Origin of the sequence: Burkholderia sp. Ac-20349, assembly GCF_017104865.1 — a bacterium.
Classification (GTDB): Bacteria; Pseudomonadota; Gammaproteobacteria; order Burkholderiales; family Burkholderiaceae; genus Burkholderia; species Burkholderia aenigmatica.
This window is the reverse complement of sequence record NZ_JAAGPM010000018.1, coordinates 1-56,237: the sequence shown is the minus strand read 5'-3', so window position 1 is coordinate 56,237 and position 56,237 is coordinate 1. Positions and strand designations below refer to the sequence as shown.

Below are 56,237 nucleotides of genomic sequence, written 5' to 3'. Positions count from 1 at the left end.
CGAAATGCTGGAAACCGAAACCAACGGCACCATCATCAAGGTGGTCGGCGTTGGCGGCGCTGGCGGCAATGCCGTCCAGCACATGATCAACCGCGGTGTGCAGGGCGTCGACTTCATCGTGATGAACACGGATGCGCAGGCGCTGTCGCGTTCGCGTGCATCGTCGGTGATCCAGCTCGGCAACACGGGTCTGGGCGCTGGCGCGAAGCCGGAAATGGGCCGTGCGGCAGCGGAAGAAGCGCGTGAGCGCATCGCCGACGCACTGCGCGGCGCGCACATGGTGTTCATCACGGCCGGCATGGGTGGTGGCACGGGCACGGGCGCGGCACCGGTGGTTGCGCAGATCGCGAAGGAGATGGGCATCCTGACGGTGGGTGTCGTCAGCAAGCCGTTCGAGTTCGAAGGCGGCAAGCGCATGCGCGTCGCTGAAGCCGGTTCGCAGCAACTGGAGGATCACGTCGACTCGCTGATCGTCGTTCTGAACGACAAGCTGTTCGACGTGATGGGCGACGACGCCGAGATGGACAAGTGCTTCCAGTGCGCGGACGACGTGTTGAACAACGCGGTTGCAGGCATTGCTGAAATCATCAATGTCGATGGCCTCGTGAACGTCGACTTCGAAGACGTGAAGACGGTGATGGGCGAGCAGGGCAAGGCGATGATGGGCACGGCGACGGTCGCCGGCGTCGATCGCGCACGCCTCGCGGCGGAACAGGCCGTGGCGAGCCCGCTGCTCGAAGGCGTCGATCTGTCGGGCGCGCGCGGCGTGCTGGTCAACATCACGTCGAGCCGTTCGCTGCGCCTGTCGGAAACGCGCGAAGTGATGAACACGATCAAGAGCTACGCGGCGGAAGACGCGACGGTGATCTTCGGTGCGGTGTACGACGATGCGATGGGCGATGCACTGCGCGTGACGGTCGTGGCAACGGGTCTGGGCCGTGCGGCGAAGAAGCAGCAATCGGCACCGATGACGCTGCTGCGCACGGGTACGGACAACCAGCCGGTCAGCGCGGTTTCGCACGGCTACGCTCCGACGCATCACGTCAGCACGGCCGACTACGGCGCGCTCGATACGCCGGCGGTGTGGCGCAATTCGCGCGAAACCGCGGCATCGCACGTGCAGGCGCTGCAGGAGAAGGGTGTCGACACGTACGACATCCCGGCTTTCCTGCGCAAGCAGGCTGACTGACGCAAACACAGGCGAAGCCGCGGCGAAACTGCCGCGGTATCGCCGGCGTGACGGATGCTACGGACCACGACAGGCCGCGTCGATTGCGACGCCGGGCCGGGAAAGGTGCCCTCTCCGCGCAAGCGGGGCGGGATGGGCCGTGCTGTCCGCAACACGCTGAAAAACCGTATCGCTATGAGGGACCAGCCATGATTCAAGTGGGCGACGCGCTGCCCGACGCGCAATTGTTCGAGTACATCGACGACGCGCGCGAAGGGTGCACGCTGGGGCCGAACGCCTACAGCGTGCGCGACCAGGTTGCGGGAAAGCGGGTGGTGATCTTTGGATTGCCGGGCGCTTTCACGCCGACCTGCTCGGCGCAGCATGTGCCGGGCTACGTCGAACACGCCGAGCAACTGCGCGCGGCGGGTATCGACGAGATCTGGTGCGTGTCCGTCAACGACGCATTCGTGATGGGCGCATGGGGACGTGATCTGCACACCGCGGGCAAGGTGCGCATGATGGCGGACGGCAGCGCGGCTTTCACTCATGCGCTGGGGCTGACGCAGGATTTGTCCGCGCGTGGCATGGGAATTCGTTCCCTGCGCTACGCGATGGTGATTGACGGCGGTGTGGTCAAGACGCTGGCCGTCGAGGCGCCGGGCAAATTCGAAGTGAGCGATGCGGCGAGTGTTCTCGCGACGTTGACGTCCTGATCGTGCGGTGCGCCGTTGCCTGCCGGCAACGCTGCTCACCGGCCTCAGGGCAGTTGTAACACGGGCTGATGACCGGAAACGCCTCCGTTCCGGGCATCGGCCCGTCCCGTATCGGCGCGGGTAAACAGCCGAAACAGATTGATACGCAGTTTCAAACTACGCTGAATAGGGAATTACGCTATAATCTCCCCTATCGAATATAACTCCTGATTGATATCTTCAATCACGACGAAGAACATCATGCTGAAGCAGCGCACCATCAAATCCATCGTGAAGACCGTGGGTATCGGTGTCCACTCGGGCCGCAAGATCGAGCTGACGCTCCGTCCCGCCGCGCCGGGCACGGGCATCGTGTTCTCCCGCGTCGACCTTCCCACGCCCGTCGACATTCCCGCCGCGGCGACGTCGATCGGCGATACGCGGCTCGCGTCGGTGCTGCAGAAGGATGGCGTGCGCGTGTCGACGGTCGAGCACCTGATGTCGGCGTGTGCCGGCCTCGGCATCGACAACCTCTATGTCGATGTGACGGCCGAGGAAATCCCGATCATGGACGGCAGCGCGGCGACCTTCGTGTTCCTGATCCAGTCCGCCGGGATCGAGGAGCAGAACGCGCCGAAGCGCTTCGTCAAGGTGAAGAAGACGGTCGAAATCCGCGACGGCGACAAGTTCGCGCGTCTCGATCCGTACTTCGGTTTCAAGCTGAAATTCTCGATCGACTTCCGTCACCCGGCCGTCGACAAGACCGGCCAGGAACTCGAGGTCGATTTTGCGAATACGTCGTACGTGCGCGAGATCGCGCGTGCACGCACGTTCGGCTTCGCGCATGAGGCCGAGATGCTGCGCGAGATGGGTCTCGCCCGCGGCGGCAGCATGGAAAACGCGATCGTGCTCGACGAGTACCGCATCCTGAACAACGACGGGCTGCGCTACGACGACGAGTTCGTGAAGCACAAGATGCTCGACGCGATCGGCGACCTGTACGTGATCGGCCATCCGCTGCTCGCGTCGTACACGGCGTACAAGTCGGGCCACGGGCTGAACAACGCGCTGCTGCGCGAACTGCTCGCGAACGAAGATGCGTACGAGATCGTCACGTTCGACGATCCGCAAGCCGCGCCGAAGGGCTTCGCGTTCGACATGCAGACGGCCTTCGCCTGACCTGCGTTCGGCACAAGCAATAAAAAAGCAGCCTTCGGGCTGCTTTTTTTTATTGGCCGGGCGCTGGCGCTGCCGGCGGCGCGCATCGTAACGCCGTCAGCGCGGCTTGGCGCCATGCCGGGCCGCCATCCGCGCGAGCGCGTCCTGCAGCGGTGACGGTTCGAGATGATCTGCCAGGTCGCGCAACGCGGCCGCGCCGACTGACGTCATCCGCGCCTGCTTCACGTGCGGCGGCTCCGGCGCATCCTTCGGGCGCACGCGTACGCGCAGCGTCGAGACCGGCCAGCCGCGCTTTTGCAGATCGCCGAGCAGCCGCGGCTCGACCTGCCGCAGCCGCGCGGCCAGCGCGTTGTGCGCGGCAAAGAGGGTCAGGGTCCCGTCCTTCACGAAGCCGGGCTCGATGTGGTTTGCCAGGTAGTCGGGCAGGAGTGCGGCGAGATCGCGCTGCAGCGACGCGATCTGCTCGACGCCGGCGCGCAGCGCCGCGAACGCGTCGGTGCGGCCGAGCACTTCCGACACGGGTTGCGGGCGATACGGGGCGAGCGGGCCGAAACGCTTGGAAAATCGGTTCATCGAGACATTCTTCGGGCGCGCACGCGCGCGGACGTTGACGCCGATTGTACCCGCGCGGGCCCGTGCACGGGCGGCTTTCGCCCCGTTGGCCCGGCCGTCGGCGCGCAGTGCCCGTCCGCCCGAGACACGGGCGCACGCTTCCCCGCGTGCTAAAATTCCTCGTTTGAGTCCACTAATTCGCTAAGCCGCCGAGGCTCGGGCGTCGGGGCGCGCAATACGCGCCGGGCGCCGGTGCTGCGACGCAGGATCCGATCCGATGACAACCGGTTTTCTCCAGAAAATTTTTGGCAGCCGCAACCAGCGGCTCGTCAAGCAATACCAAAAGACCGTCACGACGATCAATGCGCTCGAAACGCAGATCGAGAAGCTGACGGACGACCAGTTGCGCGGCAAGACGGACGAATTCCGCCAGCGAGTCGCGGCCGGCGAGTCGCTCGACAAGCTGCTGCCCGAGGCGTTCGCGGTTTGTCGCGAGGCCAGCCGCCGAGTGCTGAAGATGCGGCACTTCGACGTGCAGATGATCGGCGGCATGGTGCTCCACTACGGCAAGATCGCGGAAATGCGCACGGGCGAGGGCAAGACGCTCGTCGCGACGCTGCCCGTGTACCTGAACGCACTGGCGGGCCGCGGCGTGCACGTCGTGACCGTCAACGATTACCTCGCGCAGCGCGACGCCGAATGGATGGCGCGCCTCTACAACTTCCTCGGTCTGTCGGTCGGCATCAACCTGTCCGGCATGGAGCACGACCAGAAGCAGCAGGCCTACGCGGCGGACATCACGTACGGCACGAACAACGAATTCGGCTTCGACTACCTGCGCGACAACATGGTCTACGAGACCGACGCGCGCGTGCAGCGGGCATTGAACTTCGCGGTCGTCGACGAAGTGGACTCGATCCTGATCGACGAGGCGCGTACGCCGCTGATCATTTCGGGTCAGGCCGAGGATCACACCGAGCTGTACGTGCGGATGAACGCACTGCCGCCGCTGCTCGAGCGCCAGATCGGTGAAGAGAAGGCCGACGGCACGGGCGTCGAGAAGCCGGGCGACTACACGCTCGACGAGAAGGCCCGCCAGGTGTTCCTGACGGAATCGGGCCACGAGAAGGCCGAGCGCTTGCTCGCCGAATGGGGCCTGATCGGTGAGGGCGAGAGCCTGTACGCGCCGCAGAACATCACGCTGATGCACCACGTGTACGCGGCGCTGCGCGCACACACGCTGTTCCACAAGGATCAGCACTACGTCGTGCAGAGCGGCGAAGTGGTCATCGTCGACGAATTCACCGGCCGCCTGATGGCCGGCCGCCGCTGGTCCGACGGCCTGCACCAGGCCGTCGAGGCGAAGGAACACGTGAAGATCCAGAGCGAGAACCAGACGCTCGCATCGATCACGTTCCAGAACTACTTCCGGATGTACGCGAAGCTGGCCGGCATGACCGGTACCGCCGACACCGAAGCGTACGAATTCAACGAGATCTACGGTCTCGAGACGGTCGTGATCCCGACCAACCGCCCGCCGAAGCGGATCGACAAGCAGGACCAGATCTACAAGACGGCCAAGGAGCGCTATGACGCGGTGATCCGCGACATCCGCGAATGCTATGAGCGCGGTCAGCCGGTGCTGGTCGGCACGACGTCGATCGAGAACTCCGAGCTGCTGTCGCACCTGCTGAAGCAGGCCGGGCTGCCGCACGAGGTGCTGAACGCGAAGCAGCACGAGCGCGAAGCCGCGATCGTCGCGGAAGCCGGCCGTCCGAAGCGCGTCACGATCGCAACCAACATGGCCGGCCGCGGTACCGACATCGTGCTCGGCGGCAATGCCGAGAAGCAGGCCGCGTTCATCGAGGCCGACGAAGCCATCCCGGCCGACGAGAAGGCGCGCCGCATCCAGCAACTGCACGACGAGTGGGAAACGCTGCACGAGCAGGTGAAGGCCGCGGGTGGCCTGCACATCATCGGCACCGAGCGTCACGAATCGCGCCGGATCGACAACCAGCTGCGCGGCCGTGCGGGCCGCCAGGGCGATCCGGGCTCGTCGCGCTTCTACCTGTCGCTCGACGATCCGCTGCTGCGCATCTTCGCGGGCGACCGCGTGCGTTCGATCATGGACCGCCTGAAGATGCCGGAAGGCGAGGCGATCGAGGCCGGCATCGTCACGCGCTCGATCGAGTCCGCGCAGCGCAAGGTCGAGGCGCGCAACTTCGACATCCGCAAGCAGCTGCTCGAATACGACGACGTGTCGAACGACCAGCGCAAGGTGATCTACCAGCAGCGTAACGAGCTGCTCGAAGCGCACGACATCACCGAGACGATCACCGCGATGCGTCATGGCGTGGTGACCGAAGTCGTCCGCCAGTTCGTGCCGGAAGGCAGCATCGAAGAGCAGTGGGACGTGCCCGAGCTCGAGGAAGCGCTGCGCAACGACTGGCAGCTCGACCTCGCGATCCAGGAAATGGTGAACGAGTCGTCGTCGATCACGGCCGAGGAGATCCTCGACGCCGTGATGACGGCCGCCGACGAGCAGTACGAGGCGAAAGTCGCGATGGTCGGCCGCGAATCGTTCAGCGCGTTCGAGCGCTCGGTGATGCTGCAGACGGTCGACCGCCTGTGGCGCGAGCACCTCGCGGCGCTCGACCACCTGCGCCAGGGCATCCACCTGCGCGGCTATGCGCAGAAGAACCCGAAGCAGGAATACAAGCGTGAAGCGTTCGAGCTGTTCGCCGCGATGCTCGAGGCGATCAAGCAGGAAGTCACGCGCGTCGTGATGAACGTGCAGATCCAGTCGCCGGAGCAGCTCGAGCAAGCCGCCGAGCAGATCGAGGAGCGCAGCGGTCATCTCGAGAACGTCGAGTACCAGCACGCCGATTACGCGGAAGCCGGTGCGCCGGTGGCGAACGTCACCGCTGCCGCGGCGGCCACGGCGACGGCCGAGATGGTCGGCAGCGCGATGACGCACAGCGGCCCCGGCGGCGAAATGCCGAAGGTCGGCCGCAACGACCCGTGCCCGTGCGGCAGCGGCAAGAAGTACAAGCAATGTCACGGGAAGCTGTCATGATCGACGGCGGCGCGCATCACGCGTGCCGCTTCGTTCGCAGCTTCGAGTGAGTGATGTGAGTTGCGGCGGCCCGCGCGTGCGGCCGCCGGTTCTTCCAATCGATGCCGGCGCATGCCGGCATTTTCCATCCGGCAGGTGTGCCCCATGGCTGTCAATTTTCCGTCGATCGATCCCGCCCAACTGCATCCCGTCGCCGGCGTCACGCTCGGCTGGGCGGAAGCGAACATCCGCAAGCCGAATCGCAAGGACGTGCTGGTCATCTCCGTCGACGAAGGTGCGACGGTCGCGGGCGTGTTCACCGAAAACCGTTTCTGCGCTGCGCCGGTCATCGTCTGCCGCGAGCACCTGGCAAAGGTGCGCGCGGGCGGCGCGGGCATTCGCGCGCTCGTCGTGAATACGGGCAATGCGAACGCAGGCACCGGCGAGCCGGGCCTCGTGAACGCGCGCGAAACCTGCACGGAACTCGCGCGCCTCGCGGGCATCGAGCCGGCGCAGGTGCTGCCGTTCTCGACCGGCGTGATCCTCGAGCCGCTGCCGATCGACCGCCTGAAGGCCGGGTTGCCGGCCGCGCTCGCGAACCGCAAGGAAGCGAACTGGTTCGACGCCGCGCACGCGATCATGACGACCGACACGCTGCCGAAGGCCACGTCGCGCCAGGTGACGATCGACGGCCACACGGTCACGCTGACGGGCATCAGCAAGGGTGCGGGCATGATCAAGCCGAACATGGCGACGATGCTCGGCTTCCTCGCGTTCGACGCGAACGTCGCGCAGCCGGTGCTCGATACGCTCGTGAAGGAAGTGGCCGACCGCTCGTTCAACTGCATCACGATCGACGGCGATACGTCGACGAACGACTCGTTCATCCTGATCGCGTCGGGCAAGAGCACGCTGCCGGCGATCACGTCGACCGATTCGCCGGCCTATGCGGCGCTGCGCGATGCGGTGACGGAAGTCGCGCAAGTGCTGTCGCAACTGATCGTGCGCGATGGCGAAGGCGCGACGAAATTCATGACGGTGCAGGTCGAAGGCGGCAAGAGCGTCGCGGAATGCCGCCAGATCGCTTACGCGATCGGCCATTCGCCGCTCGTGAAGACGGCCTTCTACGCATCCGACCCCAACCTCGGCCGGATTCTCGCGGCGATCGGCTATGCGGGCGTCGCAGATCTCGACGTCGACAAGATCGACCTCTATCTCGACGACGTGCTCGTCGCGAAGGCGGGTGGTCGCAACCCGGCCTACCAGGAAGAGGATGGCCAGCGCGTGATGAAGCAGAGCGAAATCACGATCCGCGTGCTGCTCGGCCGCGGCGACGCGCAGGCCACCATCTGGACGTGCGACCTGTCGCACGACTACGTGAGCATCAACGCGGATTACCGCTCCTGATCGGGAGTGGTCGAACGACATGGACAAGCTTGAACAGTTTCTGATGCGCGCCGAAGCGCTGCTCGGCCGTCTCGAGGGGATGCTGCCGCCCGCGCCGGCAGCGGTCGACTGGAATGCCGCGCACGCGTTTCGCTGGCGCAAGCGCCAGGGGCGCGGCTATCTGCAGCCGGTGCCGGCCGTGTCGTCGATCACGCTCGACGATCTCCACAACATCGATCGCCAGAAAGGGCTGATCGAACAGAACACGCGGCAGTTCGTGCAGCAGAAGCCGGCCAACAACGTGCTGCTGACCGGCGCGCGCGGTACCGGCAAGTCGTCGCTGATCAAGGCGTGCCTGAACGCGTATGCGAACGACGGCCTGCGCCTGATCGAAGTCGACAAGGACGACCTGCACGATCTCGGCGACATCGTCGACCTGATCTCGCAGCGTCCCGAGCGCTTCATCGTGTTCTGCGACGACCTGTCGTTCGAGGAAGGCGAGTCGGGCTACAAGGCGCTGAAGGTTGCGCTCGACGGCTCGATCGCCGCGCAGTCGGACAACGTGCTGATCTACGCGACGTCGAACCGCCGCCATCTGCTGCCCGAGTACATGAGCGACAACGAGACGTACAAGCATCTTCCGGATGGCGAGATTCACCCCGGCGAAGTCGTCGAGGAGAAGATCTCGCTGTCGGAGCGCTTCGGCCTGTGGGTCAGCTTCTATCCGTTCAAGCAGGACGACTATCTCGACATCGTCGGGCACTGGCTGCGTCATTTCGGCTGCCCGGATGCGGAGATCGAGTTCGCACGCGGCGACGCGCTCGTGTGGGCGCTCGAGCGCGGCTCGCGGTCGGGGCGCGTTGCGTGGCAGTTTGCGCGTGACTGGTCGGGCCGCAAGGAGCAAGCATGAGCGCGGATCTCGCACAAGACGCGGTGCGCGCACCCGATGGCCGCAAGGTGACGGAAGTCGCGGTCGGCGTGATGGTGCAGCCGGACGGCCGCTACCTGCTCGCGCAGCGGCTGCAAGGCAAGCCGTATGAAGGTTACTGGGAGTTTCCGGGCGGCAAGCTGGAGGCCGGCGAAAGCGTCGAGGACGCGCTTGCGCGCGAACTGCACGAAGAGCTCGGCATCGAAGTCACGGCCAGCCATCGCTGGCACACGCTCGAGCACGATTATCCGCATGCTTACGTGCGGCTTTATTTCTGCAAGGTGACGGGCTGGACGGGCGAGCCGCACAGCAAGGAAGGGCAGGCGTTCGTATGGCAGCAACTGCCGGTCGAGGTCGCGCCGTTGCTGCCGGCTGCGCTGCCGGTGCTCGAACTGCTCGAGAAGGAAGCGGCGTCGAACTGACGCCGTGATGGCCTGCCGGAAAGGCGGGCCATATCACTCGCGGGCGGTGCCGCGCACCGCTCAGCTGTCGCGGCGGCCGTCCGTGCCGTCTTCTTCCGACGAGGGGCCCTCGTCGGAAGAACCACCGATCCGGTACTTTTCCGCGGCCCAAGCGCCGAGGTCGAGCTGCTTGCAGCGGGCCGAGCAGAACGGGCGGAACTGATTTTCGGGTGTCCAGCGCACTTCGGCGCCGCACGACGGGCATTTCACAACGGTAGTCATACGAAAGCGATCCGGCACGCGGCCGTTACAGATTGCACAGTGTCAGATGGAACGGCACGTCGATGTCCACCGCGCGCGGCCGCACATCGCCGTCCTGCATGGTGAACCGTACCCACAGCATGTATTTGTTGGCGCTCGCTTCGGGAATGACGCGCAGCTCCGGCGCTACACGCACCTGCATCAACTGGTAGGTGCGGCCGGACAGCATCTGCTGGTAGCTGCCCTGCATCGCCATGACCTTCGACGCCTGGCCCGATTCGCGCGCGAGCCGCAGCACGATCGTCACGGCGTCGCGCAGCGGCAGCATCGGCAGGATCCACTTCGCGATGTCCTGGCGCCGCTGCTCGGCGGGCCATTGCTGCCACGCATAGTACGACGGCAGGTCGAACTTGCACGTGCCGCCGGGAATCACTGCGCGGCTGCGGATGCTGGCGAGCCACTCGTTGTCGACGAGGTGCTGCCCGGTCTTGCCCTGCATCTGCGCGAGATTCGCGAGCGTCTGCTCGATTTCGCCGAGCACGGCTTCGAGCGCGTTCTGCTCGATGCCCGGATTGCCGCGAAAGGGGGCGAGCGTCTGGCGCTGACGTTCGAGCTCTTTCATCAGATCCGATTTCAGATCCGCGCGGCCCGTTACCTCGGCGATTTCGAACAGCGTCGTCAGCGCGACGTGGTGTTCACGCGGGTCCTCCTGAGCCAAAAAGAACGCGAAGCGCTCGAAGAGATCTTCGAGGCGCAACAGCGTGCGAATTCGCTCGTTGAACGGATACTCGTAAAGAATCAAGCGCGCTCGCCTCTTGGGTAGGAATTGAAACAATGCAGGACATTCTAATGCTCACTCTCTACCCTAGCAACGCGCCAATTTCGTACACCATCACGATTGCGCGCGATGCTCAGCGCGCGGCGGCTGCCAACCCGAGATAACGTTGGTGCAGTGTATCGACCTGCGCGGCGAGCGCGTCGGGCGTCGTCGCATCGTTGACGATCACGTCGTCGGCCGCCGCGAGACGGGCTTCACGCGTTGCCTGTTTCGCGATGATCGCTTCGACCTGCTCGCGCGTGAAGCCGTTGCGCTGCATCACGCGTGCGATCTGCGTTTCGACCGGGCAATCGACGACGAGTACGCGATCGCTGCGCGTCTTCCAGTTGCCTGACTCGACGAGCAGCGGCACGACGAACATCACGTACGGGCCCTGCGCGTCGCGCGCTTCGCGATCGGTCTCCGCGCGGATCAGCGGGTGCGTGATCGCTTCGAGGCGCCGGCGCGCGGCGTCGTCGCCGAAGATCAGTGCGCGCATTTTCGCGCGATCGAGCGCGCCGTCGGCGGCAACGAAGCCGCGGCCGAAAGCCTGTTCGATCGCGGGCATCGCGAGGCCGCCCGGTGCGGTAATGCGATGGGCGATCAGATCGGTATCGACCAGCGACGCGCCGCGGGCGCCGAACAGGTCGGCGACGGTCGTCTTGCCGCTGCCGATGCCGCCGGTGAGTCCAATTGCGAACATGTCAGCCTCCGAGCGCCGAATAGAAAGGGGTGCCGAAAAACAGCGTCGCGACGCCGCCTGCCGCGAGGAACGGGCCGAACGGAATCGGCTCCTCGAAGCGCATGCGGCCGCGCCAGGTCGCAACGAGCCCGACGATCGCGCCCGTCACCGCGGCGAACAGCACGACCTGCGGCAGCGCAGCCCAGCCCATCCATGCACCGAGCGCGGCGAGCAGCTTCAGGTCGCCGAACCCGATCCCCTCGATGCCGCGCAGCCATTTGAACAGCCAGTAGATCGACCACAGGAACAGGTAGCCGGCCATGGCCCCGATCACGGCCGAACGCAGCGACGTGAACGTGCCGCCGAGGTTCAGCATGAGCCCGGCCCAGAGGAGCGGCAGCGTCATCGAGTCGGGCAGGTAGCCGGTCCGGATATCGATTGCACTCATCGCGAGCAGCGCGGCACACAGCGCGAACGCGGCAAGCGCGGCGACGGTCGGGCCGAATGCCGCGAGGGAGCCGGCGGCGAGCAGTGCGCACGCGAGCTCGACGAGCGGATAACGGATGCCGATCGCGTGACCGCAGCGACGGCAACGCCCGCGCAGCATCAGGTAGCTGACGAGCGGGATGTTTTCCCATGCGCGCAGTACATGGCCGCAATGCGGGCACGCGCTGCGCGGGCGCCACAGATTGTAGTGCGGCGGGTAGCCGTCGTCGGGCGGGGCGCTCGCATTGCCGGTCGCTTCATCGATCTCGGCTTGCCATGCGCGCTGCATCATCACGGGCAGCCGGTGCACGACCACGTTCAGGAAACTGCCGATGCAGAGGCCGATGACGGCCGCGAACGCATACTGCAACGCAGGCGGCAGCATTGCCAGCGCGAGCAGCGTACTCTCGGGCGAATCGGTAACGGCGTACAGGGGCGCTGGCGTCATGAGGCTCAAGGTTCGGACAAAAAGGCGACAGAATCGGTTGCGATGCTACACCACGTTGCCGAGCTGGAGGATGGGCAGGTACATCGCGATCACGAGGCCGCCGACGAGTGCGCCCAGCACGATCACGATCAGCGGTTCGCCGAGCGCGGCAAGTGCATCGAGACGCGCGTCGAGCTGGCGTTCGCACAGCGCGGCGATGTCGGCGAGCATCGTGTCGAGCGCACCGGTTTCCTCGGCGACGGCGATCGGTTGCACGACGTCGTCCGGAAAGCAGCCGGCCGACTGCATTGCATCCGCGAGACGCGCGCCGCGCAGCACGCGAGCCGCGATGTGCGCGGTGGCGCGCTCGAACACCGGATGGCCGGCCGTGCGCTCGAGCGTGGCGAAGGTGTCGGCGAGCGGTACGCCGGCGCCGAGCAGCGTCGCCAGCGAGCGGCACCAGCGTGCGGCTGCGTACCGGCTGAGCGCACTACCCGCGAGCGGCGCGTGCAGCAGGTGCCGCGCGACCGCGTGGCGCAGCGGTGTCGACCGCCGCAGCGCGTAATGTGCGGCCAGCCCGGCTGCCGCCGTACCGGCAACGAGCACACCGCCCCACGCAGACAGCGCGGAGGACAGCGCGAGCAGCGCACGGGTCGGCGCCGGTAGCGCGGCGCCAAAACCGTCGAAGAGCTGCCGGAACGTCGGCACGACCCATACCATCAACGCGGCCGAGATCGCGACTGCGAACAGGATGACGGCCATCGGATAGGCGAGCGCGGCCCGCAGCTTGCGCCACTGTGCGTCGGCGCGCTCGCGGTGTTCCGCGACCCGTGTCAGCACGACGCCGAGCGAGCCGGACGCTTCGCCGACCTCGATCAACTGGCGATACAGCGTGCCGAACTGCGATGGATAGCGTGCGAGCGCATCGGCGAAACGCCGGCCGGCGAGGATCTCGCGGGCGAGACCCGCGGCGATGCGCGGCAGTCCGTCGCGCGGCCGCGTACGCGCGAGCATCTCGAGCGACGGCGCCAGCGGCAACCCGGCCTGCAGCAGGCTCGCGAGCTGGCGCGTGAAGCGTGTGACGTCCCGCGCGCCGGCCGTTGGCGGCCGGGCTGGCCCGCGGACGTCGAGCGACAGCACGGCGATGCCGTCGCGTGCGAGCGCGGCGCGCGCCGCTTCGGTGTCGAACGCGATGACGATCCCGCCGCGTGGCGTGCCGTCGCGACGGCGGCCGCGCCACGCGAAGCGGGTTTCGCGCGGCGGTGTGCGCATGCTCATGCCGCAGGTGTCGCGGCGAAGGCTTCGGCGATGCTCGTCGTGCCGTCGTGGACGCGCGCGAGTGCCGCATCGCGCAGACTGCGCACGCCTTCGGCTGCCGCGCATTGCGCGAGTTCGCCGACGCTCGCCCTTGCGACGATGCGCTCCGCCAGCCCGGGCGACACCGGCATCGTCTGATGCAGGCCGACACGGCCGCGATAGCCGATCCCGTGACAGGTCGAACAGCCGCGCGCGACGAACGGCCGCCATCCGGCTGCGAGGGCAGCCGGGTCGCAGCCGGCCTCCCGCAGGACGGGCACCGGTGCGTCCGAGTGCACGCGGCAGGCGGCGCACAGCCGCCGGACGAGGCGCTGCGCGGTGACGAGGTGCAGCGCAGCCGCGAGGTTGTATGGTGCGACGCCGATGTCGAGCAGCCGCGCGACGGCGGCCGGCGCGTCGTTCGTGTGCAGCGTCGACAGCACCAGATGGCCGGTCTGCGCGGCCTTGATCGCGACGTCGGCCGTCTCCGCATCGCGAATCTCGCCGACCATGATGATGTCCGGATCTTGCCGCAGCAGCGCGCGCAGTGCAGTCGCGAACGTGAGCCCCGCCTTTTCGGCGACACCAACCTGGCTGATGCCGTCGAGCTGGATCTCGGCGGGATCCTCGACCGTGCAGACGTTGTGCGCGTCGCGATCGAGCATCTGCAGCGCGCAGTAGAGCGACAGTGTCTTGCCGCTGCCGGTCGGGCCCGTGACGAGCACGAGGCCATGCGGCGCACGTATCGCGGCCTCCATCGCGGCCGCCTGCTGCGCGTCGAAGCCGAGGCGGGCGAGCGTGAGGTCGGGCGGCAGCGTTTCGAGGCGCCGCAGCACAAGCTTTTCACCGAACAACGTGGGCAGCGAACTGACCCGGAAGTCGCCGCGCGTACCGCCGTCGATCGCGATGCGCAGCCTGCCGTCCTGCGGGAGCCGCCGCTCGGCGATGTCCATGCGCGCGAGCACCTTGATCCGCGTGACGAGCGCGTCGCGCAGATGCAGCGGCGGCCGCGCATGTTCGTGCAACACGCCGTCGATGCGCAGGCGGATGCGCCAGCCGGCTTCGAACGGCTCGACGTGGATGTCGGATGCGTCGCGCACGCGTGCCGCGTGAAGCGTATCCGTCAGCAGCCGCACGGCCGGCGCATCGTCGAGCTGGGCCGCGTCGAGTGCGCGCGGTGCGGCGGCGGGCGACGCATCAGAGTGGGTGGGCGGCGGCTTGCGCAGCGGCGCCCCGGGAGGAGGGAAAAGCATGTGAGCCGGCACGCTGGCCGCCTGTTGACCGTGACCAGCAGATGGTCGCGCGTCTCGGGCGGCGCCGGCAGTCGGCCGTTCGGCTAGCGCGCGTTAGTGCGTGTGGTGCGCGAGCTGCGCGGCTTGAAGAGCTTGACCGTGCGCACGGCCTGGTCGTCGCTGCGCATCACCTCGAGCATCACGTCACCGATTTTCAGGCACACGTCGTCTTCCGGAATTTCCTCGAGGATTTCGAGAACGAGTCCGTTCAGCGTCTTCGGCCCGTCGGTCGGCAGCTTCAGGTGCAGCCAGCGGTTCAGTTCGCGCAGCGGCATGCTCGCCGAGACGATGCATTCGCCGTTCTCGTCCCAGCCGCCCTTGCGTTCGCTGCGCGGCATCGACGTCGTGAATTCGCCGATCAGCTCCTCGATGATGTCTTCGGGCGTGACGAGCCCTTCGAGCTCGCCGTACTCGTTGACGACGAGCGCGGTCCGCTGCCGCGTTTCCTGGAAAAACTGGAGCTGCTGAACCACCGGCGTGCCCGACGGCACGTAGTACGGTTCGGCGAGCAGCGTGCGCAGCGTCTCGCGGTCGAACTCCTGGTTGTGCAGCGCGGTCAGCGTCTTGCGGACGTGCAGCACGCCGAGCACCCGGTCGATGTCGCCTTCATAGACGACGAGCCGGTTGTGATAGCAGGTTTCGAGCTGGTGCAGGACGTCGTCGAGCGGCGCGTAGAAGTTGAGCGACTCGATCTGGCGGCGCGGCACCATCACGTCGTCGACCGTGATGTTCTCGAGGTCGAACAGGTTGAGCAGGATGCTGCGGTGCTTGGTCGGCATGAAGCTGCTTGACTCGAGCACGATCGCGCGCAGCTCGTCGGCCGACATGCGCTGGTCGCGCCCCTTCTTCGTGTTGATGCGCAGCACCCACAGCACGCCGTTCGCGAGCGCGTTGACGAACCAGACGACCGGCTTGAACACGCGCATCAGCGGCGCGATCACGAGGCTCGCGGGCAGTGCGATGCGTTCGGGGAACGTCGCACCGACGATCTTCGGTGCGATTTCCGCGAACACGATGATCAGGAACGCGACGATGCCGGTCGCGATCGACAGCGCGAGGTTGTTGCGGCCGAACGTATGCAGCGCGAGCGACGTCGTCAGGACCGGGATGATCGTGTTGAACAGGTTGTTGCCGATCAGGATCACGCTGAGCAGCAGGTCAGTGCGCGTGAGCAGCCCCTGCGTGGTCTTCGCGCCGAGCGCGCCCTGGGTGGCGAGATGCTTCAGCCGATGGCGGTTGAGCGCCATCATCGCGGTCTCGGAAATCGAAAAGAAGCTGGAACAGAGGAGAAGCAGGAAGACGGCGCCGATTTGCGCCCATAAGGGAATTTGGTCCACGCGTTGGAAGGGCAGTGAAGGACAGGAATGGAGGGAATATAGCAGAGGCCGGCGACCGTGATGTGTCGGGCGGGGCCACGCGCTCAGCAACTCTAGTCAATTCTCGGCAATTTGTAAAAATCTTCGATAACCTTTCACATCTATCAAGCGGTGGGCGCAAGCTTTGCGTTTCATGAAGCGGGCGTACAGTCGTGCGGCGCCTGCTGACAATTGACGAGACACGTGTATGCCTATGACGGAGCAGGTTGTCTGGAGCGGGGCGAGTCGGACTTCGATACCCTGGCTTATCGACGGGACGAGCGCGGTCAGGTGACATCGGCTGTCGGCCTGCATCAGCCGGCCGAGCATTATCAATACAGCGCGGCGATGAATCTCGCGGCCCACGGCAGGCAATCGCCAATCGATACGCATCGATATTCGCGAGGCGGTTTGCCGGAGCAGGCAGGTCATCCGCGGTACAAGTGCGATGCCAAACATCAAGATACTGCAATGAATCCGACGGAATCCGACGTTTTGACCGCCATCCGAGGTGGGTGGCTCGCGAGTGTATTGCGTGGCGAGGCGTGTGTGTTCCGCACACCGCCCGAGATCAACGACGACATGCGTCCGACCGATCATGCGGAATTGCTGGAACGCACGCTGTATCCGCTCAGCCGAACGGAAGGTGTCGATTTCGTCCAGCGTGAACTCGAGAACGCTTTGCAGGCCACATGCAATGACCCGGTGGGTGTCTTCTGTGCGATTCAGTGTTTTTACATGGCGCAGATGGACGAGCAGAGCGGCAGCTCGCCATTCCATCTGAATTGCGACCGGTTGCCGAAGCGTTTGGCGTCGGCGTTCCTCACGGAATCGGCAGGACTGCATGCGCTTGCGTTGCGGCCCAACGATCATCTATACGATCGCTCGTATCGCGTGACGCTATCCCGGATGCGCATGCTGGCAAAGGATTGCAGCATCGATTGGGGAGTTGCCTTGCCGCCACTCTGAAATTCCGGATTATCGGGCTGGCGATCGCGTCTTTTACGCTCCGCGAAGATCGGCAACGACAGGTGCGCGAAGCCTTTGATGCGTGCCGGGAATGGTCTGGCGGGTCCGAGTAACAGGTTTCGGCTCCGGAGGTGGAGCGGAAAGTCCAAGGAGGCCCGATCAATCCGGCCATACGAAGTCCGGAGCTTGAGCCGAGAGATTGCGTGAGCGCAGGATTCCGTATTGCGCGAGGCTGGATGTTTTCGCTTTGGCGTCAATCCGCTCGCGCCGGCGGCTTTGGGGATAGTCTGTTTCGTGCCAAGCACCGGCGCCATCCGGCGTTTGTCGATGTATGGAAAGCGGGCAAAAAAAATGCCCCGTCATTCGACAGGGCATTCTTTGTACAGCGTTGACTACAACATCAAGCTGAAAAGGATCGGTGTTTCGATGATCCTTGAAAATCTGGTCGGGGTGAGAGGATTCGAACCTCCGGCCTCTACGTCCCGAACGTAGCGCTCTACCAGGCTAAGCTACACCCCGATTTACTCTTCCGATTTCGCGGTTTTCTTTAAAACCGCTGCGTCATCAAGCAAGAACATAACTATAACGACGTTTCTTCAAAAAGGGAAGCCCCTGGAGAAGAAATTTTTCGAGACAGGTGATTTTCCCGTGTCGAACGTACGTCGCAGCCGGGGCGGCGACGTACGACATGCACTTACGACTGCCGCGACGTCGAGTACGAGCACAACGCGAGCAGGCTTTCCTTATAGACCGAATCGGGGAACGCGGCGATCGCCGCCGCTGCCGCCTGTGCTTCCTGGCGTGCGCATTCGAGCGTGTGATCCAGTGCGCCCGAGCGCGTGATCGCTTCGAAGATCGTGTCGAAGCGATCGGTGCCGCCCTGTTCGATCGCCTCGCGTGCCAGCGCCGACTGCTCGGGCGTGCCGCGTTCGATCAGATAGATGAGCGGCAGCGTCGGCTTGCCTTCGCGGAGGTCGTCGCCGGCATTCTTGCCCATTGCCTCGACGGTGCCCGCGTAGTCGAGCCAGTCGTCCATGATCTGGAATGCGGTACCGATCCGGCGGCCGTATTCGGCGGCGGCGGCCTCGGTCGGCGCATCGGCGCCCGCGAGCACCGCGCCCAGGCGGGCCGACGCCTCGAACAGCTTGGCCGTCTTGTAGCGGATCACCTGCATGTAGCGCGTTTCGTCGACGTCCGCGTCGTGCATGTTGAGGAGCTGCAGCACCTCGCCTTCCGAGATGATCGTCGTGGCTTCAGACAGGATCTCCATCACGCGCATCTTGCCGACGCCGACCATCATCTCGAACGAGCGCGAATAGAGGTAGTCGCCTACCAGCACGCTCGCGGCGTTGCCGAACAGCGCATTGGCGGTCTGGCGGCCGCGGCGCAGCTCGGATTCGTCGACGACGTCGTCATGCAGCAGCGTGGCCGTGTGGATGAATTCGACGACGGCGGCCAGCACGTGCCGCTGGTGCGACGTCTCGCCGAGCGCACCGGCGACGAGCAGCAGCAACGCCGGACGCAGCCGCTTGCCGCCCGCGCCGATGATGTACTCGGCGATCTGGTTGATCAGCAACACGTCGGACGCGAGGCTTTGCCGGATAACGCGATTCACCTGCTCCATGTCACTGGTGATCGGAGCGAGCAGGTGGGCGGCGCTGAGGGTGGGGGAGGCGGTGGACGACGACATGATGATGGAATTGGGTGATGCGGCGGATTATAAGGCGAATCCGAGATATCCCGGTCTGTGACACGTGCCGCAGCCGCGAATTTGGCCATTCGGCCGAGGCCGGCGCACGGCAATCGTCAATGGGTTTTGACTTCGGTGCTAAGCCCATGTATAATCACGTGTTTTCCGCGCGTGGTGTGCGGAAAATTTGGATCCAGAGTGAGGTTCTCAATGTACGCGGTCATAAAAACCGGCGGCAAGCAGTACAAGGTTGCCGTTGGCGAAAAACTCAAAGTAGAACAGATACCGGCTGACATTGACGCTGAAATCACGCTCGACCAGGTTCTCGCAGTGGGCGAAGGCGAATCGATTAAGTTCGGTACGCCGCTGGTCAGTGGGGCTTCCGTCAAGGCCACCGTTGTGTCGCACGGTCGTCATGCCAAGGTCACCATCTTCAAGATGCGTCGCCGGAAGCACTACCAAAAGCACGGCGGCCACCGCCAGAACTACACTGAGCTGCGCATCGACGCGATCAACGCGTAAGCGCCTCGGTAAAGGAGCAATCAGATGGCACACAAAAAGGCAGGCGGCTCTTCCCGGAACGGCCGCGACTCCGAGTCGAAACGTCTCGGCGTGAAAGTGTACGGCGGCCAGGCAATCAATGCCGGCGGCATCATCGTGCGTCAGCGCGGTACGCGCATGCACGCAGGCGAGAACGTCGGCATGGGCAAGGATCACACCCTGTTCGCGCTGGTCGACGGTCACGTCAAGTTCGCGACGAAGGGCGCGGACAAGAAGCATCTGGTCATCGTTGTCCCGGCGGCTGCCTAAGTTCAGGCACCCAAGGGCTTCGTAGCCGAAAGGCCCCGCAGTCTTCGCGGGGCCTTTTTTTATTTGGCCGCCGGGCGCGTGTGCGTTCGGGCGGCCATCGCGCAACCGGCGTACGATCGGCCGAACGGCAGATTGTTCAAGCGCGCCGGCGCGCGGCACAATAGCGGAAATACTGGGCGGAGTGACGAATGAAGTTCATTGACGAAGCACGAATCGAAGTCATCGCCGGAGACGGAGGCGATGGCAGCGCGTCGATGCGCCGCGAGAAATTCGTCCCGTTCGGCGGGCCGGACGGCGGCGACGGCGGCCGGGGCGGTAGCGTGTACGCGATCGCCGACCGCAACATCAACACGCTGATCGACTACCGTTACGCGAAGAAGCATCTGGCGCGCAACGGCGAAAACGGGCGCGGCTCGGATTGCTACGGCAAGGGTGGCGACGACGTCACGCTGCGCATGCCGGTCGGCACGATGATCAGCGACATGGATACCGGCGAGCTGATCGCCGACCTGACCGAGCACGACCAGCAGGTGATGCTGGCGCAGGGCGGGTCCGGCGGGCTCGGCAACCTGCATTTCAAGTCGAGCACGAACCGCGCGCCGCGCCAGAAGACGGACGGCAAGCCCGGCGAGCGTCGCATGCTGAAGCTCGAGCTGAAGGTGCTCGCCGATGTCGGTCTGCTCGGCATGCCGAACGCGGGCAAGTCGACGTTCATCTCGTCGGTGTCGAACGCAAGGCCGAAGATTGCCGACTACCCGTTCACGACGCTTGCGCCGAATCTCGGCGTGGTGCGTGTCGGCCCGAGCAAGAGCTTCGTGATCGCCGACATCCCGGGGCTGATCGAGGGTGCCGCCGAAGGCGCGGGCCTCGGCCATCAGTTCCTGCGCCACCTGCAGCGCACCGGCGTGCTGCTGCATCTCGTCGATCTCGCGCCGTTCGACGAAAGCGTCGATCCGGTTGCGGAAGCGACGGCGATCGTCGGCGAGCTGCGCAAGTACGACGAAGCGCTCTACGAGAAGCCGCGCTGGCTCGTGCTGAACAAGCTCGACATGGTGCCGGAAGACGAGCGCAAGGCGCGCGTCGCGGATTTCCTCGAGCGCTTCGAGTGGGACGGCCCCGTGTTCGAGATCTCGGCACTGACGGGCCAGGGCTGTGAAGCGCTGTGCTACGCGATCTACGACTACCTCTCCGAACATTCGGACGCGCATCGCGCGGCGGAGGCGGAAGATCTCGCGGCGGACGTGCGCTTCCGCGACGCGCCGCCTGCCAAGGGCGATGTGACGCCGGGCGACGACGCCTGAGTTGTTCCGGAACGCGCCGGGCGTGCCGCCCGGCGTCGGCGTTCAATCGCGTCCGGCCGGGCAGGCATCAGATACAGGAGACAGTGCAGGATGCGTTCGATCATCGCGGATTCGAAGCGATTGGTGGTGAAGGTGGGTTCCAGCCTCGTGACCAACGACGGCAAGGGGCTCGATCATGCAGCAATCGGCCGCTGGGCGGCTCAGATCGCCGCGCTGCGCGCGCAGGGCAAGGAAGTCGTGCTCGTCAGTTCGGGCGCAATTGCCGAAGGGATGCAGCGGCTCGGCTGGAGCAAGCGGCCGCGGGAAATCGACGAGTTGCAGGCTGCCGCCGCAGTCGGCCAGATGGGTCTCGCGCAGGTCTATGAGAGCCGCTTCACCGAGCACGACATCCGCACCGCGCAGATCCTGCTCACGCATGCCGACCTGGCAGACCGCGAGCGTTACCTGAATGCGCGTTCGACGCTGCTGACGCTGTTGCGGCTTGGCGTCGTACCGATCATCAACGAGAACGACACGGTCGTTACCGACGAAATCAAGTTCGGCGACAACGACACGCTCGGCGCACTCGTTGCAAACCTGATCGAAGGCGATGCACTGATCATCCTGACCGACCAGTCGGGGCTGTTCACGGCCGATCCGCGCAAGGATCCGAACGCGACGCTCGTTGCGGAAGCCAGCGCGGGCGCGCCGGAACTCGAGGCGATGGCGGGCGGTGCAGGCTCGAGCCTTGGCCGCGGCGGGATGCTGACGAAGATCCTCGCGGCGAAACGTGCGGCGCACAGCGGCGCGAATACCGTGATCGCGAGCGGCCGGGAGACTGACGTGCTCGTGCGTCTGGCGGCCGGCGAGGCGATCGGCACGCAACTGATCGCACGTACCGCGCGGATGGCGGCGCGCAAGCAGTGGATGGCCGACCATCTTCAGGTGCGCGGCCATGTCGTGATCGACGCGGGCGCGGTCGAGAAGCTGACGGCCGGCGGCAAGAGCCTGCTGCCGATCGGCGTGGTCGGCGTGCAGGGCGCGTTCGCGCGTGGTGAAGTCATCGCGTGTGTCGATCCTGCCGGGCGCGAAGTGGCGCGTGGGCTCACGAACTACAGCAGTGCGGAGACGAAGCTGATTCACCGCAAGCCGAGCGGCGAGATCGAATCCGTGCTCGGCTACATGCTGGAGCCCGAGTTGATCCATCGCGACAACCTGGTGCTGGTGTGACCATTCGCGTTGTCGGTTCCGGCCTTCAAATGAAAAAGCCCGCGTGATGCGGGCTTTTTTCATGCGGCGGACAGGCGGCACGGCGGGCGCCGCGCGCCGTCAGCGCAACTGGCTCATCGCGGTGCGGTGAAACCGGATGTTCTCCAGGATCTGCTGGGTCGTGCCCTGCGGCATCTTGTTCGAGCAGAAGTAGTCCTGATAGAGCGCCGAGTGGTAGGCATTCAGCTCGCCGTTCTCGATGCGCCGCCAGTCGTTCTCGACGGTGCGATCCCAGCCGTCGTGTTCCGAATTCAGGCCGGCATACTGGCGCCATTCGTAGGTGTCGCAGCGGATACCTTCGTAGTTCACGTTGCGCGCACCGGCCGGGCTCGTGATGACGACTGCGAAGCGCACGACGCCATCGGTGCCGACCGCGAGCGACTTCGCATCGACGAAGAACTTGAGCGGCGTGTTCTGCGATACGTTGAACGGCAGCAGGTCACCCGCCTGCGGCAGCGGCGGCAGCGAATCGACCGCGTTTTCCTTCCAGGTGCCCTGGCGGTCCAGCAGATACACGAACTCGCTGTCGTCCTTGTTGGTCGGCGTCTTCGAATTCGCGCAACCTGCCAGCGTGGCCGCCGCGGCAATCGATGCGAGCGCGAGAGCAATCGCTTTCAATATGCATTCCTCGTAAAAAAAGGGCGCGACACCAAGGTCGCGCCCGGTCATGCAGTTCGATTCGTCACTTGCCGACGATCACGTGGGGCGGCATCTCGTCGAGCGTGCTCGCTTCCACTTCGATCTCCGAACAGACTACCGATGTGTCGACAATCGTCAGCGTCTGCTGGGCCTGCACGCCAATGACGCGCGGATAGCGCGACAGACGCGGCCCGCGCGGCTTCTCGGCTCGCTGCGCCGGGCGGCGCAGGAAGCGCGACAGTTCCGTCAGCGCCAACTGATAGACATCCCGCTTGAACTCGATCACCGCATCGAGCGGCACCCAGTACTCGTTCCAGCGCCACGCATCGAACTCCGGGTGGTCGGTCGCGCGCAAGCAAATGTCGCAATCGCGTCCAACCATCCGTAGCAGGAACCAGATCTGCTTCTGGCCGCGGTAATGACCGCGTACTTCGCGTTTAATGAACTTGTCAGGCACCTCATAACGCAACCAGTCGCGGGTGCGGCCGATTATCTTGACGTGTTCCGGATGCAGGCCCGTTTCCTCGTGCAGTTCCCGGTACATCGCCTGCATGGGGGTCTCGCCGTACTTGATCCCACCTTGAGGAAACTGCCAGGAATGCTCGCGGAGCCGCTTGCCCCAAAACACCTCGTTGCGCGCGTTCAAGAGGATGATGCCGACGTTCGGGCGAAAGCCTTCACGATCCAGCATACAACCACCTTCGAATCCTTTAAAATTGCTTTGATTATAAACAGATAACGGGCGCTGCGCACCGTGACGGAGCGAATCCGCACGGGGCGTGCCGGTTGAATTGTCCCTGATTAGTCTGCTACGTCGTCTGCGCCATCGTCGTCCATCGTTGTTCGCCGCGCGCAGCTCTTTCACCTTGAAACTTTTTCGGGCGCCCCGCCTGGGGGCGCCGTTTTTGGAACCGTCCGCATGAAAGCTTCCCGTTTCTTTATCGGCACCCTGAAAGAAGCACCCGCCGACGCAGAGATCGTCAGCCACAAGCTGATGGTGCGCGCCGGCATGATCCGTCGTGTCGCCGGCGGCATCTATAACTACCTGCCGGTCGGCCTGCGTTCGATTCGCAAGGTCGAGGCGATCGTGCGCGAGGAAATGAACCGGGCGGGCGCCATCGAGCTGCTGATGCCGGCCGTGCAACCAGCCGAACTGTGGCAGGAATCGGGCCGCTGGGAACAGTACGGCCCCGAGCTGCTGCGCTTCAAGGACCGCAAGGACAATGACTTCGTGATCGGGCCGACGCACGAGGAAGTCATCACCGACATCGCGCGCAACCAGATCAAGAGCTACCGGCAGATGCCGGTGAACTTCTACCAGATCCAGACGAAGTTCCGCGACGAGATCCGCCCGCGCTTCGGCGTGATGCGCGGCCGCGAATTCATCATGAAGGACGCGTACTCGTTCGACAAGGATGCGGCCGGCCTGAACGAGTCGTATCGCAAGATGTACGACGCGTACGTGCGCATCTTCACGCGCCTCGGCCTCGAGTTCCGTGCGGTCGCGGCCGACAGCGGCTCGATCGGCGGCAACTTCTCGCACGAATTCCACGTGATCGCCGACACCGGTGAAGACGCGATCGCCTACTGCCCGACGTCCGAATTCGCGGCGAACATCGAGGCGGCCGAAGCACTGCCGCTGATCGCCGAACGCGCGGCGCCGGCCGAAGCGATGGAGAAGGTCGCGACGCCCGGCAAGGCGAAGTGCGAAGCCGTCGCCGAACTGCTGGCCATCCCGCTCGAGCGCACGATCAAGTCGATCGTGCTCGCGACCGACAACGAAGGCGCCGAGCCGACCATCTGGCTCGTGATGCTGCGTGGCGATCACGATCTGAACGAGATCAAGGTGTCGAAGCTGCCGGGCCTGAAGAACCACCGCTTCGCGACCGAACAGGAAATCGTCGAGTGGTTCGGCACGCCGCCGGGTTACCTCGGCCCGGTCGGCACGAAGAAGCCGGTGAAGGTGATTGCCGATCGCACGGTCGCGAACATGAGCGACTTCGTCGTTGGCGCGAACGAGGTCGACTATCACATCGCGGGCGTGAACTGGGGCCGCGACCTGCCGGAGCCGGACGTCGCCGACGTGCGCAACGTGAAGAAGGGCGATCCGTCGCCGGACGGCAAGGGCGTGATCGACATCTGCCGCGGCATCGAGGTCGGCCACGTGTTCCAGCTCGGCACCAAGTATTCGGAAGCGATGGGTGCGACGTTCCTCGACGAATCGGGCAAGCCGCAGCCGATGCTGATGGGCTGCTACGGCGTCGGCGTCACGCGTATTCTCGGCGCGGCGATCGAGCAGAACTTCGACGACAAGGGCATCATCTGGCCGGAATCGATCGCGCCGTTCGAAGTCGTGCTGTGCCCGATGGGCTATGACCGCAGCGACATGGTGCGCGAGACCGCCGACAAGCTGTACGCGGAACTCGTCGCAGCCGGCATCGACGTGATCCTCGACGACCGCGGCGAGCGCCCGGGCGTGATGTTCGCCGACTGGGAGCTGATCGGCGTGCCGCATCGCCTCGTGATCGGCGAGCGCGGGCTGAAGGAAGGCAAGATCGAGTATCAGGGCCGCCGCGACGCCGAAGCGACGCTGCTGCCGGCGGAATCGGCCGCGGCCACGGCCGTGGAGAAGATCCGCGCCGCGCTCGCGCGCTAAGCGCACCGACCGGGGAACGCGGTGGAATACACCTTCATGTCGGCCACCGTGCTCCTGGTGCTGATCACCGATCCGCTCGGTAACATCCCGCTGTTCATTTCGGCCATGCGGGATGTGCCGCGCGAGCGGCGCGTGAAGCTGATCCTGCGTGAAGTGGGGATCGCGTTCGTGATCCTGCTGTTCTTCATGCTGGTCGGCGACCGCTTCCTGCGGATGATGAGTCTCACCGACCTGTCGCTGCGGCTCGGCGGCGGGATCGTGCTGTTCCTGATCGCGCTGCGGATGATCTTCCCGCATCCGGACGGTGCGCTCGGCAGCGATCCGCGTGCCGGCGGCGAGCCGTTCATCGTCCCGCTCGCGATTCCGGCGCTCGCCGGGCCGTCCGCGCTCGCGACGGTGATGCTGCTGACGTCGCAGGGGCCCGGCAAGATGCTCGAGTGGGTCGGCGCGCTGACGGTCACGATGATCGTCTGCGCGGTGACGCTGGTGCTGGCCGAGCGGATCCAGCAATGGATCGGCGAGCGCACCGTCGCGGCGTTCGAGCGGCTGATGGGTCTCGTGCTCGTTGCGATTTCGGTCGAGATGATGCTGGGCGGTATCCGCGCGTTCGTGCACCAGTTGTAGGGCGGGGCGGCGCGCACCCAAGACGCCCCAAAAAAAGCGGCGCTCCGGGAAACCGGAGCGCCGCTTTCTATTGATAGCGTGCGGAGCGGGGCGCTCAGACGTTCGTGGTCAGCGCACGGATCGTCGGCAGGTTGCGCCAGTAGCCCTTTGCATCCATCCCGCAGCCGAACACGTAGCGGTCCGGCACCGCGAAACCGCAGAAGTCGGGGTGCAGCGGCTTGGCCTTCGCGAGCGTCTTCTCGCACAGCACGGCCGACATGAAGCGCTTGGCGCCCATGTCGAGGATGCGGTCGCGGATCGCGGCCATCGTCTCGCCTTCGTCGAGGATGTCGTCGAGCACGAGCACGATCCGGTCCTTCACCGATTCGCGCGGCGCGACGCGCCAGTGCATTTCCGGGCTGCCCTGCGTCGTATTGCGGTAGCGGGTCAGGTGGATGTAGTCGAATTCGAGCGGGAAATCGAGATGCGGCAGCAGCATCCCGGTAAACACCGCGGCGCCACCCATCACCGAGAGAACGAGCGGGAACGCATCGCCGATCTCGGCGCGGATCGCGTCGGCCATCCGGGAGATCGACGCGTTGACGGCGTCCACCGAGACGATCTCTTCGGAGTGGTTGAAAATGTGGAGGGCTTCTTCGCGGTTCATGTGTTCTGGCGGGCAGTCGGTATACAAATAAGAATGAAGCAGAACGGCTGGCGCGCGCTACAGCAAAAACCCGCGCGCCGGCCGCCGGGCGGAATCAGCGCATGCCGGGCATCATGCCCTTCAGGCCGCGCATCATCTTCTGCATGTTGCCGCCCTTCAGCTTCTTCATCATCGTACGCATCTGGTCGTACTGGTTCAGCATCCGGTTGACTTCCTGCACCGGCACGCCCGCGCCGGCTGCAATGCGGCGCTTGCGCGTCGCCTTGATGATCTCGGGTTTCGCGCGCTCGGCAGGCGTCATCGAGCTGATGATGCCTTCCATCCGGCGGATCGACTTCTCGGCCTGGCCCATGTCGGCGCCGGCCGCCGCCTGCTGGAACTGCGCAGGCAGCTTGTCCATCAGCGACGACAGGCCGCCCATGTTCTTCATCTGCGAGATCTGCGCGCGGAAATCGTTCAGGTCGAAGTCGCCGCCTTTCTTGACCTTGTCGGCGAGCTTCTGTGCGGCCTGCACGTCGACGCCGCGTTGCGCCTCCTCGACGAGCGCGAGGATGTCGCCCATGCCGAGGATCCGGTTCGCCATCCGGTCGGGGTGGAACACCTCGAGGCCGTCGAGCTTCTCGGCCACGCCGACGAACTTGATCGGCTTGCCCGTGACGTGACGCACCGACAGCGCGGCGCCGCCGCGCGAATCGCCGTCGAGCTTGGTCAGCACGACGCCGGTGAGCGGCAGCGTGTCGTTGAACGCCTTCGCGGTGTTGACCGCGTCCTGGCCGAGCATCGCGTCGACGACGAACAGCGTTTCGGCCGGCTTCAGCGTGCCGTGCAGCGCGGCGATTTCCTGCATCATCGCCTCGTCGATGCCGAGGCGGCCGGCCGTATCGACGATCAGCACGTCATGGTAGTGGCGCTTCGCCCAGTCGACGGCCGCGACTGCGATGTCGACGGGCTTCTGGTCCGGCGTGGACGGGAAGAAGTCGGCGCCGACCTGTTCGCTCACCGTTTTCAGCTGCATGATTGCGGCCGGGCGATACACGTCGCACGACACGGTCAGCACCTTCTTCTTGTACTTCTCGCGCAGCAGCTTCGCGAGCTTGCCGGCGGTCGTGGTCTTGCCCGCGCCCTGCAGGCCGGCCATCAGGATCACCGCGGGCGGCGTGACCGCGAGGTTCAGCTCGGCGGCCTTGCCTTCGTAGTCGCCGCCGATCACGGCGGTCAGTTCCTTCTGGACCACGCCGACCAGCGCCTGACCCGGCGACAGGCTGCTGATCACTTCTTCGCCGAGCGCCTTTTCCTTGACCTTGGCGATGAATTCGCGGACGACCGGCAGCGAGACGTCGGCCTCCAGCAATGCGAGACGCACCTCGCGGAGCATCTCCTGCGTGTTCGCCTCGGTAAGCCGGGCCTCGCCGCGCAGCGTCTTGACGACGCGCGCCATCCGTTGAGTGAGATTGTCGAGCATGGGGAGCGATGGACAGTGGGGCCCGAAGGCGCGGCGGAACCGAACAAAGGGAGCCGTCGCGGGAAGGGGGCCTAGTGTAAACTTCGAACATGGATATTGTACTGTATGCCCTCACTGCATTCCTGTACGGCGGCCTTGCCGTCGCAGGCTGGCGCACGCACCGCCAGGGCGCGACGCCGCTCGTCGCGAGCGTGCCGGCCGTGCCGGTTCCCGCGTCCGCCGCGTCCGGGATGAGCGGGGCCGGCCGCGCGCTGCTGTTCGCCGCGCTGGTCGCGCATGGCGTACTGCTCCATATGACGATCTTTCCGAACGACTCGATGGTGTTCGGCTTCGCGTTCGCGCTGTCCGCGATGTTCTGGCTCGGCGCCGGCATCTACTGGATCGAGAGCTTCTTCTTCCCGCTCGACAGCCTGCGCTTGCTGGTGCTGCCGCTCGCGTGCGTCGCGTCGTTGCTGCCGCTCGTGTTCGGTGGCGTGCGGGTGCTTCCTTATGCCGCAGCGCCGCTGTTCAAGCTGCATTTCCTGATCGCGAACATCGCATACGGCCTGTTCGCGATCGCGGCGCTGCACGCGATCCTGATGCTGATGGTCGAGCGGCGCCTGCAGTCGCTGAGGAGCGGCGGGCGCGACGGCTCGACGGGCTGGATCGCGAGCTGGCTCGAGACGCTGCCGCCGCTGCTGACGCTCGAGAAGCTGCTGTTCCGCCTGATCGGCGCCGGCTTCGTGCTGCTCACGCTGACGCTCGCGTCGGGCATCCTGTTCAGCGAGCAGGTCGACGCGCGCGCGCTGCGGCTCGACCACAAGACCGTGTTCGCAATCCTGTCGTGGCTGATGTTCGGCGGCCTGCTGGTCGCCCGCAAGACGTCGGGCTGGCGTGGCCGTGGCGCCGCGCGCTGGGTGCTCGTGTCGTTCGCCGCGCTGCTGCTCGCATATGTCGGCAGCCGGTTCGTTTTCGAGGTGCTGCTGCACCGTTCCGTGGTTTGAACGCAGGTTTCCGATGCGACAGATTCTTCTCCTGATTCTTCTCTTCTTCGCGGGTTCGTGGATCACGCGCAAGCTGCGCCAGGCCCAGGAACAAGCGCAGGCGCGCACCGGCCGTGGCGCCGGCTACGACGGTACGCCCGGCGCCGGCGGCGCGGGTGCGGCGCGCCCGAACGGCGACGCGCGGTCGCTGCCCGAGCCGATGGTGCGCTGCGCCGAATGTGGCGTGCATGCGCCGAAGGGTGACGCCGTCACCGCGGGCGGCGAATACTTCTGCAGCGCCGAGCACGCGCAGCGCCACGCTGCGCGTACGAGCGGTCACGACGCACGATGAGCGACGCGCCGCTGCTGTCGGTCGACGCGAACGGCTGGGTGCGCGAAGCGCGCCATGCGCCGTCGCCGAACTTCGAGGTGCGGCCCGCGGGCGCGGTGCCGACGCTCGTGGTCGTCCACAACATCAGCCTGCCGCCCGGCGAATTCGGCGGCGATGCGATCGAGGCGCTGTTCCTCAATCGCCTCGACTGCGATGCGCACCCTTATTACCAGCGTCACCTGCTCGACGTGCGCGTGTCTGCGCACTTCCTGATTCGCCGCGGCGGCGAGCTCGTGCAGTTCGTGTCGTGCGACGAGCGCGCGTGGCACGCGGGCTCGTCCGAGTTCTTCGGCCGGCCGCGCTGCAACGACTTCTCGATCGGCATCGAGCTCGAAGGCGCGGACGACGTGCCGTTCGACGACGCGCAGTACGCGATGCTCGCCGCGCTCTCCCGCGCGCTCGCCGCACGCTACCCGGTCGACGCATTCGCGGGGCACTCGGACGTCGCGCCGGGCCGCAAGACCGACCCGGGCCCGCATTTCGATTGGCAACGCTTCGCGAGCGATGCCGGTTTTTCCGCCGAATACTTTCCTTTCCGTCAGCACTGATCGCGGGGTTTTTTGAGCGGAGAAAGTTTTTTCTCCGACCAATGCCTTGTCGTGTCTGCGCGTGAGCGATGTCAAGACCTCCATCGCAAATTATCCGTTTGGACGTCCTCCGAATGTCCACTATACTTGGTGCCAGTTGAGCAGTTCTGCACTAGATCTAGTGTGTGTCGCAGGGGAAACCCGAGCGGCACCGGCCGGCGGGCAACGCCGGCGGACAGGGTTCTCAGGGCGGCGCGTCAGGCCGGGCGGTCCGGGCGTCGCGATCAGCGCAGCGAACTTCGACGGGGCAGGGTACACATGACGAAGCACACGACCGGATCGGTTGTCGCGCATCGACCGAACCGGCTTCCCCGACGCATCGCTCGCCTCTTACCGCTCGCGCACCGCGTTGCGCAGCGTTCGTTTTAATCCGCGGTTCTCTCCGCACCATCCAACACCAGGAGCTTTGCACATGCAAACCACCGACAACGCGACGTCCCAGTACGAGAGCGCCTCGAGCCGTCCGCTCGGCGGGACCGAACAGGGCGCGAAGGCGCTCGCGCCGCAGGCCACGTTCGCCGACTACAAGGTGATCCGCCGCAACGGCAGCGTCGTGTCGTTCGAACCTTCGAAGATCGCGATCGCGGTGACCAAGGCTTTCCTGGCCGTCAATGGCGGGCAGGGTGCGGCATCGGCGCGCGTGCGCGAGCAGGTCGAGCAACTGACGCACAACGTCGTGCGCGCGCTTGTGCGCAGCCGCCCGAACGGCGGTACGTTCCATATCGAAGACATTCAGGACCAGGTCGAACTCGCGCTGATGCGCGGCGGCGAGCACAACGTCGCGCGTGCGTACGTGCTGTATCGCGAGAAGCGTCACCTCGAGCGCCAGAACGCGGGCGAGGAAGCAGCGGCAGCAGGCGGCGAGGCGAGCACCGGCATCAACGTCGTCGACAACGGCGTCACGCGTCCGCTCGACCTGAACGCGCTGCGCGCACTGATCGTGTCGGCCTGCGATGGCCTCGGCACCGCGGTTAACCCTGACCCGATCGTCGCCGAAACGGTGAAGAACCTGTACGACGGCGTGCCGATGAGCCAGGTCTACGACTCGGCGATCCTGGCCGCGCGCACGATGATCGAAAAGGATCCGGCATACAGCCAGGTCACGTCCCGCATCCTGCTGCACACGATCCGCCGCGAGATCCTCGGCGAGGAAGTGGTCCAGGCCGAGATGTCGACCCGCTACGCGGAATATTTCCCGCAGTTCCTGAAGCGCGGCGTCGACGCCGGCCTGCTCGACGACAAGCTGCTGCAGTTCGACCTGACGCGCCTGGGCGCAGCGCTCGACGCGAACCGCGACCTGCAGTTCGGCTACCTCGGCCTGCAGACGCTGTACGACCGCTACTTCCTGCACGTCGACGGCAGCCGCATCGAAATGCCGCAGGCATTCTTCATGCGCGTCGCGATGGGCCTGTCGCTGAACGAGATCGACCGCGAAACGCGCGCGATCGAGTTCTACAACGTGCTGTCCAGCTTCGACTTCATGAGCTCGACGCCGACGCTGTTCAACTCGGGCACGCACCGCTCGCAGCTGTCGTCGTGCTACCTGACGACGGTCGCGGACGATCTCGACGGCATCTATGAAGCGCTGAAGGAAAACGCGCTGCTGTCGAAGTTCGCCGGCGGCCTGGGCAACGACTGGACGCGCGTGCGTGCACTCGGCTCGCATATCAAGGGCACGAACGGCAAGTCGCAAGGCGTGGTCCCGTTCCTGAAGGTCGTCAACGACACGGCCGTCGCGGTCAACCAGGGCGGCAAGCGCAAGGGCGCGGTTTGCGCATACCTCGAATCGTGGCACCTCGACATCGAGGAGTTCCTCGAGCTGCGCAAGAACACGGGCGACGATCGCCGCCGTACGCACGACATGAACACGGCGAACTGGATTCCCGACCTGTTCATGAAGCGCGTGATGGAAGGTGGCGACTGGACGCTGTTCTCGCCGTCGACCTGCCCGGATCTGCACGACAAGTTCGGCGCGGAATTCGAAGCGGCTTACACGGCTTACGAAGACAAGGTCGCACGCGGCGAGATCAAGCTGTTCAAGAAGATCCCGGCGGCGCAGCTGTGGCGCAAGATGCTCGGCATGCTGTTCGAGACGGGCCACCCGTGGATCACGTTCAAGGATCCGTGCAACATCCGCTCGCCGCAGCAGCACGTCGGCGTCGTCCACTCGTCGAACCTGTGCACGGAAATCACGCTGAACACGAGCGACACCGAAATCGCGGTGTGCAACCTCGGTTCGGTGAACCTCGTCGCTCACCTGGTCAAGCAGGCCGACGGCAGCTACGCGCTCGACCACGACAAGCTGAAGCGCACGATCAGCGTCGCGATGCGCATGCTCGACAACGTGATCGACATCAACTACTACGCGGTGGCGAAGGCGCGTAACTCGAACCTGAAGCACCGCCCGGTCGGCATGGGCATCATGGGCTTCCAGGACTGCCTGCACCTGCTGCGCACGCCGTACGCGTCGGAAGCGGCCGTCGAGTTCGCCGATCGTTCGATGGAAGCGGTCTGCTACTACGCGTACCACGCGTCGACCGAGCTGGCTGAAGAGCGCGGCCGCTACTCGAGCTACCGCGGCTCGCTGTGGGATCGCGGCATCCTCCCGCAGGACACGCTGAAGCTGCTGACGGAAGCGCGCGGCGGCTACGTCGAGGTCGACACGTCCGAATCGCTCGACTGGACGTCGCTGCGTTCGCGGATCGCCACGCACGGCATGCGCAACTCGAACTGCGTCGCGATCGCGCCGACGGCGACGATCTCGAACATCATCGGCGTGTCGGCGTGTATCGAGCCGACCTTCCAGAACCTGTACGTGAAGTCGAACCTGTCGGGCGAATTCACGGTGGTGAACGAGTACCTGGTGCGCGACCTGAAGGAACGCGGCCTGTGGGACGAAGTGATGGTCGCCGACCTGAAGTACTTCGACGGCATGCTGTCGCGCATCGACCGCATCCCGGCCGACCTGCGCGCGATCTACGCGACCGCGTTCGAAGTCGACCCGACGTGGCTGGTCGAAGCGGCATCGCGTCGCCAGAAGTGGATCGACCAGGCGCAGTCGCTGAACATCTACATGGGCGGCGCGTCGGGCAAGAAGCTCGACGAGGTCTACAAGCTCGCATGGCTGCGCGGCCTGAAGACGACCTACTACCTCCGCACGATGGCGGCGACGCACGTCGAGAAGTCGACGGTCGCACACGGCGCGCTGAACGCAGTGCCGACGAGCGGCGGTTCGGGCAGCGGCGGCGCGCAAGGCGCGGCCGGCGGCTTCGGTGCGGCAGGCGGCGCAGCATCGTCGTCGGGCGCAGTCGACGCGGCATCGGCACTCGCACCGGTCGAGGCAGATGGTCCGGTGTGCACGATGCGTCCGGGCGATCCCGGCTTCGACGAATGCGAAGCGTGCCAGTAACGCAGTGCGCCTGACCTGAGCAGAAGGTCAGTGCGGCGCACACGGCAACCGATCGAGGTTGAAGTGTGCGCCGCTCTCAACTAAAAAAATGATAAGGAATCTGTAACGCGGCACCTGCGTTGCAGGCAGTGACAAGCGATCGAAACATCCCCGACGACGTCGCGTTTCGATCAGCGTTCGATGCGTCGAGCGCACCTCGCGATACATACGCGACACACGTCGCGCGCTGCATGAACGACGATGCGTTGCTCAAAGTGTTGTATCGAGGTCGCAACGCGAATCGAAAAAAGGATTTTTCGTGAGCGAACCCTTTTATCGCTCAGGAAAAGATGGTACAAACCGTTCTAAATTGATGGTGAGAATTTATGCTCAACTGGGATGAAGAGAAGACTGCCGTAACTCCCGCGAGCGGAGCGCAGCAAAACGCGATGCGCCCCTCCGCAGGAACGGCTGTCGGACTGCAGGCTGCAACGCCTGCCGCCCATCAGGTCCGCGACATTTTCGAAGGCGATCTTGCGGTGCCGCCGCAAGCATCGGCTGTTCCCGCCGGCGGTTCGGAAGCGCGGGTCAATGTCGCCGACAAGCGCATCATCAACGGCCAGACTGACGTCAATCAGCTGGTGCCGTTCAAGTACAAGTGGGCGTGGGAAAAGTATCTGGCCGGTTGCGCGAACCACTGGATGCCGCAGGAAATCAACATGTCCCGCGACATCGCTCTGTGGAAGGACCCGAACGGTCTGACCGAGGACGAGCGCCGCATCGTGAAGCGCAACCTCGGCTTCTTCGTGACGGCCGATTCGCTCGCGGCGAACAACATCGTGCTCGGCACGTACCGCCACATCACGGCGCCCGAGTGCCGGCAGTTCCTGCTGCGCCAGGCGTTCGAAGAGGCGATCCACACGCACGCGTACCAATACATTGTCGAATCGCTCGGTCTCGATGAAGGCGAGATCTTCAACGCGTACCACGAGGTCACGTCGATCCGCGCGAAGGACGAATTCCTGATCCCGTTCATCCACACGCTGACGGATCCGGCCTTCAAGACCGGCACGCTCGAAGCGGATCAGAAGCTGCTGAAGTCGCTGATCGTGTTCGCCTGCATCATGGAAGGCCTGTTCTTCTATGTCGGGTTCACGCAGATCCTCGCACTCGGCCGCCAGAACAAGATGACGGGTGCTGCAGAGCAATATCAGTACATCCTGCGCGACGAGTCGATGCACTGCAACTTCGGCATCGACCTGATCAACCAGATCAAGCTCGAGAATCCGCATCTCTGGACCGCTGAATTCCGCGCCGAGATCCGCGAGCTGTTCAAGCAGGCTGTCGAACTCGAATACCGCTACGCCGAGGACACGATGCCGCGCGGCGTGCTGGGTTTGAACGCGTCGATGTTCAAGAGCTATCTGCGCTTCATCAGCAACCGCCGTTGCCAGCAGATCGGCCTCGACCCGCTGTACCCGAACGAGGAAAACCCGTTCCCGTGGATGAGCGAGATGATCGACCTGAAGAAGGAACGCAACTTCTTCGAGACGCGTGTGATCGAGTATCAGACGGGCGGTGCGCTGTCCTGGGAATAACCCGCAGCAGCGAACCCGTCACATGATGTGAGCAGCCGGCGGCCTCTCGGCCCCGGCCCAAGGTTTAGGAGCAAGAACGCCTGATGCAAAGCATGCCCGGTGCCTTAACGGCCCAACGACACGACAGGCACTTTGCGAACCCTTCAGTGGGATGGGCAAACTTCCCTCCGGAAAAAGCGGACAGCCGTGTGGCGGTCCGCTTGATCAAGCGATTAGGGGTAGCGGCGCGAGGCGCGCCGGCTACCGACTTGATTTGGCGCGCGAGGCCGGGTGGTCACGCGCGCCATACCGTATTCATTAGCGTAAGCGCGTGGTATCCGCGTACGCCGATGAATAGCCCGCTTCGAAGCGCACGTCCTGAACAGCGTCCGCGGGAAGCGGGTTTTGACGAAGGGTGTAGTTTGAACTGACTCTCATCTGAACCTGAAGGAGAACAACATGGCTACCGCCAAGAAGAAACCGGCTGCTAAGAAGGTTGCTGCCAAGAAGACCGTTGCGAAGAAGGCTGCTGCGCCGGCGAAGAAGGCCGCTGCAGTGAAGAAGGTTGCTGCGAAGAAGGTCGCGGTGAAGAAGGTTGCCGCGAAGAAGGCAGCACCGGCCAAGAAGGCCGCAGTGAAGAAGGTTGCTGCGAAGAAGGCAGCACCGGCGAAGAAGGCCGCAGTGAAGAAGGTTGCAGCCAAGAAGGTCGCAGTGAAGAAGGTTGCTGCGAAGAAGGCAGCACCGGCTAAGAAGGCCGCAGTGAAGAAGGTTGCAGCGAAGAAAGTCGCAGTGAAGAAGGTCGCTGCGAAGAAGGCCGCACCGGCGAAGAAGGCTGCTGCGAAGAAGGCCGCGCCGGCGAAGAAGGCTGCTGCCAAGAAGGCTGCGCCTGCTGCGAAGAAGGCTGCCGCGAAGAAGGCTGCGCCTGCTGCGAAGAAGGCTGCCCCTGCGAAGAAGGCCGCTGCTCCGGCGAAGAAGGCTGCTGCTCCGGCGAAGACGGCTGCTGCTGCTCCGGCTCCGGCCAAGAAGGCTGCTGCTCCGAAGAAGGCTGCTGCGCCGAAGAAGGCCGTCGTGAAGAAGGCTGCACCGGCAACGACCGCGTCGACCGCATCGGTTGCGCCGGCATCGGGCGTGAAGACCGCGCTCAACCCGGCAGCGGCATGGCCGTTCCCGACCGGCAGCCGTCCGTAATCGAGGCTGACCCGGACACTCACGCGGTGTCCGTGGGTTGAGTAGCGCTACTCAATCAGTCCCGCCATCTGGCTCAGGTGGCGGGATTTTTTTCGTCCGTCTTTGCCGATGTGTCGAGGGCCGTACGCCGGGGGCCCGTATGCCGGGTGCCCGTATGCCGGCCCACGGCGAGTACGGACGAAAAAAAACGCATGTGCAGCTTCGCACATGCGTTCGACCGCGGCTTGCGCCGCGTGCTGAGGTACCCGGTTAGTGCGTGACGCGCGTGACGCCGCCGCTCGACAGCAGTCGCACGCGCTCGCCGGCGCGGAACGCTTCGCCGCTTGCCGCTTGCGTGATCGAGCGCAGATCGCCGTTGTCGAGGCGCACGGTGATTTCGACACCGTTCGCCGTGCTGAGGTTTTCGCCGACCGCGTTGCCTGCGACCGCGCCGACGAGGCCGCCGGCGATCGCGGTCAGGATCGATCCCTTGCCGCCGCCGATCGCGCTGCCTGCGACCGCGCCGAGTGCGCCGCCGCCGAGCGTGCCGATTGCGCTGCCGCCGCCGTCCGACTGGATGCGCACCGCACGGACGCTTTCCACCGTGCCCATGCGGACCGTCTGTTCGCGCTGCGCCTGGCCGACGCTATAGACATCCGCCGAGCCCGGTGCGGTGAAGCAGCCGGTGAGCGTCAGCGAGGCCGTCAGCATGGCCGCGAGCGTGAGGGTCTTTTTCGTCAACATCTTTGCTCTCCCACAATATTCATTTGAGACTGTAACCGAATGCAGCCTCGAAGCGCGCGTCGATCTCGGCGCGCGTCAGTACGTAAGTCTGGGGCCCCTGGTGGGCGATCTTGATCGAGCCCATCAGGCTCGCGAGGCGGCCCGTGGTTGCCCAGTCGAGGCCATGTTCGATGCCGTACAGCAGGCCACCCCGGAAGGCATCGCCACAGCCGGTCGGATCGGCGATCCGCTCGGCCGGCACGACAGGAATCTGCTCCGTGCCCTGCTTGTGGCGGATGGTCGCGCCGTGCTCGCCACGCGTAATGACGAGGGCGTCGACCCGGCTGGCGATTTCATCTTCGGACCATCCCGTCTTGTCGCTCACCAGCTTGGCCTCGTAGTCGTTGACCGCTACATAGGTCGCAAGTTCAATGCTGCGGCGCAGCGTCGCACCGTCGAACAGCGGCAGGCCCTGGCCCGGATCGAACACGAACGGCACACCGGCCTTGGCGAGCTCTTCCACGTGCTGCACCATCCCGTCGAAGCCGTCCGGGCCGACGATCGCGAGCTTGATGCCCGGCGCGTCGCCTGCGTGGTTCAGGTGCGACTGCATCATCGCGCCCGGGTGGAACGCCGTGATCTGGTTGTTGTCGAGATCGGTCGTGATCATCGCCTGCGCCGTATACGTGTCGGGCAGCACGCGAACGTGGTCGCGGCGCAGGCCGAGCTGGTCGAGCCGGTCGAGATACGGCTGCGCGTCGAGCCCGCCTATCGTCCCCATGATGCGCGCATCGCCGCCGAGCAGGTGCAGCGCGTACGCGATGTTGCCCGCGCAGCCGCCGAATTCGCGGCGCATCGTCGGCACGAGGAAGCTCAGGTTGATGAGGTGCACCTGGTCGGGCAGGATGTGCTCGCGGAACCGCCCTTCGAAAGTCATGATGGAATCGTAGGCGATCGAGCCGCAAATCAACGTAGCCAAGGTGTGCGTTCCTGTAGAAATGAGGGACCCTGCGCGACAGCGCCGCGCGAAAGGCGCGGCGCGGCAGGGAAAAGCGAAAGAAAGCTTACTTCAGTGCGGCGAGCGCTGCATCGTAGTTCGGCTCGTCCTTGATTTCGCCGACGAGTTCCGCGTGGATCACCTTGTCCTGCGCGTCGAGCACGACGACCGCACGTGCGGTCAGGCCGTTCAGCGGGCCGCTCGTCACGTCGACGCCGTACGCGTTCGCGAACGCGCGGCCGGTGCGGAACGTCGAAGCCGTCACGACGTTCTCGAGGCCTTCGGTCGTGCAGAAGCGCGTGGCGGCGAACGGCAGGTCGGCGGACACGACGACGACCACCGTGTTGTCGAGCGACGATGCGGCTTCGTTGAACTTGCGGGTCGACGTCGCGCAGGTCGGCGTGTCGAGGCTCGGGACGATGTTCAGCACCTTGCGCTTGCCGGCGAAGCTGGCGAGCGACACGTCGGCGAGATCCTTGCCGACCAGCTTGAAATCGGCGCCTTGTGCGCCGACGGCCGGGAACGTGCCGGCGAGATCGATCGGGTTGCCACCCAGCGTAACTTTGCTCATGTTCGTGCTCCGAAATAGCGCGCCGCTCGGGCGCGCGGGTTGAGACGGGCGCGCATGTGCGCGCCGCGGCGCGTCACGGATAGAAGATCTGGACGCGGAAATTCGAGGCGGGCGTGCCGTTCGTTTCGAGGCGGACGACCATCGTCTGCGTCGTGCCGGGCGGCAGCCCGGCGTCGATCGGCGTACCCGGGCGCACGTAGTCGCGCGGCGCGAGCACGCGGCGCACGGTGACGTGGTTGGTATCGTCGAGCAGCGTCAGCTCGAGCGACGGGTACGCGAGTGCGACGCGGTAGCGGTTCGTCAGCGGCACTTTCAGCTCGAGCTCGCGCGGGCCGTCGAGCTGGCGCAGGTCGGTGGCGTCGAGCCGCAGGCCGTCGATCGCGCGCGGCGGTGCGACCGTGCAGCCGAGCGGCGCGCAGGCCTGCCGGAACCAGCCCTGCGTGACGGGCCAGTAGATCATCAGCGTTTCGCGCTGCCACCACGCGAGTTGCGCGACGAGCAGCACGGTCAGTGCAGCGGCGACGAGGCCGCCGAAAAAACCGCCGAGCATGCTGCGCCGCTGCGGTGCGCGCGTCTCGCGCGTGACGGCGAAGTGCGGCCGATCGTCGTCGGTCAGCGCAGCGGGGAACGGTGCGGCCGGTGCGCTGGTGGCAGCGGCTGGCGGCTCGTCGAGTCGTTTGGTGTCAGCGCCGGTGTCGGGCTCGGATCCGGCTTCGGTGACGGCCGGCGCCGGTGTGAACGCAAAACGCGGTTCGCGCGGCGCGTGTTCGTCGTCCGGCACGGCGAAGTGCGCGGTACCGACGGGCTCTGTGGCATCGCGAGCGGTCTCTGCGTCCGACGGACGGTGGGCAACGAAGCGGGGCTCACGCGGGTCGCGTTCGACGGGCGCGGCGGATGGTTCGGTATCCTGCGGCGTTTGCGTTTGCGTCTGCGCCGGCAGCGATTCGGCCGGTTGCGCGACGGCAGTGGCGGTGTCCAGTTCGGCCGGGGAGGGCGCGAACGGTGCAGGCGTACCCGACAGGTGAACGACGCCGGCTTCGATGGACGGAAGTGCGAGCGGGATCAGCGGCTCGGTGCGCACGGTCTGCACGCTGTGCTGCAGCGACGGGTCGACGCCGGCATCGAGCCACGGCGCCCACATGTCCCAGCCTTCCGGCTTGTAATCGGTGCCGGAAGGCGACCCGGCCGGCGCATCGGCTGCGAACAGCCGGGCAGGCGGGGCCGGATGGTGCGCGTCGCCGTTATCCGGCGCGGCAGCCGGTTCGGTCAGGACCGGCCCGGTCTGCTGCGCATGCTCGGGAACGAGCGACTCGGATGCGTTGAAGACTTCGTGGCAATGCCCGCAGCGCACGAGCCCTTGATGCAGCGAGAGCTGTTCCTGCTGCAGCCGGAAGACGGTTTCGCAATGAGGGCAGCGCGTCGCAAGAAGCATGTCGAGCCGGGCGGCCTGCTGGCCAGAGTGAAGGACAGCGCTATTCTAATGGCTTTCGCGCCGGGTTCCGGCGAGGCATACCCAACCTTCGTGTTCACGCCAGACCGAGATGTCGACGTAGCGTGCATAGACGGCCGCGACTTCGTCCGCCTGGCGCGCGAGCACGCCCGACAGCGCGATGCGCCCGCCCGGCTTGACCTTCGATGCGAGCATCGACGCCATCAGCTTCAGCGGATTCGACAGGATGTTCGCGACGACGATGTCGAATTCGCCGTCCGGGCATGCATCGGGCAGCCCGTACGTGACGTCCGCACGGTTGCGTTCGCTGTTCTGCCGCGCCGATTCGACTGCCTGCGGATCGATGTCGATGCCGATCACGGGGTTCGCCCCGCATTTCTTCGCGAGGATTGCGAGAATGCCCGAGCCGCAGCCGTAGTCGAGCACCGACTGGCCGGGCTTCACCGACTGCTCGAGCCATTCCATGCAGAGGCGCGTGGTCGGGTGGCTGCCGGTGCCGAACGCGAGGCCGGGGTCGAGCTCGAGGACGAGCGCATCGGGATCGGGCGCATCGTGCCACGACGGCACGACCCAGATCCGCTCGCCGATCGGGATCGGCTCGAACTGCGATTGCGTGAGCCGCACCCAGTCCTGTTCCTCGACTTCGCGGACGATGAACGTCGGCGTCTCGGCGACGCCGATCTCGTTCGCGGCCGCCGCGAGCAGCACGGCCGGCTCATGGTCGGCCGACAGCAGCGCGACCACGCGCGAGTGCTGCCACGCGGTGCGGTCGGGCACGAGGCCCGGCTCGCCGAAGAGCGGCTGTTCGTCGGGCGTGTCGGCGTCGGCGTCTTCGACGGACACCGACAGCGCGCCGAGTTCGAGCAGCGCGTCGGACAGCGCCTCCGCATGCTCACGGGCCAGTTCGACGACGAGTTCGCGGTAGCTCATGCTTACGCTTCTTCCGGTGCGACCTGCTGCTTCTGGGCGAGCCGGTTTTCGAGGTAGTGGATGCTGGTGCCGCCTTCGACGAACTTCGAATCGATCATCAGCTCGCGGTGCAGCGGGATGTTGGTCTGGATGCCTTCGACCACCATTTCGGACAGCGCGATGCGCATCCGGCTGATCGCCTGCTCGCGCGTCGCGCCGTAGGTGATCAGCTTGCCGATCATCGAATCATAGTTCGGCGGCACGAAATAGCCATTGTAGGCGTGCGAATCGACGCGCACGCCAGGACCGCCCGGCGTATGCCACGACGTGATCCGGCCCGGCGACGGCGTGAACTTGAACGGATCTTCTGCGTTGATCCGGCATTCGATCGCATGTCCGCGGAACTGGATGTCGCGCTGGCGCAGCGTGAGCTTCTCGCCGGCCGCGATGCGGATCTGTTCCTGCACGATGTCGACGCCCGTGATCAGTTCCGATACCGGGTGCTCGACCTGCACGCGCGTGTTCATCTCGATGAAGTAGAACTCGTTGTTCTCGTACAGGAATTCGAACGTGCCCGCGCCGAGGTAGCCCATCTTCTTGCACGCGTCCGCGCAGCGGTCGCCGATGCGGTCGATCAGGCGGCGCGGAATGCCGGGTGCCGGCGCTTCCTCGATCACCTTCTGGTGGCGGCGCTGCATCGAGCAATCGCGCTCGCCGAGCCAGATCGCGTTCTTGTACGCGTCCGACAGCACCTGGATTTCGATGTGGCGCGGGTTCTCGAGGAACTTCTCCATGTACACCTGCGGGTTGCCGAACGCACGGCCGGCTTCCTCGCGGGTCATGTTGACCGCGTTGACGAGCGCGGCCTCGGTGTGCACGACGCGCATCCCGCGTCCGCCACCGCCGCCTGCCGCCTTGATGATGACCGGATAGCCGATCGCGCGCGCAATCTTGACGATCTCCTTCGGATCGTCCGGCAACGCGCCTTCCGAGCCCGGCACGCACGGCACGCCGGTCTTGATCATCGTCTGCTTCGCGGTGACCTTGTCACCCATCATGCGGATCGTTTCCGGGCGCGGGCCGATGAACGTGAAGCCCGACTGCTCGACGCGTTCCGCGAAATCGGCGTTCTCCGACAGGAAGCCGTAGCCGGGGTGGATCGCCTCGGCATCGGTGACTTCCGCGGCGCTGATCAGCGCCGGCATGTTCAGGTAGCTCAGGTTCGACGGGGCCGGGCCGATACAGACGGCTTCGTCCGCGAGGCGCACGTACTTGGCTTCCTTGTCGGCTTCCGAGTAGACGACCACCGTCTTGACGCCGAGCTCGCGGCACGCACGCTGGATGCGCAGCGCGATTTCACCGCGGTTGGCAATGAGGATTTTTTCAAACATAGCGAGTATTCGTCTCTTCGAGGGGCGCGCGAACGGCGCCTGGCGGGCATCGGCGGCGCGCGGCCCGCAGGCCGCGCGGCGGACTTAGCCGATCACGAAAAGCGGCTGGCCGTATTCGACGGCCTGGCCGTTCTCGACGAGGATTTCCTTGATCACGCCGGCCTTGTCCGACTCGATCTCGTTGAGCAGCTTCATCGCTTCGATGATGCAGATCGTCTGGCCTTCCTTGACCGTGTCGCCCACCTGGACGAACGGGTCCGCGCCCGGCGACGGTGCGCGATAGAACGTGCCGACCATCGGCGACGTCACGACGTGGCCCTGCGGGACCGCCGGTGCGGCAGCGCCTGCGGCCGGCGCGGCAGCGCCTTCGGTCGGCAGCGCGACCGGAGCGGGCGCGCTGACTTGCGGGGCATACCCAGCCGTCGGCTGCACGTAGACCGGCGGCGCGTTCTTGACGATGCGCACCTTGCCTTCGCCTTCCGTGACTTCCAGCTCGGAGATGCCGGATTCGGAAACGAGGTCGATCAGAGTTTTCAGCTTACGAAGATCCATCGGGAATTCCCCTTTCAATACGTGAAAGCGCCGGTTAGGAGCCGGCGCTGAATCTAGATCGCGAAATCAGCCGCGCGACGTGCCTTGCAGCTTGTCCAGCGCGTACTCGAGCGCGTACAGATAACCTTTCCAGCCGAGCCCGCAGATCACGCCTTCGGCCTGGTCGGAAAAGTAGGAGTGGTGCCTGAACGCTTCGCGGCGGTGCACGTTCGACAGGTGAACCTCGACGAACGGGATGCCAACGCCGGCGATCGCGTCCCGGATCGCGACGCTCGTGTGCGTATACGCGGCCGGATTGATCAGGATGAAATCGGTCTGTTCCTCCCGCGCGGCCTGGATGCGGTCGACCAGCGCACCTTCATGGTTGCTCTGGAACGACGACAGCTCGGCGCCGGCTTCCCGGGCGCGCGCGGCAAGCGCCTGATCGATCTGTGCGAGCGTGACGCGGCCGTACACCTCCGGTTCCCGGGTGCCGAGAAGGTTCAGGTTGGGGCCGTGCAGCACCAGCAATCGTGTCATGGTCGCTTCTATTTCTGCGGAATTGCGCGAACTTTAGCGCTATTTAGAGAAATTTGTCTAGTTTTGCCGAACGGCCGAGCGCGCCGGACCTGCAAGAATTACCGGCACGCAAGCAAAGTATCGGCGAATTCACGCGAAATTGCGGCGATCCACGGGCAAATCGCCGTCAACGTGCGGGCCGCCGTTCGGGCCGGTTACAGCGCGTCGAGCGTCTTTTTCAACTCGGCCGGTTGGATTTGTCCTAATTTTGTCTCGCGAATTTTGCCGGTTTCGTCGATGACGACCGTAAACGGCAACGCGCCGGCGGTATTTCCGAAATTACGGGCCAGATCGGCGCCCGCATATCCGCTGACGAAGACCGGATAGTCGACCTTCACCTTCTGCAGAAAGTTCTTCACGTTCTGTTCGGAATCGACGCCGATCCCGATGAAACGGATGCCCTTCTGTTTGTACTGGTGCGACAGCGCGACGAGCTCCGGCATCTCCTCGACGCACGGGCCGCACCACGACGCCCAGAAATTGATGACGACCTTCTGCCCCTTGAAGGCGGACAGCGTGGCCGGCTTGCCGTCGGTGCCCGTCAGCGACGCCGCCCACAACTGTTCGACCGGGCTGCCGTGTGCGGCGGGCGCGGCGACGGCGACGCCGTCATCGGCGGTGCCGCGGAACCAATGGCCGGCGGTGAGCCCGCCGGCAACGGCGGCGGCCGCGACGACCGCGAGCGCCAACATGCGTTTCATCATCATCGTTGAATCATTCCGGTTCGGAAGGGGCCTTGCCTGCTTCGACGAGCGCGCGCAGCGCGGCGGCATCCGCACGGGCGACCCGGCCGCGCGCGTCGGCCTTGACCGCGCCGCGCAGGTCGTCGCTCGCATAGAGCGCGAGGTGGATGCCGATTGCATCGACGTCGCGTCGCGGGCGCCACAGGAAACTGAGCGTCTCGACATCGGCGCGGCCCGCGAAGTGCCGCGTCTCGGAGACGTCGTACTGGACGTTCTGGTTCAGCAGGTAGATCGCGACGTCCTTCGGGTTGTCGGTGAATGCCTGCAAATGAATATCCGAATGTGCGTTCGCGGTGCCGTTCAGCACGGCACCCGTCACATAAGGATGGAACTCGGCGAGCCGGCGCATCCAGTCGAGCGCGACTTCGCGCAGGCGGCGCAGTTCGTCCGGCTGCGTGTCGCTCTGGAACAGGGCGAGGTACTCGCGCAGTTCTTCCTCGATCTGGTCGTTATCCGGCAGCCATTCGCCGGCAACGCGCGTGTCGCCCAGCAACTGACGCGCGGCCTTGCGTTTCGCACCGGCATAGTCCAGGCCGTCCTCCGCGATCAGGCGGGCGGCGGATTGGGCGATTTCCTCGCGGACGCGCCGCGGGTCGAGAAGGGTTTTGCGAGACATGATCCGGCAATCATACTCGATCGCCGCAGGGCCCGAGCGCGGGTGCGGCGGCCTGCCGCCCGGCGTGCCGGCGCCGTTCGCGCGCAGCGTTCGGGCCGCCGGGCACGGCAGGCCGTCAGTTACAATAGTGTTCTTTGTGTCGCGGCAAAGGCCGTTGGCCGGGCGCCGGCCGCACGGCCCGTCCGGTGCGCCGCACACACATCCTTTCCGAATCGACGGCGCCCGGCGGCGCGAAAGCATTCATCTATGCACATCCACATTCTTGGCATCTGCGGCACCTTCATGGGCGGTCTCGCCGTACTCGCGCGCGAGGCGGGCCACACGGTGACGGGTTGCGACGCGGGCGTCTATCCGCCGATGAGCACGCAGCTCGAGGCGCAGGGCATCACGCTGATCGAGGGCTACGGCGCCGAGCAGATCGATCTGAAACCGGACCTGTTCGTGATCGGCAACGTCGTCACGCGCGGTAATCCGCTGATGGAGGCGATCCTCGATCGCGGCCTGCCGTACGTGTCGGGCCCGCAGTGGCTCGGCGAGCACGTGCTCGCCGGCAAGTGGGTGCTCGCGGTCGCGGGCACGCACGGCAAGACGACCACGTCGTCGATGCTCGCGTGGCTGCTGGAAGACTCGGGCCTGAATCCGGGCTTCCTGATCGGCGGCGTGCCGCTGAACTTCGGCGTGTCGGCGCGGCTCACCGATTCGAGCTTCTTCGTGATCGAGGCCGACGAATACGATACGGCGTTCTTCGACAAGCGCTCGAAGTTCGTCCATTACCGGCCGCGCACCGCGGTGCTGAACAACCTTGAATTCGATCACGCCGACATCTTCCCGGATCTCGCCGCGATCGAGACGCAATTCCATCATCTCGTGCGTACCGTGCCCGGTGTCGGCCGGATCGTCACGAATGGCCGCTCGGACGCGCTCGAGCGCGTGCTGGCGCGCGGCTGCTGGAGCGAGGTCGAGCGCTTTGGCGTCGACGGCGGCTGGCAGGCGCTGCCGGCCGAGGACGGCGTGCCGGTCGACGAGCGCTTCGCGGTGTATTCGCACGCGGAACGCGTCGGCGAAGTCGCGTGGCAGGTGCAGGGCGATCACAACCGGATGAACGCGCTCGCGGCGATCGCGGCCGCGCGCCATGTCGGCGTGCCGCCCGCGCAGGCCGCCGCCTCCCTCGCATCGTTCCGCAACGTGAAGCGCCGCATGGAAGTGCGCGGCAGCGTGGACGGCGTGACCGTCTACGACGACTTCGCGCACCATCCGACCGCGATCGACACCACGATCGCCGGCCTTCGTGCACGCATCGGCCGCCAGAATGCCCGCATCCTCGCCGTGCTCGAGCCGCGCTCGAACACGATGAAGCTCGGCGTGATGAAGTCGCAACTGCCGGCGAGCCTGGCCGACGCCGATCTCGTGTTCGGCTACGGCGCGCCGACCGGGCGCGACGCGCTCGGCTGGAATCTGGCCGAGGCGCTGGCGCCGCTCGGCGACAAGGCGCGCGCGTTCGACGATCTGCACCTGCTGGTGAAGTCCGTCGTCGCAGCCGCCCGCCCGGGCGACCACGTGCTCGTGATGAGCAACGGCGGCTTCGGCGGCGTGCACCAGAAGCTGCTCGATGCGCTCGGGAGCCGCACGTGATCCTGTATCTGCACGGCTTCCGGTCGTCGCCGGAATCGCAGAAGTCGCGCCAGCTCGCCGCGCGCATGGCCGAGCTCGGCCGCACCGACGAGTGGCGGTGCCCGTCGCTGTCGGTGTCGCCGCTCGAAGCGATCGCGGTCGCGGAAGCCGAGGTGGCCGGCGCGCGCGACGTGACCGTCGTCGGCAGCTCGCTCGGCGGCTATTACGCCACCTGGCTGGCCGAAAAGCACGGCTGGAAGGCCGTGCTGCTGAATCCGGCCATCGTGCCGCAGCGCGATCTCGAACAGCATCTGGGCGAACAGCCGCTGTACCACGGCGGCGGCACGATCGTCGTCGAGCGTCGTCATCTGCATGAGCTCGATGCGCTGCGCGTGCCGGCGATCACGCGTGCCGAACGCTACTATCTGTTCGCGGCGACCGGTGACGAAGTGCTCGATTACCGCGAGATGCTCGCGCATTACCCGGGCGCGAAGACGCGCGTGATCGAAGGCAGCGATCACGGGATCAGCGAATTTGCCGACTATGTCGACGACGTTCTCGCTTTTTGCGACGGAAAGACGTCTTAAACCGGCCACGTGCCGATCGAATTCCCATCATCATGCGGCGCCGCCGACGCGGCGCCCGGCAGTCTGAACGAGAGTACTGAGTGAACGTTTTCTTCGAGGAATCGGGCAGTTTCAAGGCGGGCAGCGTGCTGTCGCGCCAGGGCGACGCGTTTCAGGTCGAGTTGCCCGGCGGGCGACGTGCGAAGGTGCGCGCAAAAGACGTGCTGATCGAATTCGACAAGCCGGCCGCAAGCGAACTGATGCAGGAGGCCGACACGGCCGCGCAGCAGATCGATCTGGATTTCCTGTGGGAATGCGCGCCGGCCGACGAGTTCGCGTATACGGCGCTGGCCGCCGAATACTTCGGCGCGACGTACGGCCCGGTGGAGCGTGCGGCGCTGGTGCTGCGACTGCACGGTTCGCCCGTCTACTTTCGCCGCAAGGGGCGCGGCCAGTACCAGCGCGCGCCGGAAGAGCAGCTCAAGATGGCGCTCGCATCGCTCGAGCGCAAGCGCCAGCAGGCGCTCGTCCAGGTGCAGTACGAAGAGGAACTGAAGGCCGGCAAGCTGCCGGACGCGTTCGTGGGCAAGGTGCTCGGGCTGCTGACGCGGCCGGACAAGAACGCGATCGAATACAAGGCGATGGAAGCGGCGGCCGGTGCGCGCGGCGTGTCGCCGGCGCGGCTGATGCTCGACTGCGGCGGCATCGCGTCGCCGCGTGCGTTGCACGAGGCGCGCTTCCTCGCGGAGTTCTTCCCGCACGGCACGGGCTTCCCGGCCGTCACGGTCGGCGCGCTGCCGGACGACCTGCCGCGCGCGGACGTGCAGGCGTTCTCGATCGACGACATCACGACGACCGAAATCGACGACGCGTTCTCGGTCGAGCACCTGTCCGACGGCCGTGTGCGGATCGGCGTGCACATCGCGGCGCCGGCGCTCGGCATCGTGCGCGGCGATGCGGTCGATGCGATCGCGCGCACGCGCCTGTCGACCGTCTACATGCCGGGCGACAAGATCACGATGCTGCCGGACGACGTCGTCGACGTGTTCACGCTGAAAGAGGGCGATTACCGCCCGGCGCTGTCGCTGTACATCATCGTCAACCGCGAAACCCAGGAGATCGTCGCGAACGAGACGCGCGCCGAGCTCGTGTTCGTGAAGAACAACCTGCGGCACAACCACCTCGACGAGCTCGTCAACGAAGAGACGCTCGCGGCCGGCACCGGCGACTATCCGCACAAGGACGACATCGCCGTGCTGTGGCCGCTTGCGCAGGCGCTGTTCGAGAAGCGCCAGGTCGCGCGCGCGGGCTACGGCCTGAAGCGCGAAGTGCAGCGCAACACCGACTACAACTTCTATGTCGAAGGCGAGCACGTGTCGATCACGCCGCGCCGTCGCGGGTCGCCGCTCGACCTGATCGTGTCGGAGCTCGCGATTCTCGCGAACTCGACCTGGGGCGCGTTCCTGCACGACCACACGGTGCCGGGCATCTACCGCTCGCAGCGCGGCTTCGGCGCGCCGGGCCCGAAACGCACGCGGATGCAGACGACGGCCGCGCCGCACGAGGGCCTCGGGGTGGCGCAGTACGCGTGGAGCACGTCGCCGCTGCGCCGCTACGTCGACCTCGTGAACCAGTGGCAACTGCTCGCGTGCGTTCAGCACGGCGTCACCGCGAAGCTCGCCGCGCCGTTCAAGCCGAAGGACGCCGACCTGTACGCTGTCGTGCAGGGCTTCGACGACACCTATACGGCCTACGCCGACTACCAGCGCCGGATGGAGTATTTCTGGTGCCTGCGCTGGCTCGCGCAGGAGCAAAAGAAGCACGTCGTCGCGAGCGTCGTGAAGGGCGATCTCGTGCGCCTCGAGGAAATTCCGCTGCTGCTGCACGTGCCGGGGCTCGGCGTGCATGCGCGCGGCACGCGCGTGCTGCTCGACGTGATGTCGCTCGACGAGCTGACGATCGAGGCATCGGTGCGGCTGCTGAACGTGCTCGACGCGCCGACCGTGACGAGTGGCGACGCAGCCGAGGAAGAGGATGACGCCGAAGGCGGCGACGACACGCTGATCGACGCCGAAGACGCGACGGCCGAAACCGAGGCGGAAGCGCTGGCGGAAGCGGACGGCGCGGCGGCCGGTGAAGGCGGCGAAGCCGCGGGCGGCAACGCCAGCGAAGAGGGGCGCGCATCATGACCGCGACTGCGTCGACGGGCGGCGCCGACCGCTATGTCGTATTCGGCAACCCGGTGGCGCACAGCAAGTCGCCGTTCATCCACGCGCAATTCGCCGCGCAGACGGGCGAGCCGGTCGAATACGCGCACCGGCTCGCGCCGGTCGACGGTTTCGAGGCGGCCGTGCGGGCATTCGTCGCCGAAGGCGGGCGCGGCGCGAACGTGACGGTACCGTTCAAGCTCGAAGCGCACGCACTCGCCGACACGCTGTCGCCGCGTGCGGCAGCGGCGGGCGCGGTGAATACGCTGCGCATCGACGCCGACGGCCGCATCCACGGTGACAACACCGACGGGGTCGGCCTCGTGCGCGACATCGAAGCGAATCTCGGCGTGTCGCTGGCAGGGGCACGCATCCTGCTGCTCGGCGCGGGCGGCGCGGCACGCGGTGTCGTGCTGCCGCTGCTCGACCGTGCGCCGCTGTCGATCACGATCGTGAACCGTACCGCGAGCAAGGCCGAGGCGCTCGTCGGCCAGTTCATGCAGGCCGCACACGATGCGGGCTGCACGCTCGCGGGCGGCGGCCCCGACGTGGTGCGCGCGGAGCCGTACGACGTGGTGATCAACGCGACGGCCGGCAGCCTCGATGCCGCCCTGCCGGCGTGCGACGCGGCCGCATTCGGCGCGGGCACGCTCGCGTACGACATGATGTACGGCGCGCAGCCGACGGTGTTCATGCAGCATGCGGCGTCGCTCGGCGCACGCACGGCCGACGGGCTCGGGATGCTCGTCGAGCAGGCGGCCGAATCGTTCTTCATCTGGCGCGGTGTGCGGCCGGACGGCGCACCGGTGCTGGCCGCGCTGCGCCAGGCGCTCGCGGCGAGCTGAACGGAGCGCGGCACGTGGTAGCGGTGAGCGACACGCAGCACACGCGGACGGTGAGCCCGGCCCGCTGGATCGTCTATGCGGGATCGGTGTTCGCGGGTGCATGGCTCGCGACGCAACTGTTCTATCTCGCGCAGATCGCGTTGTGGTCGTTCGTGAACCCGGGCTCGACCGCGTTCATGCGTACCGACGCGTGGTGGCTGTCGCGCGACAAGCCACCCGCACAGATCCAGCATCAATGGGTGCCGTACGACCAGATCTCGCGCAACCTGAAGCGCGCACTGATCGCGTCGGAAGACTCGACCTTCGCGACCAACAACGGCTACGACGTCGACGCGATCCTGCAGGCGTGGGAGAAGAACAAGGCGCGCGGCCGGATCGTCGCGGGCGGCTCGACGATCACGCAGCAGCTCGCGCGCAACCTGTTCCTGTCGCGCGAGAAGAGCTACATCCGCAAGGGGCAGGAGCTCATCATCACCTGGATGCTCGAAACGGTGCTCGACAAGGAGCGGATCTTCGAGATCTACCTGAATTCCGTCGAGTGGGGCCGCGGCGTATACGGCGCCGAAGCGGCCGCCCGCTATTACTACAAGATCCCCGCGAGCCGGCTCGGCGCGTGGCAGTCGGCGCGCCTCGCGGTGATGCTGCCGAAGCCGCGCTGGTTCGACGCGCACCGCGGCTCGGCCTACCAGGCGCAGCGCGCGGCAGTCATTGCCCGCCGGATGGGCGCGGCCGCGCTGCCGCAATCGGAGTGAACGGCGCGCTCGCGCCGTCGCATTGACCGTTTCGCCGCCCGTGCGCCGCGCGTGGGTCGTTGGTGCGCTGCAGCGCAATCGTGTCGCGCGCATTTCGGGTCACATCCTTTAGACGAATTCGTCTATTTCGTTTTGCTGAGCAATCTCGGACGCCATGCGATTTTGTTGGCCGATATGGCACGAAATTCAGGAATTTTTAGTCTTCCAGGCTAAATGCGAAAGCCCGTGAAAGGTGCGTGAAATGCAACGTTTCGCGAACCGAAGTAATCCTGAAAGGTGTGCGCCGCACCGGTCGTCCGCCAAATATTTCAAAATTTTTCAAAGCTGACGGGCTCGCGTATATTGGCCAGCGCCTCGGCTTATCGGCCGCATTCGAGGCGGGGGGCGGCTTATCCGGCTGCTCGACACAAAAAACATCCGAGAGAAGGAACGCAACGATGCCAGCGAGCAAAGCGAAGCTGTTGTTGGGAGTGGTGTTTTCTTCGCTGATTCTGACGGCCTGCAACGACGACGTGACCTCGTCCGCTGCTGCCAGCGCCGACAATTCAGCCGATCCCGCCAGTCAGGTGGACAGGGCGTACAACGATCCGAACAGTTATTCGTCGAGCGCGAACGCGTCGCTCGACGCCTCCGCCGCGGTTGAAAAGGCCGCCGTCACGCATCACCAGATCACACTCAACGGCAAGACGATTCGCTACACGGCTACGGCCGGCCACCTCGTCGCGCGCAATCCGCAGACCGGCGCGCCCGAAGCATCGTTCTTCTACGTCGCCTATACGGCCGACAACCAGCCCGCGGCGAAGCGGCCCGTCACGTTCCTGTACAACGGCGGCCCCGGCTCGGCATCGGTGTGGCTGCATCTCGGCTCGTTCGGCCCGCGCCGGATCCAGACGGGCGACCCGAACGCGAACACGTCGACGTTCCCGTTCGTCGACAACCAGGAAAGCCTGCTCGACACGACCGACCTCGTGTTCGTCGATGCGATCGGCACCGGCTTCTCCGAAGCGGTCGCGCCGAACACGAACCAGACGTTCTGGGGCGTCGACCAGGACGGCGGCGCGTTCCGCGATTTCGTGACGCGCTACATCGCCGTGAACCAGCGCAACGATTCGCCGAAATACCTGTTCGGCGAGTCGTACGGCACGCCGCGCACCGACGTGCTCGCGAACCTGCTCGAGACGGCCGGCGTGAAGCTCGACGGCATCGTGCTGCAGTCGTCGATCCTGAACTACAACGTGAACTGCGACATGGCGAGCGACTACATCGGCAACTCGAACAACGGGTCGAGCCCGGTGAGTTGCGCGGGCTTCGTGCCGTCGTATGGCACCGTCGGCGCGTACTACCAGCTCGACAACCCGAACCCGTCGAGCCTGCCGTCGTATGCGGACCAGATGCGCCTGCTGACGGCCGGCAGCTATGCGCCTGCCGTGAACGCGTACCTGGCGAGCCATACGCCGCCGCCGCCGACCCTCGTCACGACGATGGTGAATTCGACCGGCGTGAAGCAGCAGCGGTGGAATGCGGACTTCAACGTGATCCCGACCTTCTTCGACAACAGCTTCCAGCTGTCGCTGATTCCGGGCACGCTGATCGGCCGCTACGACGCGCGCGTGAACGTGCCGGTGTCGAGCCCGCTCGCGTCCGGCGGCGATCCGTCGAGCACGTACATCACGCAGCCGTTCACCGACACGATCGGCAAGTACCTGCCGAACGAGCTGAAGTACACCGCGCAGTCGGCGTATTCGTTGAGCAGCAACGCGATCAACACGTGGGACTGGACGCACGACGGCCTCGCGATGCCTGACACGATCCCCGATCTCGCCGCGGCGCTGTCGCTGAATCCGCAGCTGAAGGTGCTGTCGCTGAACGGGTACCACGACATCGCGACGCCGTTCTACCAGACCGAGCTCGACCTCGCGCGGCTCGGGTCGCAACCGAACCTGACGATCAAGGACTATCAGGGCGGACACATGGTCTATCTCGACGACACGTCGCGTCCGCAGGAGAAAGCCGACCTCGTGACCTTCTACAACGCGGCCGCGCACTGATGCGATGCGCAGGGCAGGCGACGCGCGCCCGCAATGGCGCCGCGCCTGCCGTCGACGACCTCATTCCAGACTGGAGCCTGATATGAAGAATCGTTTCATCGTCGTTGCCGTGGCGCTCGCCTGTGTCGGCGCCGCAGCATCCGTATCCGCGTTCGCGCAGGCGAGCGACGCCGCCGCACCGGTGCGTGCGCGCCAGGCGCAGCTCGGCGATCCGTACGTGCCGCCGGCCGCGCGCAAGCCGACCGCCGGCACACAGACGACGGGCGCCGCGCTGCATGCGCAGGTGGTGCGCAAGCTCGCGCGGCAGTTCAGCGCGGCCGACACGCAGAACACGGGTTCGATCACCGAGTCGGAGGCACGCGCGGCCGGCCTCGGCTATGTCGCGAACCACTTCCGCCAGATCGACTCGGGCGGTAACGGCCGCGTGTCGTTCGCGGACGTCCAGCGCTACATGCAGGCACGCAGCACGAGCCAGCAGTAAGCGCGGCGCGGGGTGAACAAACGGGGGCGGAACCTGCGGCACGGCGGGTTTCGCCCCCGTGCACATGGCGCCGCCGCTACGTCGTGTACGTGGCGGATTTGCGCCGAATTCTCATTATCTGGGCAACGCATTCAAATATTGGAGACGAGTGCGTGCGCTCCTACAATCCGAAGCACATCGACAGCTTCGGACCCACGCATCGCGCGGCGCCCGTCGCATACGGAGACACCTTCCATGAAGTTCGCCGGGCGCTTTACTCGGTGCATCGACCGCCGCCTCGTCGCGGTGCCGGACGCCGTTCCGGCATCGTCCGAACGGCTTCACCGGTTCCGTTGAAGAAGCCCGCTCCACATGACCAAGATGCCCGATTCACTTGCCCTCGACGCCCGGCGCGCGACGCCGCACGATGCGTCGCTGACCGACAGCATCGGCGCGACCAGCACGCCGCTCGATCTCGCGGCCCAGCAGGCCGGTACGCAGACGCTGCTGCGCGGTCTTGCGATCCTCGAGGCGATTGCGAACGGCGCGCGCGACATGCGCGCGATCGGCGCTGCGCTCGGCACGACGCGCAGCACCACGCACCGCCTCGTCAGCAGCCTCGTGCAGGCGCGCTACCTGCGCCAGGTGCAGGGCGGCTACCTGCTCGGCCCGAAGCTGATCGAGCTCGGCACGATCGCGCTCGAGCAGATGCCGCTCACCGCGGTCGCGCGCCCGCACCTCGAAGCGCTCGCGGAAGCGACGCTCGACACGATCCATCTCGGCGTGCGCGACGGCGACGACGTGCTGTACATCGACAAGATTCCCGGCACGCGCGGCCTCGAGATGCGCTCGCGCGTCGGCCACCGGATGCCGCTCGCGTCGACCGGCATCGGCAAGGCGATGATGCTCGACACCGATCCCGACACGTGGCGCTCGCTGTTCGAAGCCGCCCGGCGAGCACTCGCCGGCGTCAATTTCAAGCCGGACAACCGGCCCGAGACGAGCGCGTTCCTGCAGCGCATGGCGCATTACGCGGCCGGCGGCTATACGTTCGACCTCGAGGAGAACGAGGCGTCGATCCGCTGCGTGGCCGCGCCGATCCGCGACGCGTCGGGCGCGATCGTCGCGGCCGTGTCGGTGGCGAGCACGATTCCGTACATGCCGCACGACCGGATGGACGAACTGATTCCGCTCGTGCAGCGCGAAGCGCGAGCCATTTCCGCGGAACTGGGCTGGAGCCCGCCGCAGGGTACCCGCAGGATCAAACGATGACGACTTCGACCCGGCCCGTTCCGGATGCCAGCTCCGCCACCCCGTCGCTGATCGCGCTCGACTGGGGCACGACGTCGCTGCGTGCTTACCTGTACGACGCGCACGGCGCGCTCATCGACACGCGCAGCCGCGCGGCGGGCGTGATGCATGTGCCTGGCGGCGGCGCGCGCGCGTTCGACGCGGTGTTCGAGGAAGCGTGCGGCGACTGGCTCGACCGCACCCCCGGCCTGCCGGTGCTCGCCGCCGGGATGGTCGGCAGCGCGCAGGGCTGGCGCGAGGCGCCGTACGTCGCGGTGCCGGCCGGCGCCGACGCGCTCGTCGCGGGCCTCATCACGGTGACGACGGCGCGCGGCACGACGATCTCGATCGTGCCGGGCGTCATCGCAACGGGCGACTTGCCCGACGTGATGCGCGGCGAAGAAACGCAGATATTCGGTGCACTCGCGAGCGATCCCATGCTTGGCACCGATCGTTCAGGGGTACTGATCGGCTTGCCGGGCACCCATGCGAAATGGGCGTGGGTGAGGGACGGGCTGATCGAGCGCTTCCAGACTTTCATGACCGGCGAGCTGTTCGCGGTGCTGCGCGACCACACGATCCTCGGCCGCACGATGCGTGCCGGTGCGCCGCCCGATCGCGCCGCATTCGTGCGCGGCGTCTCGGTCGCGCGCGGCGCGCGGCACACCGGGCTGCTCGCGACGATCTTCAGCACGCGCACGCTCGGCCTGACCGACCGGCTCGCGCCCGATGCGCAGGGCGACTACCTGTCCGGCCTGCTGATCGGCCATGAGCTCAACGCGCTCGACGCGATGCTCGCGGAGCGCGGCGTCGCGCTCGCGGACCAGCCGCTGCTGCTGATCGGCGACGACGGTCTGTGCGCGCGCTACGTCGATGCGCTCCAGGAATTCGGCCACCCGCACGCACGCGTCGTCGCGCATGCGACCGAGCGTGGCCTGTGGCGGATCGCATCGCGCGCCGGGCTCGTGCGCGCGGATGGCGAGCCCGTCTGCGCCGACCAATGAACCGTTTGCAGAGGAACCTTCGATGCCGTCCGACCTGACCTTGCCCGCGCCTTACGCACCCCACACCGCGCTGATGCGCGCGTTCGACGCGTGCCCGCTGATCGCGATCATGCGCGGGATCACGCCCGCCGAAGCGGCCGACCACGGCCATGCGCTCTACGAAGCCGGCTTCCGGATCGTCGAGGTGCCGCTCAACTCGCCGGATCCGTTCGACAGCATCGCGGCGCTGCGCCGTGCGTTGCCCGACGACGCGATCGTCGGCGCGGGGACCGTGCTGCGCGCCGAGTATGTCGACCGCGTGCAGGACGCGGGCGGCGCGCTGATCGTGATGCCGCACAGCGACGCGGCCGTGATCCGCCGTGCACGCGAGCGCGGCCTCGCGAGCGCCCCGGGCGTCGCGACGCCGACCGAAGCGTTCGCGGCGCTCACGAACGGCGCCGACGTGCTGAAGATGTTCCCGGCCGAGCAACTCGGCGTGCCGGTCGTGAAGGCATGGCGCGCGGTGATCGACCGCGCGGTGCCGCTGATTCCGGTCGGTGGCATCTCGCCCGACAACATGGAGCCGTTCCTCAGCGCCGGCGCGAACGGTTTCGGGCTCGGCTCGGCCCTGTACCGCCCCGGCCAGTCGGCCGACGCGACCGCGGCGAATGCGCGCGCGTTCCAGGCCGGGTTGCGCGTCGCGCGCGGCGGAGCCGCATGATGAACCGCCTCGCGGGCAAGGTCGCGATGGTGACGGGCGCGGGCCGGGGCATCGGCGCCGCGCGCCCGCCATCGACGGTGATGCACGCGGCATTGATGAACGGCGCCTCGTCGGACGCCAGGAACACGGCCGTCATCGCGACCTCCA

Annotated in this window: 54 protein-coding genes, 1 tRNA gene and 1 pseudogene (1 of these 56 running past the window's edge); 31 read left to right on the top strand and 25 right to left on the bottom strand. The window is 66.0% G+C overall.

From position 1 onward, the window contains the following. From ftsZ to lpxC, 3 genes are all read left to right on the top strand, one after another. On the top strand, nt 1-1,189 hold the 3' portion of the coding sequence (gene ftsZ / locus G3N61_RS09550; protein WP_011350843.1) for a cell division protein FtsZ. 8 nt of this gene lie to the left of the window's left edge; the window shows 1,189 of its 1,197 coding nt (coding positions 9-1,197); its start codon lies beyond the left edge, outside the window; the stop codon is at nt 1,187-1,189. Nucleotides 1,190-1,377: 188 nt separating this feature from the next. Then, nucleotides 1,378-1,884: a peroxiredoxin gene (locus G3N61_RS09545; protein WP_011350844.1), complete on the top strand. Its 507-nt coding sequence runs from the start codon at nt 1,378-1,380 to the stop codon at nt 1,882-1,884. 240 nt (nt 1,885-2,124) lie between these two features. Next, nucleotides 2,125-3,042 carry a UDP-3-O-acyl-N-acetylglucosamine deacetylase gene (gene lpxC / locus G3N61_RS09540; protein ID WP_011350845.1) on the top strand — a complete coding sequence of 306 codons (918 nt, stop codon included), beginning with the start codon at nt 2,125-2,127 and terminating at the stop codon, nt 3,040-3,042. A 96-nt stretch (nt 3,043-3,138) separates the two neighbouring features. Here the strand turns inward: lpxC and G3N61_RS09535 are convergent, their stop codons facing one another. Then, on the bottom strand, nt 3,139-3,615 hold the full coding sequence (locus G3N61_RS09535; RefSeq protein ID WP_043191463.1) for a DUF721 domain-containing protein: 477 nt from the start codon (nt 3,613-3,615) through the stop codon (nt 3,139-3,141). 256 nt (nt 3,616-3,871) lie between these two features. Here G3N61_RS09535 and secA point away from each other — a divergent pair, with 256 nt between their 5' ends. From secA to G3N61_RS09515, 4 genes are all read left to right on the top strand, one after another. After that, nucleotides 3,872-6,670, top strand: a complete 2,799-nt coding sequence (secA, locus tag G3N61_RS09530) for a preprotein translocase subunit SecA (protein ID WP_205822272.1) — start codon at nt 3,872-3,874, stop codon at nt 6,668-6,670. 144 nt (nt 6,671-6,814) lie between these two features. Then, nucleotides 6,815-8,056, top strand: coding sequence for a bifunctional glutamate N-acetyltransferase/amino-acid acetyltransferase ArgJ (gene argJ, locus G3N61_RS09525; protein WP_043191457.1), 1,242 nt, complete (start codon nt 6,815-6,817; stop codon nt 8,054-8,056). A gap of 19 nt (nt 8,057-8,075) precedes the next feature. Further along, nucleotides 8,076-8,945: an ATP-binding protein gene (locus G3N61_RS09520; protein ID WP_205822271.1), complete on the top strand. Its 870-nt coding sequence runs from the start codon at nt 8,076-8,078 to the stop codon at nt 8,943-8,945. Further along, complete coding sequence (locus G3N61_RS09515; protein WP_205822270.1) at nt 8,942-9,385, top strand: NUDIX domain-containing protein; 444 nt, start codon at nt 8,942-8,944, stop codon at nt 9,383-9,385. The genes G3N61_RS09520 and G3N61_RS09515 overlap by 4 nt, the downstream gene beginning before the upstream one ends. Nucleotides 9,386-9,445: 60 nt before the next feature. Here G3N61_RS09515 and G3N61_RS09510 read toward each other — a convergent pair whose 3' ends face one another. The 7 genes from G3N61_RS09510 to G3N61_RS09480 all read right to left on the bottom strand — a co-directional run bounded on the left by G3N61_RS09510 (nt 9,446) and on the right by G3N61_RS09480 (nt 15,962). Further along, entirely contained in the window at nt 9,446-9,646 is a 201-nt protein-coding gene (locus G3N61_RS09510; RefSeq protein ID WP_027788444.1) for a DNA gyrase inhibitor YacG, read from the bottom strand. 25 nt (nt 9,647-9,671) lie between these two features. Then, complete coding sequence (gene zapD / locus G3N61_RS09505; protein ID WP_043191449.1) at nt 9,672-10,427, bottom strand: cell division protein ZapD; 756 nt, start codon at nt 10,425-10,427, stop codon at nt 9,672-9,674. A gap of 109 nt (nt 10,428-10,536) precedes the next feature. Further along, the gene (gene coaE, locus G3N61_RS09500; RefSeq protein WP_205822269.1) at nt 10,537-11,145 is read right to left on the bottom strand and encodes a dephospho-CoA kinase; all 609 of its coding nucleotides are present in this window, start codon (nt 11,143-11,145) and stop codon (nt 10,537-10,539) included. 1 nt (nt 11,146) lies between these two features. Then, a complete protein-coding gene (locus G3N61_RS09495) occupies nt 11,147-12,058 on the bottom strand; it encodes an A24 family peptidase (RefSeq protein WP_205822268.1) in 912 nt (303 codons plus the stop codon). A gap of 45 nt (nt 12,059-12,103) precedes the next feature. Next, nucleotides 12,104-13,315 carry a type II secretion system F family protein gene (locus tag G3N61_RS09490; RefSeq protein WP_205822267.1) on the bottom strand — a complete coding sequence of 404 codons (1,212 nt, stop codon included), beginning with the start codon at nt 13,313-13,315 and terminating at the stop codon, nt 12,104-12,106. After that, complete coding sequence (locus G3N61_RS09485) at nt 13,312-14,586, bottom strand: ATPase, T2SS/T4P/T4SS family (protein WP_205822266.1); 1,275 nt, start codon at nt 14,584-14,586, stop codon at nt 13,312-13,314. The genes G3N61_RS09490 and G3N61_RS09485 overlap by 4 nt, the downstream gene beginning before the upstream one ends. An 83-nt stretch (nt 14,587-14,669) precedes the next feature. Further along, nucleotides 14,670-15,962, bottom strand: a complete 1,293-nt coding sequence (locus G3N61_RS09480; RefSeq protein WP_179258661.1) for an HlyC/CorC family transporter — start codon at nt 15,960-15,962, stop codon at nt 14,670-14,672. Nucleotides 15,963-16,184: 222 nt separating this feature from the next. Here G3N61_RS09480 and G3N61_RS40250 point away from each other — a divergent pair, with 222 nt between their 5' ends. Then, on the top strand, nt 16,185-16,949 hold the full coding sequence (locus G3N61_RS40250; protein WP_205822265.1) for a hypothetical protein: 765 nt from the start codon (nt 16,185-16,187) through the stop codon (nt 16,947-16,949). Nucleotides 16,950-17,391: 442 nt separating this feature from the next. On the opposite strand, the gene G3N61_RS09470 is transcribed toward G3N61_RS40250, so the two are convergent. Both G3N61_RS09470 and G3N61_RS09465 read right to left on the bottom strand, forming a co-directional pair. Next, a tRNA-Pro gene (locus tag G3N61_RS09470) sits at nt 17,392-17,468 on the bottom strand. Between the two features lie 175 nt (nt 17,469-17,643). Continuing rightward, a complete protein-coding gene (locus G3N61_RS09465) occupies nt 17,644-18,639 on the bottom strand; it encodes a polyprenyl synthetase family protein (protein WP_011350858.1) in 996 nt (331 codons plus the stop codon). 210 nt (nt 18,640-18,849) lie between these two features. Here G3N61_RS09465 and rplU point away from each other — a divergent pair, with 210 nt between their 5' ends. From rplU to proB, 4 genes are all read left to right on the top strand, one after another. Beyond that, on the top strand, nt 18,850-19,161 hold the full coding sequence (rplU, locus tag G3N61_RS09460; RefSeq protein WP_006025184.1) for a 50S ribosomal protein L21: 312 nt from the start codon (nt 18,850-18,852) through the stop codon (nt 19,159-19,161). A 24-nt stretch (nt 19,162-19,185) separates the two neighbouring features. Further along, nucleotides 19,186-19,449, top strand: a complete 264-nt coding sequence (rpmA, locus tag G3N61_RS09455; RefSeq protein ID WP_006476999.1) for a 50S ribosomal protein L27 — start codon at nt 19,186-19,188, stop codon at nt 19,447-19,449. A 188-nt stretch (nt 19,450-19,637) separates the two neighbouring features. Further along, complete coding sequence (obgE, locus tag G3N61_RS09450) at nt 19,638-20,750, top strand: GTPase ObgE (RefSeq protein ID WP_043191424.1); 1,113 nt, start codon at nt 19,638-19,640, stop codon at nt 20,748-20,750. 90 nt (nt 20,751-20,840) lie between these two features. After that, nucleotides 20,841-21,959, top strand: a complete 1,119-nt coding sequence (proB, locus tag G3N61_RS09445) for a glutamate 5-kinase (RefSeq protein ID WP_043191422.1) — start codon at nt 20,841-20,843, stop codon at nt 21,957-21,959. A 99-nt stretch (nt 21,960-22,058) separates the two neighbouring features. On the opposite strand, the gene G3N61_RS09440 is transcribed toward proB, so the two are convergent. Continuing rightward, nucleotides 22,059-22,667: a CNP1-like family protein gene (locus tag G3N61_RS09440; RefSeq protein ID WP_205822264.1), complete on the bottom strand. Its 609-nt coding sequence runs from the start codon at nt 22,665-22,667 to the stop codon at nt 22,059-22,061. 13 nt (nt 22,668-22,680) lie between these two features. After that, complete coding sequence (locus tag G3N61_RS09435; RefSeq protein WP_011350862.1) at nt 22,681-23,328, bottom strand: RNA pyrophosphohydrolase; 648 nt, start codon at nt 23,326-23,328, stop codon at nt 22,681-22,683. A 228-nt stretch (nt 23,329-23,556) separates the two neighbouring features. Here G3N61_RS09435 and G3N61_RS09430 point away from each other — a divergent pair, with 228 nt between their 5' ends. Together G3N61_RS09430 and G3N61_RS09425 are read left to right on the top strand one after the other, a co-directional pair. After that, nucleotides 23,557-25,293: a proline--tRNA ligase gene (locus tag G3N61_RS09430; RefSeq protein ID WP_043191418.1), complete on the top strand. Its 1,737-nt coding sequence runs from the start codon at nt 23,557-23,559 to the stop codon at nt 25,291-25,293. A gap of 21 nt (nt 25,294-25,314) precedes the next feature. Next, complete coding sequence (locus tag G3N61_RS09425; RefSeq protein ID WP_043191416.1) at nt 25,315-25,917, top strand: MarC family protein; 603 nt, start codon at nt 25,315-25,317, stop codon at nt 25,915-25,917. A 94-nt stretch (nt 25,918-26,011) separates the two neighbouring features. Here G3N61_RS09425 and G3N61_RS09420 read toward each other — a convergent pair whose 3' ends face one another. Further along, nucleotides 26,012-26,563: a hypoxanthine-guanine phosphoribosyltransferase gene (locus tag G3N61_RS09420; protein WP_043191413.1), complete on the bottom strand. Its 552-nt coding sequence runs from the start codon at nt 26,561-26,563 to the stop codon at nt 26,012-26,014. Nucleotides 26,564-26,657: 94 nt separating this feature from the next. Continuing rightward, a complete protein-coding gene (ffh, locus tag G3N61_RS09415) occupies nt 26,658-28,025 on the bottom strand; it encodes a signal recognition particle protein (RefSeq protein WP_021159890.1) in 1,368 nt (455 codons plus the stop codon). An 89-nt stretch (nt 28,026-28,114) separates the two neighbouring features. Here ffh and ccsA point away from each other — a divergent pair, with 89 nt between their 5' ends. From ccsA to G3N61_RS09380, 7 genes are all read left to right on the top strand, one after another. Next, on the top strand, nt 28,115-29,008 hold the full coding sequence (gene ccsA, locus G3N61_RS09410; RefSeq protein ID WP_043191410.1) for a cytochrome c biogenesis protein CcsA: 894 nt from the start codon (nt 28,115-28,117) through the stop codon (nt 29,006-29,008). A 13-nt stretch (nt 29,009-29,021) separates the two neighbouring features. Further along, nucleotides 29,022-29,339 carry a PP0621 family protein gene (locus G3N61_RS09405; RefSeq protein WP_205822263.1) on the top strand — a complete coding sequence of 106 codons (318 nt, stop codon included), beginning with the start codon at nt 29,022-29,024 and terminating at the stop codon, nt 29,337-29,339. Beyond that, on the top strand, nt 29,336-29,926 hold the full coding sequence (gene ampD, locus G3N61_RS09400) for a 1,6-anhydro-N-acetylmuramyl-L-alanine amidase AmpD (protein ID WP_205822262.1): 591 nt from the start codon (nt 29,336-29,338) through the stop codon (nt 29,924-29,926). Before G3N61_RS09405 ends, ampD begins: the two co-directional genes overlap by 4 nt. 451 nt (nt 29,927-30,377) lie before the next feature. Continuing rightward, on the top strand, nt 30,378-33,374 hold the full coding sequence (locus G3N61_RS09395) for a ribonucleoside-diphosphate reductase subunit alpha (protein ID WP_205822261.1): 2,997 nt from the start codon (nt 30,378-30,380) through the stop codon (nt 33,372-33,374). Nucleotides 33,375-33,739: 365 nt separating this feature from the next. Then, nucleotides 33,740-34,951: a ribonucleotide-diphosphate reductase subunit beta gene (locus tag G3N61_RS09390; RefSeq protein WP_043191395.1), complete on the top strand. Its 1,212-nt coding sequence runs from the start codon at nt 33,740-33,742 to the stop codon at nt 34,949-34,951. An 83-nt stretch (nt 34,952-35,034) separates the two neighbouring features. Next, nucleotides 35,035-35,361, top strand: a complete 327-nt coding sequence (locus G3N61_RS09385) for a hypothetical protein (RefSeq protein ID WP_080741834.1) — start codon at nt 35,035-35,037, stop codon at nt 35,359-35,361. A 28-nt stretch (nt 35,362-35,389) separates the two neighbouring features. Beyond that, on the top strand, nt 35,390-36,118 hold the full coding sequence (locus G3N61_RS09380) for a histone H1-like DNA-binding protein (RefSeq protein WP_089449870.1): 729 nt from the start codon (nt 35,390-35,392) through the stop codon (nt 36,116-36,118). Nucleotides 36,119-36,367: 249 nt separating this feature from the next. On the opposite strand, the gene G3N61_RS09375 is transcribed toward G3N61_RS09380, so the two are convergent. The 10 genes from G3N61_RS09375 to G3N61_RS09330 all read right to left on the bottom strand — a co-directional run bounded on the left by G3N61_RS09375 (nt 36,368) and on the right by G3N61_RS09330 (nt 44,607). Continuing rightward, the gene (locus tag G3N61_RS09375; RefSeq protein ID WP_021161893.1) at nt 36,368-36,841 is read right to left on the bottom strand and encodes a glycine zipper 2TM domain-containing protein; all 474 of its coding nucleotides are present in this window, start codon (nt 36,839-36,841) and stop codon (nt 36,368-36,370) included. A 19-nt stretch (nt 36,842-36,860) separates the two neighbouring features. Further along, complete coding sequence (locus tag G3N61_RS09370) at nt 36,861-37,799, bottom strand: carbohydrate kinase family protein (protein WP_043191389.1); 939 nt, start codon at nt 37,797-37,799, stop codon at nt 36,861-36,863. A gap of 85 nt (nt 37,800-37,884) precedes the next feature. Further along, nucleotides 37,885-38,388, bottom strand: coding sequence for a thiol peroxidase (gene tpx, locus G3N61_RS09365; protein ID WP_043191388.1), 504 nt, complete (start codon nt 38,386-38,388; stop codon nt 37,885-37,887). A gap of 73 nt (nt 38,389-38,461) precedes the next feature. Next, nucleotides 38,462-39,820, bottom strand: coding sequence for a zinc-ribbon and DUF3426 domain-containing protein (locus tag G3N61_RS09360; RefSeq protein WP_205822260.1), 1,359 nt, complete (start codon nt 39,818-39,820; stop codon nt 38,462-38,464). Nucleotides 39,821-39,865: 45 nt separating this feature from the next. After that, nucleotides 39,866-40,768 (bottom strand): 50S ribosomal protein L11 methyltransferase, encoded by a 903-nt coding sequence (gene prmA, locus G3N61_RS09355; protein WP_205822259.1) that lies wholly within the window; start codon nt 40,766-40,768, stop codon nt 39,866-39,868. 2 nt (nt 40,769-40,770) lie between these two features. Continuing rightward, nucleotides 40,771-42,138, bottom strand: a complete 1,368-nt coding sequence (gene accC, locus G3N61_RS09350) for an acetyl-CoA carboxylase biotin carboxylase subunit (protein ID WP_048251162.1) — start codon at nt 42,136-42,138, stop codon at nt 40,771-40,773. An 84-nt stretch (nt 42,139-42,222) separates the two neighbouring features. Continuing rightward, complete coding sequence (accB, locus tag G3N61_RS09345) at nt 42,223-42,690, bottom strand: acetyl-CoA carboxylase biotin carboxyl carrier protein (RefSeq protein ID WP_205822258.1); 468 nt, start codon at nt 42,688-42,690, stop codon at nt 42,223-42,225. A 66-nt stretch (nt 42,691-42,756) separates the two neighbouring features. Beyond that, nucleotides 42,757-43,209: a type II 3-dehydroquinate dehydratase gene (gene aroQ / locus G3N61_RS09340; protein WP_011350880.1), complete on the bottom strand. Its 453-nt coding sequence runs from the start codon at nt 43,207-43,209 to the stop codon at nt 42,757-42,759. A gap of 194 nt (nt 43,210-43,403) precedes the next feature. After that, on the bottom strand, nt 43,404-43,955 hold the full coding sequence (locus tag G3N61_RS09335; protein ID WP_043191372.1) for a TlpA disulfide reductase family protein: 552 nt from the start codon (nt 43,953-43,955) through the stop codon (nt 43,404-43,406). 7 nt (nt 43,956-43,962) lie between these two features. Continuing rightward, nucleotides 43,963-44,607: a hypothetical protein gene (locus tag G3N61_RS09330; protein ID WP_043191369.1), complete on the bottom strand. Its 645-nt coding sequence runs from the start codon at nt 44,605-44,607 to the stop codon at nt 43,963-43,965. Between the two features lie 246 nt (nt 44,608-44,853). Here G3N61_RS09330 and mpl point away from each other — a divergent pair, with 246 nt between their 5' ends. The 10 genes from mpl (at nt 44,854) to G3N61_RS09280 (ending at nt 56,090) form a co-directional block, all read left to right on the top strand. Beyond that, complete coding sequence (mpl, locus tag G3N61_RS09325; protein ID WP_043191367.1) at nt 44,854-46,239, top strand: UDP-N-acetylmuramate:L-alanyl-gamma-D-glutamyl-meso-diaminopimelate ligase; 1,386 nt, start codon at nt 44,854-44,856, stop codon at nt 46,237-46,239. Next, nucleotides 46,236-46,805 carry a YqiA/YcfP family alpha/beta fold hydrolase gene (locus G3N61_RS09320; protein WP_043191364.1) on the top strand — a complete coding sequence of 190 codons (570 nt, stop codon included), beginning with the start codon at nt 46,236-46,238 and terminating at the stop codon, nt 46,803-46,805. Before mpl ends, G3N61_RS09320 begins: the two co-directional genes overlap by 4 nt. An 80-nt stretch (nt 46,806-46,885) precedes the next feature. Next, nucleotides 46,886-48,973, top strand: a complete 2,088-nt coding sequence (locus tag G3N61_RS09315; protein ID WP_043191362.1) for an RNB domain-containing ribonuclease — start codon at nt 46,886-46,888, stop codon at nt 48,971-48,973. Then, nucleotides 48,970-49,836: a shikimate dehydrogenase gene (gene aroE / locus G3N61_RS09310; protein WP_089449873.1), complete on the top strand. Its 867-nt coding sequence runs from the start codon at nt 48,970-48,972 to the stop codon at nt 49,834-49,836. Before G3N61_RS09315 ends, aroE begins: the two co-directional genes overlap by 4 nt. Nucleotides 49,837-49,850: 14 nt before the next feature. Next, nucleotides 49,851-50,588: a monofunctional biosynthetic peptidoglycan transglycosylase gene (mtgA, locus tag G3N61_RS09305; protein ID WP_043191360.1), complete on the top strand. Its 738-nt coding sequence runs from the start codon at nt 49,851-49,853 to the stop codon at nt 50,586-50,588. A gap of 437 nt (nt 50,589-51,025) precedes the next feature. Further along, on the top strand, nt 51,026-52,636 hold the full coding sequence (locus tag G3N61_RS09300) for a peptidase S10 (protein WP_205822257.1): 1,611 nt from the start codon (nt 51,026-51,028) through the stop codon (nt 52,634-52,636). Between the two features lie 82 nt (nt 52,637-52,718). Continuing rightward, the gene (locus G3N61_RS09295) at nt 52,719-53,117 is read left to right on the top strand and encodes an EF-hand domain-containing protein (RefSeq protein ID WP_089449874.1); all 399 of its coding nucleotides are present in this window, start codon (nt 52,719-52,721) and stop codon (nt 53,115-53,117) included. 351 nt (nt 53,118-53,468) lie between these two features. Continuing rightward, the gene (locus G3N61_RS09290; RefSeq protein ID WP_089449875.1) at nt 53,469-54,368 is read left to right on the top strand and encodes an IclR family transcriptional regulator; all 900 of its coding nucleotides are present in this window, start codon (nt 53,469-53,471) and stop codon (nt 54,366-54,368) included. Beyond that, a complete protein-coding gene (locus tag G3N61_RS09285) occupies nt 54,365-55,390 on the top strand; it encodes a 2-dehydro-3-deoxygalactonokinase (protein WP_089449876.1) in 1,026 nt (341 codons plus the stop codon). Before G3N61_RS09290 ends, G3N61_RS09285 begins: the two co-directional genes overlap by 4 nt. Nucleotides 55,391-55,412: 22 nt before the next feature. Next, nucleotides 55,413-56,090, top strand: a complete 678-nt coding sequence (locus G3N61_RS09280) for a 2-dehydro-3-deoxy-6-phosphogalactonate aldolase (RefSeq protein ID WP_043191348.1) — start codon at nt 55,413-55,415, stop codon at nt 56,088-56,090. A 55-nt stretch (nt 56,091-56,145) separates the two neighbouring features. Here G3N61_RS09280 and G3N61_RS09275 read toward each other — a convergent pair. Continuing rightward, nucleotides 56,146-56,237: pseudogene (locus G3N61_RS09275) on the bottom strand (short-chain dehydrogenase); the annotation flags it as partial.

Excerpts from the sequence above, each read along its gene's own strand:
- proB (WP_043191422.1), top strand. The coding sequence starts at position 20,841 with ATGCGTTCGATCATCGCGGATTCGAAGCGATTGGTGGTGAAGGTGGGT.
- coaE (WP_205822269.1), bottom strand. The coding sequence starts at position 11,145 with ATGTTCGCAATTGGACTCACCGGCGGCATCGGCAGCGGCAAGACGACC.
- G3N61_RS09535 (WP_043191463.1), bottom strand. The coding sequence starts at position 3,615 with ATGAACCGATTTTCCAAGCGTTTCGGCCCGCTCGCCCCGTATCGCCCG.
- G3N61_RS09405 (WP_205822263.1), top strand. The coding sequence starts at position 29,022 with ATGCGACAGATTCTTCTCCTGATTCTTCTCTTCTTCGCGGGTTCGTGG.
- ampD (WP_205822262.1), top strand. The coding sequence starts at position 29,336 with ATGAGCGACGCGCCGCTGCTGTCGGTCGACGCGAACGGCTGGGTGCGC.
- aroQ (WP_011350880.1), bottom strand. The coding sequence starts at position 43,209 with ATGACACGATTGCTGGTGCTGCACGGCCCCAACCTGAACCTTCTCGGC.
- argJ (WP_043191457.1), top strand. The coding sequence starts at position 6,815 with ATGGCTGTCAATTTTCCGTCGATCGATCCCGCCCAACTGCATCCCGTC.
- G3N61_RS09485 (WP_205822266.1), bottom strand. The coding sequence starts at position 14,586 with ATGCTTTTCCCTCCTCCCGGGGCGCCGCTGCGCAAGCCGCCGCCCACC.
- tpx (WP_043191388.1), bottom strand. The coding sequence starts at position 38,388 with ATGAGCAAAGTTACGCTGGGTGGCAACCCGATCGATCTCGCCGGCACG.
- ccsA (WP_043191410.1), top strand. The coding sequence starts at position 28,115 with ATGGATATTGTACTGTATGCCCTCACTGCATTCCTGTACGGCGGCCTT.
- secA (WP_205822272.1), top strand. The coding sequence starts at position 3,872 with ATGACAACCGGTTTTCTCCAGAAAATTTTTGGCAGCCGCAACCAGCGG.
- G3N61_RS09385 (WP_080741834.1), top strand. The coding sequence starts at position 35,035 with ATGCAAAGCATGCCCGGTGCCTTAACGGCCCAACGACACGACAGGCAC.
- G3N61_RS09520 (WP_205822271.1), top strand. The coding sequence starts at position 8,076 with ATGGACAAGCTTGAACAGTTTCTGATGCGCGCCGAAGCGCTGCTCGGC.
- G3N61_RS09490 (WP_205822267.1), bottom strand. The coding sequence starts at position 13,315 with ATGAGCATGCGCACACCGCCGCGCGAAACCCGCTTCGCGTGGCGCGGC.
- ffh (WP_021159890.1), bottom strand. The coding sequence starts at position 28,025 with ATGCTCGACAATCTCACTCAACGGATGGCGCGCGTCGTCAAGACGCTG.
- accC (WP_048251162.1), bottom strand. The coding sequence starts at position 42,138 with ATGTTTGAAAAAATCCTCATTGCCAACCGCGGTGAAATCGCGCTGCGC.
- rpmA (WP_006476999.1), top strand. The coding sequence starts at position 19,186 with ATGGCACACAAAAAGGCAGGCGGCTCTTCCCGGAACGGCCGCGACTCC.
- G3N61_RS09330 (WP_043191369.1), bottom strand. The coding sequence starts at position 44,607 with ATGTCTCGCAAAACCCTTCTCGACCCGCGGCGCGTCCGCGAGGAAATC.
- lpxC (WP_011350845.1), top strand. The coding sequence starts at position 2,125 with ATGCTGAAGCAGCGCACCATCAAATCCATCGTGAAGACCGTGGGTATC.
- G3N61_RS09440 (WP_205822264.1), bottom strand. The coding sequence starts at position 22,667 with ATGACCGGGCGCGACCTTGGTGTCGCGCCCTTTTTTTACGAGGAATGC.
- G3N61_RS09395 (WP_205822261.1), top strand. The coding sequence starts at position 30,378 with ATGCAAACCACCGACAACGCGACGTCCCAGTACGAGAGCGCCTCGAGC.
- G3N61_RS09390 (WP_043191395.1), top strand. The coding sequence starts at position 33,740 with ATGCTCAACTGGGATGAAGAGAAGACTGCCGTAACTCCCGCGAGCGGA.
- G3N61_RS09465 (WP_011350858.1), bottom strand. The coding sequence starts at position 18,639 with ATGTCGTCGTCCACCGCCTCCCCCACCCTCAGCGCCGCCCACCTGCTC.
- G3N61_RS09510 (WP_027788444.1), bottom strand. The coding sequence starts at position 9,646 with ATGACTACCGTTGTGAAATGCCCGTCGTGCGGCGCCGAAGTGCGCTGG.
- G3N61_RS09435 (WP_011350862.1), bottom strand. The coding sequence starts at position 23,328 with ATGCTGGATCGTGAAGGCTTTCGCCCGAACGTCGGCATCATCCTCTTG.
- G3N61_RS09360 (WP_205822260.1), bottom strand. The coding sequence starts at position 39,820 with ATGCTTCTTGCGACGCGCTGCCCTCATTGCGAAACCGTCTTCCGGCTG.
- prmA (WP_205822259.1), bottom strand. The coding sequence starts at position 40,768 with ATGAGCTACCGCGAACTCGTCGTCGAACTGGCCCGTGAGCATGCGGAG.
- rplU (WP_006025184.1), top strand. The coding sequence starts at position 18,850 with ATGTACGCGGTCATAAAAACCGGCGGCAAGCAGTACAAGGTTGCCGTT.
- accB (WP_205822258.1), bottom strand. The coding sequence starts at position 42,690 with ATGGATCTTCGTAAGCTGAAAACTCTGATCGACCTCGTTTCCGAATCC.
- G3N61_RS09380 (WP_089449870.1), top strand. The coding sequence starts at position 35,390 with ATGGCTACCGCCAAGAAGAAACCGGCTGCTAAGAAGGTTGCTGCCAAG.
- G3N61_RS09335 (WP_043191372.1), bottom strand. The coding sequence starts at position 43,955 with ATGATGATGAAACGCATGTTGGCGCTCGCGGTCGTCGCGGCCGCCGCC.
- G3N61_RS09545 (WP_011350844.1), top strand. The coding sequence starts at position 1,378 with ATGATTCAAGTGGGCGACGCGCTGCCCGACGCGCAATTGTTCGAGTAC.
- G3N61_RS09515 (WP_205822270.1), top strand. The coding sequence starts at position 8,942 with ATGAGCGCGGATCTCGCACAAGACGCGGTGCGCGCACCCGATGGCCGC.
- G3N61_RS09430 (WP_043191418.1), top strand. The coding sequence starts at position 23,557 with ATGAAAGCTTCCCGTTTCTTTATCGGCACCCTGAAAGAAGCACCCGCC.
- G3N61_RS09300 (WP_205822257.1), top strand. The coding sequence starts at position 51,026 with ATGCCAGCGAGCAAAGCGAAGCTGTTGTTGGGAGTGGTGTTTTCTTCG.
- G3N61_RS09290 (WP_089449875.1), top strand. The coding sequence starts at position 53,469 with ATGACCAAGATGCCCGATTCACTTGCCCTCGACGCCCGGCGCGCGACG.
- G3N61_RS09285 (WP_089449876.1), top strand. The coding sequence starts at position 54,365 with ATGACGACTTCGACCCGGCCCGTTCCGGATGCCAGCTCCGCCACCCCG.
- mpl (WP_043191367.1), top strand. The coding sequence starts at position 44,854 with ATGCACATCCACATTCTTGGCATCTGCGGCACCTTCATGGGCGGTCTC.
- G3N61_RS09495 (WP_205822268.1), bottom strand. The coding sequence starts at position 12,058 with ATGACGCCAGCGCCCCTGTACGCCGTTACCGATTCGCCCGAGAGTACG.
- obgE (WP_043191424.1), top strand. The coding sequence starts at position 19,638 with ATGAAGTTCATTGACGAAGCACGAATCGAAGTCATCGCCGGAGACGGA.
- G3N61_RS09375 (WP_021161893.1), bottom strand. The coding sequence starts at position 36,841 with ATGTTGACGAAAAAGACCCTCACGCTCGCGGCCATGCTGACGGCCTCG.
- G3N61_RS09295 (WP_089449874.1), top strand. The coding sequence starts at position 52,719 with ATGAAGAATCGTTTCATCGTCGTTGCCGTGGCGCTCGCCTGTGTCGGC.
- aroE (WP_089449873.1), top strand. The coding sequence starts at position 48,970 with ATGACCGCGACTGCGTCGACGGGCGGCGCCGACCGCTATGTCGTATTC.
- G3N61_RS09420 (WP_043191413.1), bottom strand. The coding sequence starts at position 26,563 with ATGAACCGCGAAGAAGCCCTCCACATTTTCAACCACTCCGAAGAGATC.
- G3N61_RS09280 (WP_043191348.1), top strand. The coding sequence starts at position 55,413 with ATGCCGTCCGACCTGACCTTGCCCGCGCCTTACGCACCCCACACCGCG.